This window comes from Acidovorax sp. GW101-3H11 (genome assembly GCF_001633105.1).
Classification (GTDB): Bacteria; Pseudomonadota; Gammaproteobacteria; order Burkholderiales; family Burkholderiaceae_C; genus Acidovorax.
Genome location: NZ_LUKZ01000013.1, coordinates 1 through 55,959, shown reverse-complemented (window position 1 = coordinate 55,959; position 55,959 = coordinate 1). Strand labels below are relative to the sequence as shown.

At 66.6% G+C, this 55,959-nt stretch carries 51 protein-coding genes and 1 riboswitch (1 of these 52 only partly in view); of the genes, 24 read left to right on the top strand and 27 right to left on the bottom strand.

Annotated features, from left to right (window positions below):
* From A1D30_RS14590 to A1D30_RS14575, 4 genes are all read right to left on the bottom strand, one after another.
* Window positions 1-196 carry the beginning of a glycerophosphodiester phosphodiesterase gene (locus A1D30_RS14590; RefSeq protein WP_063461453.1) on the bottom strand. It extends 959 nt beyond the left edge of the window, so the window shows 196 of its 1,155 coding nt (coding positions 1-196); the start codon lies at window positions 194-196; its stop codon lies off the left edge, out of view.
* Between the two features lie 68 nt (window positions 197-264).
* The gene (metW, locus tag A1D30_RS14585) at window positions 265-849 is read right to left on the bottom strand and encodes a methionine biosynthesis protein MetW (RefSeq protein WP_063461452.1); all 585 of its coding nucleotides are present in this window, start codon (window positions 847-849) and stop codon (window positions 265-267) included.
* The gene (locus tag A1D30_RS14580; protein WP_063461451.1) at window positions 846-2,051 is read right to left on the bottom strand and encodes a homoserine O-acetyltransferase; all 1,206 of its coding nucleotides are present in this window, start codon (window positions 2,049-2,051) and stop codon (window positions 846-848) included. The genes metW and A1D30_RS14580 overlap by 4 nt, the downstream gene beginning before the upstream one ends.
* A gap of 150 nt (window positions 2,052-2,201) precedes the next feature.
* Window positions 2,202-2,771: a TMEM165/GDT1 family protein gene (locus tag A1D30_RS14575; protein WP_063461450.1), complete on the bottom strand. Its 570-nt coding sequence runs from the start codon at window positions 2,769-2,771 to the stop codon at window positions 2,202-2,204.
* Between the two features lie 5 nt (window positions 2,772-2,776).
* A riboswitch (yybP-ykoY riboswitch) is annotated at window positions 2,777-2,968 on the bottom strand.
* Between the two features lie 245 nt (window positions 2,969-3,213).
* Here A1D30_RS14575 and A1D30_RS14570 point away from each other — a divergent pair.
* Both A1D30_RS14570 and A1D30_RS14565 read left to right on the top strand, forming a co-directional pair.
* The gene (locus A1D30_RS14570) at window positions 3,214-3,624 is read left to right on the top strand and encodes an RNA-binding protein (protein WP_063461570.1); all 411 of its coding nucleotides are present in this window, start codon (window positions 3,214-3,216) and stop codon (window positions 3,622-3,624) included.
* 352 nt (window positions 3,625-3,976) lie between these two features.
* Window positions 3,977-4,513 carry an RNA-binding protein gene (locus A1D30_RS14565; protein ID WP_063461449.1) on the top strand — a complete coding sequence of 179 codons (537 nt, stop codon included), beginning with the start codon at window positions 3,977-3,979 and terminating at the stop codon, window positions 4,511-4,513.
* A 225-nt stretch (window positions 4,514-4,738) separates the two neighbouring features.
* On the opposite strand, the gene A1D30_RS14560 is transcribed toward A1D30_RS14565, so the two are convergent.
* From A1D30_RS14560 to A1D30_RS14545, 4 genes are all read right to left on the bottom strand, one after another.
* Window positions 4,739-5,515, bottom strand: coding sequence for an SDR family oxidoreductase (locus A1D30_RS14560; protein ID WP_063461448.1), 777 nt, complete (start codon window positions 5,513-5,515; stop codon window positions 4,739-4,741).
* A 147-nt stretch (window positions 5,516-5,662) separates the two neighbouring features.
* Window positions 5,663-6,280: an LPS export ABC transporter periplasmic protein LptC gene (lptC, locus tag A1D30_RS14555; protein ID WP_063461447.1), complete on the bottom strand. Its 618-nt coding sequence runs from the start codon at window positions 6,278-6,280 to the stop codon at window positions 5,663-5,665.
* Window positions 6,277-6,846: an HAD hydrolase family protein gene (locus tag A1D30_RS14550; RefSeq protein WP_063461446.1), complete on the bottom strand. Its 570-nt coding sequence runs from the start codon at window positions 6,844-6,846 to the stop codon at window positions 6,277-6,279. Before A1D30_RS14550 ends, lptC begins: the two co-directional genes overlap by 4 nt.
* 2 nt (window positions 6,847-6,848) lie before the next feature.
* Window positions 6,849-7,850 (bottom strand): KpsF/GutQ family sugar-phosphate isomerase, encoded by a 1,002-nt coding sequence (locus A1D30_RS14545; RefSeq protein WP_063461445.1) that lies wholly within the window; start codon window positions 7,848-7,850, stop codon window positions 6,849-6,851.
* Between the two features lie 124 nt (window positions 7,851-7,974).
* Here A1D30_RS14545 and A1D30_RS14540 point away from each other — a divergent pair, with 124 nt between their 5' ends.
* Window positions 7,975-9,960, top strand: a complete 1,986-nt coding sequence (locus A1D30_RS14540) for a monovalent cation:proton antiporter family protein (RefSeq protein ID WP_063461569.1) — start codon at window positions 7,975-7,977, stop codon at window positions 9,958-9,960.
* A 123-nt stretch (window positions 9,961-10,083) separates the two neighbouring features.
* Here the strand turns inward: A1D30_RS14540 and A1D30_RS14535 are convergent, their stop codons facing one another.
* A complete protein-coding gene (locus A1D30_RS14535) occupies window positions 10,084-13,143 on the bottom strand; it encodes an EAL domain-containing protein (RefSeq protein WP_063461444.1) in 3,060 nt (1,019 codons plus the stop codon).
* Between the two features lie 202 nt (window positions 13,144-13,345).
* On the opposite strand from A1D30_RS14535, the gene A1D30_RS14530 reads away from it, so the two are divergent.
* A complete protein-coding gene (locus A1D30_RS14530) occupies window positions 13,346-13,900 on the top strand; it encodes an adenine phosphoribosyltransferase (RefSeq protein WP_063461443.1) in 555 nt (184 codons plus the stop codon).
* 99 nt (window positions 13,901-13,999) lie between these two features.
* Here A1D30_RS14530 and A1D30_RS14525 read toward each other — a convergent pair whose 3' ends face one another.
* From A1D30_RS14525 to rpmH, 7 genes are all read right to left on the bottom strand, one after another.
* Window positions 14,000-14,950, bottom strand: coding sequence for a hypothetical protein (locus A1D30_RS14525; RefSeq protein ID WP_063461442.1), 951 nt, complete (start codon window positions 14,948-14,950; stop codon window positions 14,000-14,002).
* A gap of 111 nt (window positions 14,951-15,061) precedes the next feature.
* Window positions 15,062-15,553 (bottom strand): cyclic nucleotide-binding domain-containing protein, encoded by a 492-nt coding sequence (locus A1D30_RS14520; protein WP_063461441.1) that lies wholly within the window; start codon window positions 15,551-15,553, stop codon window positions 15,062-15,064.
* A 107-nt stretch (window positions 15,554-15,660) separates the two neighbouring features.
* On the bottom strand, window positions 15,661-17,100 hold the full coding sequence (mnmE, locus tag A1D30_RS14515; RefSeq protein WP_063461440.1) for a tRNA uridine-5-carboxymethylaminomethyl(34) synthesis GTPase MnmE: 1,440 nt from the start codon (window positions 17,098-17,100) through the stop codon (window positions 15,661-15,663).
* Window positions 17,101-17,249: 149 nt separating this feature from the next.
* A complete protein-coding gene (gene yidC, locus A1D30_RS14510) occupies window positions 17,250-18,962 on the bottom strand; it encodes a membrane protein insertase YidC (protein WP_063461439.1) in 1,713 nt (570 codons plus the stop codon).
* Entirely contained in the window at window positions 18,959-19,255 is a 297-nt protein-coding gene (gene yidD, locus A1D30_RS14505) for a membrane protein insertion efficiency factor YidD (protein ID WP_063461568.1), read from the bottom strand. Before yidD ends, yidC begins: the two co-directional genes overlap by 4 nt.
* Complete coding sequence (locus A1D30_RS14500) at window positions 19,255-19,770, bottom strand: ribonuclease P protein component (RefSeq protein WP_063461438.1); 516 nt, start codon at window positions 19,768-19,770, stop codon at window positions 19,255-19,257. Before A1D30_RS14500 ends, yidD begins: the two co-directional genes overlap by 1 nt.
* 73 nt (window positions 19,771-19,843) lie before the next feature.
* Window positions 19,844-19,978, bottom strand: coding sequence for a 50S ribosomal protein L34 (gene rpmH, locus A1D30_RS14495; RefSeq protein ID WP_005798102.1), 135 nt, complete (start codon window positions 19,976-19,978; stop codon window positions 19,844-19,846).
* A 408-nt stretch (window positions 19,979-20,386) separates the two neighbouring features.
* On the opposite strand from rpmH, the gene dnaA reads away from it, so the two are divergent.
* The 10 genes from dnaA (at window position 20,387) to A1D30_RS14445 (ending at window position 35,315) form a co-directional block, all read left to right on the top strand.
* Window positions 20,387-21,811 carry a chromosomal replication initiator protein DnaA gene (dnaA, locus tag A1D30_RS14490; RefSeq protein WP_063461437.1) on the top strand — a complete coding sequence of 475 codons (1,425 nt, stop codon included), beginning with the start codon at window positions 20,387-20,389 and terminating at the stop codon, window positions 21,809-21,811.
* Between the two features lie 130 nt (window positions 21,812-21,941).
* Window positions 21,942-23,060, top strand: coding sequence for a DNA polymerase III subunit beta (gene dnaN / locus A1D30_RS14485; protein ID WP_063461436.1), 1,119 nt, complete (start codon window positions 21,942-21,944; stop codon window positions 23,058-23,060).
* Between the two features lie 182 nt (window positions 23,061-23,242).
* Window positions 23,243-25,849 carry a DNA topoisomerase (ATP-hydrolyzing) subunit B gene (gene gyrB, locus A1D30_RS14480; protein ID WP_063461435.1) on the top strand — a complete coding sequence of 869 codons (2,607 nt, stop codon included), beginning with the start codon at window positions 23,243-23,245 and terminating at the stop codon, window positions 25,847-25,849.
* A gap of 103 nt (window positions 25,850-25,952) precedes the next feature.
* A complete protein-coding gene (locus tag A1D30_RS14475; RefSeq protein WP_242421898.1) occupies window positions 25,953-27,365 on the top strand; it encodes an AAA family ATPase in 1,413 nt (470 codons plus the stop codon).
* A gap of 35 nt (window positions 27,366-27,400) precedes the next feature.
* Window positions 27,401-28,099 carry a retron system putative HNH endonuclease gene (locus A1D30_RS14470; protein ID WP_199865993.1) on the top strand — a complete coding sequence of 233 codons (699 nt, stop codon included), beginning with the start codon at window positions 27,401-27,403 and terminating at the stop codon, window positions 28,097-28,099.
* A gap of 57 nt (window positions 28,100-28,156) precedes the next feature.
* Window positions 28,157-29,653, top strand: a complete 1,497-nt coding sequence (locus tag A1D30_RS14465) for a DUF3375 domain-containing protein (protein ID WP_063461432.1) — start codon at window positions 28,157-28,159, stop codon at window positions 29,651-29,653.
* Between the two features lie 107 nt (window positions 29,654-29,760).
* A complete protein-coding gene (locus A1D30_RS14460) occupies window positions 29,761-30,399 on the top strand; it encodes a DUF4194 domain-containing protein (protein ID WP_063461431.1) in 639 nt (212 codons plus the stop codon).
* A complete protein-coding gene (locus A1D30_RS14455; RefSeq protein ID WP_063461430.1) occupies window positions 30,396-33,707 on the top strand; it encodes an ATP-binding protein in 3,312 nt (1,103 codons plus the stop codon). The genes A1D30_RS14460 and A1D30_RS14455 overlap by 4 nt, the downstream gene beginning before the upstream one ends.
* Complete coding sequence (locus tag A1D30_RS14450; protein WP_063461429.1) at window positions 33,704-34,885, top strand: Wadjet anti-phage system protein JetD domain-containing protein; 1,182 nt, start codon at window positions 33,704-33,706, stop codon at window positions 34,883-34,885. The genes A1D30_RS14455 and A1D30_RS14450 overlap by 4 nt, the downstream gene beginning before the upstream one ends.
* A 16-nt stretch (window positions 34,886-34,901) precedes the next feature.
* Complete coding sequence (locus A1D30_RS14445) at window positions 34,902-35,315, top strand: YkgJ family cysteine cluster protein (RefSeq protein ID WP_063461428.1); 414 nt, start codon at window positions 34,902-34,904, stop codon at window positions 35,313-35,315.
* Between the two features lie 78 nt (window positions 35,316-35,393).
* Here the strand turns inward: A1D30_RS14445 and A1D30_RS14440 are convergent, their stop codons facing one another.
* From A1D30_RS14440 to A1D30_RS14420, 5 genes are all read right to left on the bottom strand, one after another.
* Window positions 35,394-37,034: an AMP-binding protein gene (locus A1D30_RS14440; RefSeq protein ID WP_063461427.1), complete on the bottom strand. Its 1,641-nt coding sequence runs from the start codon at window positions 37,032-37,034 to the stop codon at window positions 35,394-35,396.
* A 94-nt stretch (window positions 37,035-37,128) separates the two neighbouring features.
* Window positions 37,129-38,451, bottom strand: a complete 1,323-nt coding sequence (locus tag A1D30_RS14435) for a serine hydrolase (protein ID WP_063461426.1) — start codon at window positions 38,449-38,451, stop codon at window positions 37,129-37,131.
* A 72-nt stretch (window positions 38,452-38,523) separates the two neighbouring features.
* Window positions 38,524-39,096 carry a thioredoxin family protein gene (locus tag A1D30_RS14430; protein WP_063461425.1) on the bottom strand — a complete coding sequence of 191 codons (573 nt, stop codon included), beginning with the start codon at window positions 39,094-39,096 and terminating at the stop codon, window positions 38,524-38,526.
* Window positions 39,097-39,141: 45 nt separating this feature from the next.
* The gene (locus A1D30_RS14425) at window positions 39,142-39,870 is read right to left on the bottom strand and encodes a cytochrome c biogenesis CcdA family protein (protein WP_082836464.1); all 729 of its coding nucleotides are present in this window, start codon (window positions 39,868-39,870) and stop codon (window positions 39,142-39,144) included.
* On the bottom strand, window positions 39,867-40,397 hold the full coding sequence (locus A1D30_RS14420) for a DUF2147 domain-containing protein (protein WP_063461423.1): 531 nt from the start codon (window positions 40,395-40,397) through the stop codon (window positions 39,867-39,869). The genes A1D30_RS14425 and A1D30_RS14420 overlap by 4 nt, the downstream gene beginning before the upstream one ends.
* Window positions 40,398-40,575: 178 nt before the next feature.
* Between A1D30_RS14420 and A1D30_RS14415 the strand changes: the two genes are divergently transcribed.
* From A1D30_RS14415 to A1D30_RS14405, 3 genes are read left to right on the top strand one after another with little or no spacing between them, the layout of a single operon-like run.
* Window positions 40,576-41,334, top strand: a complete 759-nt coding sequence (locus tag A1D30_RS14415) for a response regulator (protein ID WP_063461567.1) — start codon at window positions 40,576-40,578, stop codon at window positions 41,332-41,334.
* Window positions 41,331-42,653 carry a HAMP domain-containing sensor histidine kinase gene (locus tag A1D30_RS14410; protein ID WP_063461422.1) on the top strand — a complete coding sequence of 441 codons (1,323 nt, stop codon included), beginning with the start codon at window positions 41,331-41,333 and terminating at the stop codon, window positions 42,651-42,653. Before A1D30_RS14415 ends, A1D30_RS14410 begins: the two co-directional genes overlap by 4 nt.
* A 30-nt stretch (window positions 42,654-42,683) precedes the next feature.
* Window positions 42,684-43,478: a DUF72 domain-containing protein gene (locus A1D30_RS14405; protein WP_242421897.1), complete on the top strand. Its 795-nt coding sequence runs from the start codon at window positions 42,684-42,686 to the stop codon at window positions 43,476-43,478.
* 19 nt (window positions 43,479-43,497) lie between these two features.
* Here A1D30_RS14405 and A1D30_RS14400 read toward each other — a convergent pair whose 3' ends face one another.
* Complete coding sequence (locus A1D30_RS14400; protein WP_063461421.1) at window positions 43,498-43,800, bottom strand: acylphosphatase; 303 nt, start codon at window positions 43,798-43,800, stop codon at window positions 43,498-43,500.
* Window positions 43,801-43,869: 69 nt separating this feature from the next.
* Here A1D30_RS14400 and A1D30_RS14395 point away from each other — a divergent pair, with 69 nt between their 5' ends.
* Window positions 43,870-44,142, top strand: a complete 273-nt coding sequence (locus tag A1D30_RS14395) for a 4Fe-4S dicluster domain-containing protein (RefSeq protein WP_063461420.1) — start codon at window positions 43,870-43,872, stop codon at window positions 44,140-44,142.
* Between the two features lie 11 nt (window positions 44,143-44,153).
* On the opposite strand, the gene A1D30_RS25855 is transcribed toward A1D30_RS14395, so the two are convergent.
* A complete protein-coding gene (locus A1D30_RS25855; protein WP_157891334.1) occupies window positions 44,154-44,303 on the bottom strand; it encodes a hypothetical protein in 150 nt (49 codons plus the stop codon).
* Between the two features lie 76 nt (window positions 44,304-44,379).
* Window positions 44,380-45,690: a M48 family metalloprotease gene (locus tag A1D30_RS14390; protein WP_063461419.1), complete on the bottom strand. Its 1,311-nt coding sequence runs from the start codon at window positions 45,688-45,690 to the stop codon at window positions 44,380-44,382.
* A 294-nt stretch (window positions 45,691-45,984) separates the two neighbouring features.
* Here A1D30_RS14390 and A1D30_RS14385 point away from each other — a divergent pair, with 294 nt between their 5' ends.
* Window positions 45,985-46,737 carry a M48 family metallopeptidase gene (locus A1D30_RS14385; RefSeq protein WP_063461418.1) on the top strand — a complete coding sequence of 251 codons (753 nt, stop codon included), beginning with the start codon at window positions 45,985-45,987 and terminating at the stop codon, window positions 46,735-46,737.
* A gap of 280 nt (window positions 46,738-47,017) precedes the next feature.
* The gene (locus A1D30_RS14380; RefSeq protein WP_063461417.1) at window positions 47,018-48,409 is read left to right on the top strand and encodes a homoserine dehydrogenase; all 1,392 of its coding nucleotides are present in this window, start codon (window positions 47,018-47,020) and stop codon (window positions 48,407-48,409) included.
* A 93-nt stretch (window positions 48,410-48,502) separates the two neighbouring features.
* Here A1D30_RS14380 and A1D30_RS14375 read toward each other — a convergent pair whose 3' ends face one another.
* Together A1D30_RS14375 and A1D30_RS14370 are read right to left on the bottom strand one after the other, a co-directional pair.
* A complete protein-coding gene (locus A1D30_RS14375; protein ID WP_063461416.1) occupies window positions 48,503-49,138 on the bottom strand; it encodes an FMN-binding negative transcriptional regulator in 636 nt (211 codons plus the stop codon).
* Between the two features lie 2 nt (window positions 49,139-49,140).
* Entirely contained in the window at window positions 49,141-49,620 is a 480-nt protein-coding gene (locus A1D30_RS14370) for an OsmC family protein (protein ID WP_063461415.1), read from the bottom strand.
* Between the two features lie 67 nt (window positions 49,621-49,687).
* On the opposite strand from A1D30_RS14370, the gene A1D30_RS14365 reads away from it, so the two are divergent.
* On the top strand, window positions 49,688-51,130 hold the full coding sequence (locus A1D30_RS14365; protein ID WP_063461414.1) for a PLP-dependent aminotransferase family protein: 1,443 nt from the start codon (window positions 49,688-49,690) through the stop codon (window positions 51,128-51,130).
* A 32-nt stretch (window positions 51,131-51,162) separates the two neighbouring features.
* Here A1D30_RS14365 and A1D30_RS14360 read toward each other — a convergent pair whose 3' ends face one another.
* Window positions 51,163-52,275 carry an MBL fold metallo-hydrolase gene (locus A1D30_RS14360; RefSeq protein ID WP_063461565.1) on the bottom strand — a complete coding sequence of 371 codons (1,113 nt, stop codon included), beginning with the start codon at window positions 52,273-52,275 and terminating at the stop codon, window positions 51,163-51,165.
* A 120-nt stretch (window positions 52,276-52,395) separates the two neighbouring features.
* Between A1D30_RS14360 and A1D30_RS14355 the strand changes: the two genes are divergently transcribed.
* The 3 genes from A1D30_RS14355 to A1D30_RS14345 all read left to right on the top strand — a co-directional run bounded on the left by A1D30_RS14355 (window position 52,396) and on the right by A1D30_RS14345 (window position 55,733).
* Entirely contained in the window at window positions 52,396-53,094 is a 699-nt protein-coding gene (locus A1D30_RS14355; RefSeq protein WP_063461413.1) for a TetR/AcrR family transcriptional regulator, read from the top strand.
* 49 nt (window positions 53,095-53,143) lie between these two features.
* Window positions 53,144-53,722, top strand: coding sequence for a gamma carbonic anhydrase family protein (locus A1D30_RS14350; RefSeq protein ID WP_063461412.1), 579 nt, complete (start codon window positions 53,144-53,146; stop codon window positions 53,720-53,722).
* A 130-nt stretch (window positions 53,723-53,852) separates the two neighbouring features.
* Window positions 53,853-55,733 carry a B12-binding domain-containing radical SAM protein gene (locus tag A1D30_RS14345; protein WP_063461564.1) on the top strand — a complete coding sequence of 627 codons (1,881 nt, stop codon included), beginning with the start codon at window positions 53,853-53,855 and terminating at the stop codon, window positions 55,731-55,733.
* Window positions 55,734-55,959 lie beyond the last annotated feature (226 nt).

Below are 55,959 nucleotides of genomic sequence, written 5' to 3'. Positions count from 1 at the left end.
GGTCGGGCTCGATGATGTCGGCGCCGTCGTCGATGGCCTTCTGGTACGCGGCCAGCGTGTGCTCGGGCCGCAGGGCAGATGCGCCCCGGTGGGCAATGACGGTGGGGGTGGGCGGCCAGGCCTGGGCCACGGCGCCCAGCGCCCAGGTGGTGAGCAGCGCGGCAGCGGTCACGGCGCGCAGTGCAATGTGTTTCATGCGGGTCTCCTCCAAACAGAGCCCGCACCTTAGCCGATGCGCTTGACAGCGGTGTGTCGCGCGGACGCCTAGGCGTGTTCGAAGTGGAACACCGCCGTGCCCGCACGTGCGTTGGGCAGCCAGCGCACTTCTTCGCCATCCTGCAGCCCGAAGGCGTCGAGGATGCGCAGGTCGTTCTTGGTGGCCAGCACCTCGAAGTCCTTGTAGGTACCCACGCGGATGTTGGGCGTGTCGTACCACTGGTAGGGCAGGCGCCGCGTCACGGGCATGCGCCCGCGCAGGATGGACAGGCGGTTGGGCCAGTGCGCGAAGTTGGGGAAGGCCACCACGCCCGTGCGGCCCACGCGGGCTGTCTCGCGCAGCATGGTTTCGGCATTGCGCAGGTGCTGCAGCGTGTCGATCTGCAGCACCACGTCAAAGCTGTTGTCGTCAAACATCGCCAGCCCTTCGTCGAGGTTGAGCTGGATCACGTCCACCCCGCGCTGCACGCAGGCCAGCACGTTGGCGTCGTCAATCTCCACGCCGTAGCCGCTGCAGCCGCGCTCGCGCTGCAGGTAGTCCAGCATGGCGCCGTTGCCACAGCCCAGGTCGAGGACGCGCGATCCGGGGGGCACCAGGCGCGCCAGGGCTTGCATTGCCGCTTTGTCCGTCATGCTTGCAACTCCTTGGCAATGCTATCGAAGTAAGAGCGCATCACGCCCATGTAGCGAGCGTCATCGAGCAAAAAGGCATCGTGCCCGTGGGGTGCGTCGATCTCGGCGTAGCTCACGCGGCGGCGGTTGTCGAGCAGCGCCTTGACGATCTCGCGGCTGCGCTGGGGCGAGAAGCGCCAGTCGGTGGTGAAGCTCACGAGCAGGAACTTCGCCGTGGCGCGGGCCAGGGCGCGTGTGAGGTTGCCGCCATGCGCGCGGGCGGGGTCAAAGTAGTCGAGCGCGCGGGTGATCAGCAGGTAGGTGTTGGCGTCGAAATAGTCGCTGAACTTGTCGCCCTGGTAGCGCAGGTAGCTTTCGATCTGGAACTCGATGTCTTGCGTGCTGTACAGGTAATCGCGGAGGTCCGGCGCTGGGCCGCCCCGAGCCGGACCAGCCCCCTCGGGGGGCAGCGAACCACGCGCAGCGGGGAGCGTGGGGGCACGCAGACTGCGGCCGAACTTCTCGTTCATCACGTCGTCGCTGAGGTACGTGATGTGGCCGATCATGCGGGCGATGCGCAGGCCGCGCTTGGGGATCACACCATGGCGGTAGAAGTGCCCGCCGTGAAAGTCCGGGTCGGTCACGATGGCGCGGCGGGCCACTTCGTTGAAGGCGATGTTCTCGGCAGTGAGGTTGGGTGCGCTGGCCACCACCACGGCGTGGCGCATGCGCTCGGGGTACTGCAGTGTCCAGCTCAATGCCTGCATGCCGCCCAGGCTTCCGCCCAGCACGGCGGCCAGTTGCGTGATGCCGAGGCGGTCGAGCAGGCGGGCCTGGGCGTTGACCCAGTCTTCCACGGTGACCACGGGGAAGTCCGCGCCATAGACCTCGCCCGTGTCCGGGTGGTTGTGCATGGGGCCGGTGGAGCCGAAGCAGGAGCCCAGGTTGTTCACACCGATGACGAAGAAGCGGTCGGTGTCCACCGGTTTGCCGGGGCCGATCATGTTGTCCCACCAGCCCTCGCTCTTGTCCTGCCCCGCATAAACACCTGCTACGTGGTGCGAGGCATTGAGGGCGTGGCACACGAGCACCGCGTTGGAGCGGTCGGCATTGAGCGTGCCGTAGGTCTCGTAGGCCAGGTGGTAGTCGCGGAGGGACGCGCCGCTTTGCAGCGGGAGCACCTCCGGGAAATGCAGGGACTGGGGTGTGGCAAAAAACGACATAAAAAAACCCGGCGTCGCTAAAAACGAGGCCGGGCACGGATGTCGGACGGGTCTTTAGCAGGATTTATAAAGCGCCCGCAAGCTGTGGCAAATCGGCGCGTTCGGCAAATATACCAAAAGCGCCTACCACTGTGTCCATGTCCGTGTCCGTCAGTTGCCCGTGGGCGCGAAGATCGCCAACAGCCCCAGCACCAGGAAGATCACGGCCGACACCACATGCACCGCACGGATCGGCACGCGGCGCGTGATGCGTTCGCCCAGCCAGACCACGGGCGCGTTGGCGATCATCATCCCGAGCGTGGTGCCCGCCACCACCCACAGGTAGGCGTTGTACTGCGCGGCCAGCATGACGGTGGCGATCTGCGTCTTGTCGCCCATCTCGGCCAGGAAGAATGCGACCACGGTGGTGCCAAACACACCCCAGCGCGGCGAACCATCGGCCTCGCCTTCGTCCAGTTTGTCGGGGATCAGCATCCACACGGCCATCGCAATGAACGACGCGCCCAAAATCCAGCGCAGCACCTGCGGCACCACGAAGGTGGTCACCCAGGCGCCCACGGCACCGGCCAGGCCGTGGTTGACCAGGGTGGCGACCAGGATGCCCAGCACGATGGGCCAGGGTTTGCGAAAGCGGGCGGCGAGCACCAGCGCCAGAAGCTGCGTCTTGTCGCCCATTTCGGCGAGCGCGACGATGGCGGTGGAGATGAAAAACGGTTCCATGTGGGGGTCCTATCCGGCCGGATGGGTGGAAAACGCATTGACTGCACCCCGACTCCGGCCATGTGGATCGGTTTGCAGTCAATGGTCTCGCCCAGCTAAAAAACCGCATACGCCATAGGCCCACCGGGCCCAAGTTTGTTGACGCATGCCCCCGGTGCGTTGCACAGCCGGGCGGGCTACTCCCCAAAGACCCGACGATTTTACCCTATGGTTTGTCCGGAGATTGGCCACAAAACCACGCCGTTCGCCTGTTTTGGGGCGTCTGGCCCAGAAATAATCCCCCACACCGCCCATAAAGTGATTGATAATGGGTTCGCTTCTCTGCTTGCAGAGGGGCAGCTAACTTAGCGGTGATTGGTCAGTTTCGCGTCTTTGAAGTCGTCACAGGTTTGTTGATTGCGTCGGGCTCCATCGCGTTTTCATGTTTTTTCAGGAGTCCTTCATGGGCAACAAACTCTACGTGGGCAACCTGCCCTATTCCTTCCGCGACCAAGATCTGGAACAAACCTTCAGCCAGTTCGGCTCCGTGGGCAGCGCCAAGGTCATGATGGAGCGCGACACCGGCCGTTCCAAGGGTTTCGGCTTTGTCGAAATGGGCAGCGATGCCGAAGCACAAGCTGCCATCCAAGGCGTGCATGGCCAAAACTTTGGCGGCCGTGACCTCGTGGTCAACGAAGCCCGTCCCATGGAGCCCCGCGCTCCCCGTAGCGGTGGCTTCGGTGGCGGCAATGGCGGCGGCGGCGGTTACGGCGGTGGCCGTAGCGGCGGTGGTGGTGGCTACGGCGGCGGCGGTTACGGCGGTGGCCGTGAAGGCGGCGGTGGCGGCTACGGCGGTGGCCGCGGCGGTTACTAAAAAGACCATTTCTGCAGGCGTTCGCGTCTGCAGATGGCAAAAAAGAAGGAGCCTTTGGGCTCCTTTTTTTATTGCCAGGCCGTCCTGCACAACAGGTGCCGCCCCTGAGCCGATGGCCTGCGCGGCGGTGGAGCCCGGGGCCATTTCTGGTGCCCGCGCAGCATGGGCGCCACAACGGACATTGCCGCTTGCTTTTTCCGCAAAAGTGTGGCGCATAATGGGTTGGCGGGGTTCTCCCGCTTTCCAAGTTTGCGGGGATCCGTCAGTTTCGCGCTGAGAGCGTCATTGAGATTAGCTGGCTGCGTTTTCGGGACTCCATCGCTTTATCCATGTGTTTTTGAGGAGTCCCTCGATGGGCAACAAACTGTACGTCGGCAACCTGCCTTATTCCGTGCGCGACAGCGATCTGGAGCAGGCTTTTGGCCAATTCGGCGCGGTCACCAGTGCCAAGGTGATGATGGAGCGTGACACGGGCCGTTCCAAGGGCTTTGGCTTTGTGGAAATGGGCAGCGACGCAGAAGCCCAGGCGGCCATCCATGGCATGAACGGCCAGCCCCTGGGCGGCCGCAGCATCGTGGTCAATGAAGCCCGTCCCATGGAGCCCCGCCCGCCCCGCAGTGGCGGTTTTGGCGGCGGCGGTGGTGGCGGCTACGGCGGCGGTGGCCGCAGTGGTGGTGGCGGTGGTTACGGCGGCGGCCGTGAAGGCGGCGGTGGTGGCTATGGTGGCGGTGGCCGCGATGGCGGCGGCGGTTACGGTGGTGGTGGTGGTGGCGGCCGTGGCGAAGGCGGCTTCCGCAGCCCCTACGGCTCCGGTTCGCGCAACGGCGGTGGCGGCGGTCGCAATGGTGGTGGCGGCGGCTACGGCGGTGGCGGCAACGGCGGCTACTGAGCCCTCCGTCCGGTTTTCTCGCAAGAAGCCCCTTCGGGGGCTTTTTTCATGCCCCGACATCCAGGGCGTGGCGTCCTGCCAAACCTTGGCGACGCTGAAACAGCCCACCGATTTCAAAACTGGCACTGCACCGGCCAGCGCTCCCGCGCAAGGGCCGCCAAGCCGCGCATACGGCGCTTCGCTGGCGGGCGCCGGGAACGTCCCAGCGCGCAACGCCCCAGGGGGCTACTCGTCGATTCGGCGTTTGCGCGGGCGTCCCGCCAGCACCTTGTCGAACACGGCATTGGGCAGCAGGCGCAGCAGTTTGGCCACCACGCCCATCTGCCAGGGGATGACCCGGTAGCTCACGCCCGCAGCAATCGCCCGGTAGGCGCGGTCGGCAAAATCCCCGGGCTGCATCAGGAACGGCATGCCGTAGCGGTTTTTCTGGGTGAGTGGTGTGTCGATGTAGCCGGGCGAGATGGTGACCACCCGCACGCCGTGCGGGCGCATTTCGCCACGCAGGCTTTCGCAGTAGCTGATGACGGCGGCCTTGCTGGCGCAGTAGGCGCCGTGCCCCGGCAGGCCCCGGATGCCCGCCACGCTGCCAATGCCCACCAGTGTGCCGCTGCCGCGCTGCACCATGCCATCCACAAAGGGCTGGAAGGTGGCGGCCATGCCGATGTTGTTGGTGGCAAAGGTGCGCGCCATCACCTCGATGTCGCTGCGCACGGCGGTGTCCATGCCCACGCTGATGCCAGCGTTGGCGATGACCACGTCGGGCACCCCCTGGCGCGCCAGGCAGGACTGGCCTGCGGCCACGATGCTGTCGGCCACGGCCACATCAGCACTATAAATTTCATAGCAATCAGAGCTTATCCCTTGCGCGGTAGCCCATGTTTTGACCTCTTCTGTGCGGCGCGCAGCCAGGGCCAGCCGGTAGCCCGCCTGGTGAAAACGCAGAGCCAGTGCCTGGCCAATGCCGCTGGACGCGCCGGTGATGAAAACGAGGGGGGTGGTCATCTCAGTTATCCGTTGTGCTGTGAATCACCCGCAGCGCGTGAAACTGGCGCGCAAGGGCCGCCCCGCCACGCTGGCTGCGTCCCCCGTCCCCTGGCGCGAAGCGCGCAGAGAGAAGGGGGAAGGCGCGAAGCGACTCAGGGGGTTGTCTCATTTCTTGCCCGGCAGGATCATGCCGCGCACGCGCCCGCGCAATTGCAGCACCTGGTCAAGGTTGTCGTAGTCCATGCCATCGGCCGTGAAGCGGTCGTTGCCCCGCGTGAGCGTCACGGGCTGGTCCGACCGCACGCGCTCGGTGTTGGTGAAGGCGTGCAGGAACTCGCCCCGGAACTCCATGCGCGGCTGCGCCAGCGCCCCGGGTTTGGCGGGCAGGGGCTCGCGGGTGACGATGGCGTTGCCAAACAGCTGCACCTCCGAGCCATCGGCATTGCTCAACGCACGGTTGGCGGTCGCCACGGTGAGCCGACCGTCAAGGCCGATCGAGCGCATGCGGACCTTGTCGATCTCCAGCGTGTCCGTGTCGGGGTAGTGCCGGGCTTCCGTGCCCTGCACCTCGCTCTGCAGGCGTCCCGTGGCGTCAAAACTCTTCACCGAAAAATTCTTCATGAAGTAGTCGGGCTGGTGTTTGACGGGGCGGTCGATGGCGGGCAATTGCGGCATGGGCGCATTGCGCACCAGCCACCAGGTGCCCAGGGCCAGCAGGCCCATCAGCAGCACGGGCAGGTAGATCGAGAGCTGGTCCCAGCCCTGGCGGATCACACGGATCATGCGGTGTAGTCCGCCAGCAGCGCGGCATAGCGGCCCGTGGCCACGAGCAGCAGGTCGCACAGCTCGCGCGCCGCCCCGTCGCCGCCGCGCGCCTGGGTGACGAAATGCGCCGCGTGGCGCACCTCGGTCTGGGCGTTGGCAGGCGCGCAGGCAAACGCGCTGCGGCGCATGACGGGCAGGTCGGGCCAGTCGTCGCCCATGGCCGCCGCCTGCGCCCAGGTCAGGCCCAGGGTGGCCAAAATCTGCTCGGCGGCGGGGCGTTTGTCTTCGGTGCCGAACACCGCGTGCTCGACGCCCAAAGCTTTCAGGCGCACCCGCAGCGGCGCAGAGTCCCGCCCCGTGATCACAGCAGGCGTGATGCCCGCCTTTTGCAGCAGCTTGAGGCCATGCCCGTCCAGCGTGTTGAAGCGCTTGATGGTTTCGCCCGTTTCGCTGAAGTACAGGCCGCCGTCGGTGAGCACGCCGTCCACATCAAAAAAGGCCACGCGCACGCCCTGGGCGCGCAGCAGCAGCTCGGGGTCGATCTGCAGGGCAGGGGAAGAGGAGGTCTGCGAAGACTGCGCCATCGTCAGATCACCTTCGCCCGCATGAGGTCGCCAATGTGCACCACGCCCACCAGCACACCCGCTGCATCCAGCACCAGCACACTGGTGATGGCATGCGCCTCCATCATTTCGGCGGCGTCCACAGCCAAGGCATCAGGAGCAATCCGGCGCGGGTGGGGGTGCATGACCTGGGCGGCCGTGGCCGTGCGCAGGTCCGCCCCGGCCTCGATTCGGCGGCGCAGGTCGCCGTCGGTGAAGATGCCCAGCACCTGCCCGGCGGCATCGACGATGGCCGAGGCGCCCAGGCCCTTGGCGCTCATCTCGCGCATGAGGTCGCTGAACGAGGCCTCGGGCGCCACGCGCGGCACCTCGGTGCCCGAGCGCATCACGTCGCTCACGTGGGTGAGCAGCTTGCGGCCCAGCGCACCGCCGGGGTGCGAGCGGGCAAAGTCTTCGGGGCGGAAGCCCCGGGCGTCCAGCAGGGCCACGGCCAGCGCATCGCCCATGGCCAGCTGGGCCGTGGTGCTGGCGGTGGGGGCCAGGTTCAGGGGGCAGGCTTCGCGCTCCACGCTGCAGTCCAGCACCAGGTCCGCATAGCGGGCCAACGTGGACTGCAGGCCGCCGGTCATGGCGATCAGCGGGGCGCCCAGGCGCCGCAGCACGGGCAGGATGGCCGTGAGTTCGCCGCTTTCGCCGCTGTTGGAGATGGCCAGCACCAGGTCGTCGCCCGTGACCATGCCCAGGTCGCCATGGCTGGCCTCGGCGGGGTGCACAAAAAAGGCGGGGGTGCCGGTGGATGCGAGCGTGGCAGCAATCTTGCGGCCCACATGGCCACTTTTGCCCATGCCCATCACCACCACACGGCCCCGGGCCTGCAGCACCATCTGTACGGCCTGGGCAAACACGCCATCGACGCGGGCCGCCAGTCCGGTCAGGGCCGCAGCCTCGATATCAAAGGTTTCGCGGGCCAGGCGCAGGGCCTGGTCGGCATCAAAAGGGGGCAGCGCGGCGGGGGCGGGAGTCATCCGGGGATTCTATCGACCGGGCATGCCCGGCGGGCCCTGCCAACGGATGCCCTCTGGCACGGACCGTGCATCGCCTGCAGAAAACATCCTTGCTGGCGCACAAGCCTCGGATAGCATCGAACCCATGTCTTCTCTCGCCCTCACACTGCTTTACCTGCTGGCCGCGGTGCTGGGCGTGGTGACTTGCCGCAGCCTCAAGCTGCCGCCCATGCTGGGCTACCTGGCGGCCGGGGTGCTGATTGGCCCGCACGCGCTGGCGCTGGCCCAAAACTCCGAGGGTGTGCGCCACCTGGGCGAGTTCGGCGTGGTGTTCCTGATGTTCGCCATCGGGCTTGAGTTCAGCCTGCCCAAGCTGCGCGCCATGCGCAAACAGGTGTTTGGCCTGGGGCTGATGCAGGTGGTGCTGACCATGGTGGTGCTGACGGTGCTGGCCCTGGTGCTGTCGCGCTGGGCAGGCGGGGTGTGGGACATGGGCTGGCAGACGGCGCTGGCGCTGTCGGGCGTGATGGCCATGAGCAGCACGGCGATTGTGGTCAAGCTCATGGCCGAACGGGCCGAGCTGGAGAGCGAACACGGCCGCCGCGTGATGGGCATCCTGCTGTTCCAGGACCTGGCCGTGGTGCCGCTCTTGGTGCTGATTCCGGCGCTGGGGTCGTCGCCCGACCAGTTGCTCACCTCACTGGGCTGGGCGCTGATCAAGGCCACGGTGCTGGTGGGCCTGCTGCTCACCGGCGGGCAGCGCCTGATGCGCTGGTGGCTCACGCTGGTGGCGCGGCGCAAGAGCGACGAGCTGTTCATGCTCAACCTGCTGCTGATCACGCTGGGCCTGGCCTGGCTGACCGAGGTGGCGGGCCTGAGCCTGGCGCTGGGCGCCTTCATCGCCGGGGTGCTGGTGTCCGAGACGGAGTACAAGCACCAGGTGGGCACGGACATCCGGCCCTTCCACGACGTGCTGCTGGGCCTGTTCTTCATCACCATCGGCATGATGCTGGACTGGCACATCCTGGTGGACCGCTGGGCGCTGGTGCTGGCGCTGCTGGTGGTGCCGCTGCTGCTCAAGCTCGTGATCATCCTGGTGCTGGCGCGCGGCATGGGCGCCACCACGGGCGTGGCGCTGCGTACGGGGCTGTACCTGGCGCAGGCGGGCGAGTTCGGGTTTGTGCTGCTGTCGCTCACGCAGGGCAACGGGCTGGTGCAACCGGCGCTGATGAACCCCATCCTTGCGGCCATGGTGCTGTCGATGTTGGCCACGCCCTTCCTCATCATGTACAGCAACCGCATCGTGATGAAGCTGGTGGCCAGCGACTGGCTGCAGCAGTCGCTGCAGATGACGAGCATCGCGCGCAAGTCCATCAACACCAGCAAACACGTGATCATCTGCGGCTACGGCCGCTGCGGCCAGAACCTGGCGCGCATGCTGGAGCACGAGGGCATCCCCTACATGGCGCTGGACCTGGACCCGGACCGCGTGCGCCAGGCGGCGGCGGCGGGCGACTCGGTGGTGTACGGCGACGCCACCCGCCTGCAGGCCCTGATGGCCGCCGGCCTGGTGCGCGCGAGCGCCGTCGCCGTGACCTACATCGACGTGCCCGCCGCGCTGAAGGTGCTGGCCAATGCGCGCTCGCACGCGCCGCAGGTGCCGGTGGTGGTGCGCACACAGGACGATGCCCACCTCGACAAACTGCAGGAAGCCGGTGCGACCGAGGTGGTGCCCGAGGCGATTGAAGGCTCGCTGATGCTGGCCAGCCACGCGCTGGCCCTGGTGGGCGTGCCCATGCGCCGCGTGCTGCGGCTGGTGCAGGACCAGCGCGATGCGCGCTACAACCTGCTGCGCGGCTACTTCCACGGCGCGGACGATGACACGGTGAACGAGCGCGACCAGGAGCGCCTGTCCACCCTGAACCTGCCACCCGGCGCCACCGCCCTGGGCCACAGCCTGGGCCAGCTGGCCCTGCCCGCGATGGGTGTGCGCGTGGTGAACCTGCGGCGCGGCAACGGCCACCTGAGCGCGGCCGTGGACGAAGCCCTGCTGGCCGAAGGCGACACGCTGGTTCTGTCAGGCCACCCGGCGGCGCTGGCGCTGGCAGAGGACAAGCTGCTCCGAGGGTGACCGCCCTGGGCGGCTGCGCAGCAGCAAGGACTGCGCCAGCGGCAGAGAGGGCGCCGAATTCTGATTAAAAATCGGCCTTACCGCGCTCCCACCATGCCTTTGTAGCTATATATTTAATAGCGTTCAGAGCTGCGCAGCAGGCCCGGGCCGCCCGAACAGGTAGCCCTGGAAGCGCTGGCAGCCGTTGCGCAGCAAGAACGCGCGCTGGCCTTCGGTTTCCACGCCCTCGGCCACCACGTCCAGGGCCAGGCTGTGGGCCAGGGTGATGATGGTGCAGGCGATGGCGGCGTCGTTGGGGTCGGTGAGCACGTCGCGCACAAAGCTCTGGTCGATCTTGAGCTGGTCCAGCGGCAGGCGCTTGAGGTAGCTCAGCGACGAGTAGCCCGTGCCAAAGTCATCCAGCGCAAACCCCACGCCCAGCGTGCGCAGGGCCTGCATCTTGAGGATGCTGTCCTCCACGTCGTGCAGCAGCAGGCTTTCGGTGAGCTCCAGCTTGAGCCGCCGCGCATCCGCGCCCGAGTCGCGCAGCACGGCCAGCACGTCTTGCACAAACTCGCTCTGGCGGAACTCCTGCGCGCTCACGTTCACGGACAGGGTCCAGCCGGCCCTGGCGGGGTCGGCCGCCCACAGTGCGAGCTGGTGGCAGGCCATGGCCAGCACCTGCCGGCCCAGGGGCAGGATGAGGCCGGTCTGCTCGGCCAGCGGGATGAAGTCGGCGGGTGGCACCATGCCGCGCTGGGGGTGGTTCCAGCGCACCAGGGCCTCGGCGCCCAGCAGCTGGCCGGTGGCGTCCACCACCGGCTGGTAGTGCAGCAGGAACTCGGCGCGCGCAAGCCCCAGGCGGATGTCGCCCTCCAGCGCCGAGCGCGCGGACGCGGCGGCCTGCATGGCGGGGTCGAAGAAACACAGCATGTTGCGCCCCTGGGCCTTGGCCTGGTACATGGCCAGGTCAGCGCGCTTGAGCAGCTCCTGCACCGGCTGCTGCGCGTCCCGGAACAGCGCGATGCCGATGCTGGGCGTGCTGTGCATCTCGCAGCCCTCGATCTGGTAGGGCTGGTTGAGCGCGGCCAGCACCTTCTGCGCCACCGCTTCGGCCTCGGCGGCGGCCTCGGCCTCTTCGGCGTGCAGGCCTTCGATCACCACCACAAACTCGTCGCCCCCCAGGCGTGCCACGGTGTCGGTGGCGCGCACACAGGCGCTCACGCGGGCGCCCACCTGCACCAGCAGCCGGTCGCCCCATTCGTGGCCCAGGGTGTCGTTGATGCCCTTGAAGTTGTCCAAGTCGAGGAACAGCAGGGCGCCGTGGCAACCCTCGCGGGTGCTGGAGGCCACAGCGCGCTCCAGCCGGTCCATCAGCAGGCGCCGGTTGGGCAGGCCGGTGAGTTCGTCATAAAACGCCAGGCGCTGGATCTGGGCCTCGGCCAGCTTGCGCTCGGTGATGTCGCGCGCCACGCCCCGGTAGCCGGTGAAGCGGCCTTCGGCATCGAAGATGGGCTCGCCGCTGATCGACACCCAGATGGGCTGGCCGTCGTGGGTCCGGCGCTGCATCTCGAAGTCGTGGAACACCTGGTGCGCCTCCAGCAGCGCGCGGTGGTCGCGCCACTGGCCTTCGTCCACAAAGGTCTCGGGCAGCTCCCAGCGCGTGAGGCCGTAGTGCACCTCGTCGGGCACGCCGGTTTTCTGCTGGGCATTGCCGTCCAGCCGCACAAAGCGGAACTGCGCGTCCTGCTCCCAGTACCAGTCCGACGAGAGCTGCGTGAGGCTGCGCCAGCGCGCCTCGCTCAGGCGCAGGGCCTCCAGGGTGCTGAGGTAGTCGGTGACATCGGTGAAGGTACGCACCCGCCCGCCGGGCTCCAGCGCGCGGGTGCGCACCTCGATGTAGCGGCCATTGTGCGTGCGCCGCACGTACGAGTCAGGCATGGTGAGCTGCCCGCCGTGCGCCGCGTATTCCGAGGCCACGTAGTTGCGCGCCATGGGCTCGATGAGCTGGAACTGCGGACCGAAGTCGCCCCGCTCGGTCTGGAAGCGCACCACGTCCTCCACCTTGGGCTGGCTGGCCAGCAGGTCCTCGGGCAGGTCGAGCAGCTCCAGGTAGCGCCGGTTGTAGACCCGGATGCGCCCTTCGGCGTCCACGCTGGTGATGCCCTGGGAGATGTTGGCCAGCGTGGCCTCCAGCGCCCGGGTTTTTTCGCCCAGCAGGGCGCCGGTGCGCAGCAGTTCGGCATCAATCGCGCTGCGGGCCAGCTCGGCGCGGCGCGCGGTCTCCAGCTGGCCCACGGTATTGAGCAGGGGCTGCAGGAACGACACATCCGCCTGCGAATAACCCTCGGCGCGGTTGGCCAGGCCCACCATGGCCACCAGCTCGCCCGCCGCGTGGATGGGCAGGCCCAGGTAGGTGTGCAGCGTGGGGTGGCCCGGCGGGGTGCCTGCGGCGCGCGGGTCGTGGCAGGCGTCGTTGCTGATCACGGGCTCGCCAGAGACCAGGGCCGCGCCCACCAGCGAGTGCAGGCTGTCGAACACCATGCCCTCCTCGGCGTGCTGCGCATACAGCGCGCGGGAGGCCGCGTCCCAGCTGATGTCGGTCATGGCGTGCACCCGCAAGAAGGGGTGGCCGTCGGCCGCGCGCTGCACCTGGCCCACCAGGCCGAAGGCGCTCTGGCTGAGCGACATCAGTTCTTCGAGCAAGGCCTCGAACGCCGCCCGGGGCCCGGAGCTGGCGATGAACATGGCCTGGGCGCGCGAGATGGCCTGCAGCAGCCGGTGCTGGCGCGCCAGCATGGCCTCGGCCGCCAGGCGGGCGCGGGCGCTAGAGCTGCGCTCAAGCACTGCGTCGATCTGCGCGGGCAGTGTGAGCAGGTAGTCCAGGGCCGGGTCCTGCACGGCAAAGTCGTCAAAGCCATGCCGCATGGCCTGCGCCGCATGGGTTTCGGCCCCCATGCGCACGATGATGATGGCGGGCACACCGGCCAGCAGCTGCAGCAAATCAAAGGCCGTGCCCCCCAGGGTGCTCTGGGCGGCCAGCACGATGTCGGGCCGCCGCTGCTGGTGCTGCAGGTGTTCACGCGCCTGCGCCAGCGACGCACAGACTTCCACCTGCCAGCCCGACCAGGGGTCTGCCAATGCGCCCGCCACCGCCTGGGCATGGGCGTGGTCGCCTTCGATCAGCAGGATGGAGATGGGCATGGGCCAATCTTCTGTGGAAGGGCTTGGCCTGCAAGGCAGCCGCGCCGGGGGTGTAACAGCAATGAAACATTATGGGGGCTGGGGGTGGCCCCGGGAGCGCAGAACAGCGCACGCAGGCGGCTGATTACACTTCAGCCCTTCGCGCGGGAAAGCCGTTGCCCGGCCCCCACACCCGTGCCCCTTGATCCCCTTCTCTTTTCCCATGCAGCCACTCAGCGTCAACGACTACCTCCGCCAGCACATCCGCACCGTGCCCGACTGGCCCGCAGCGGGCGTGCAGTTCCGCGACATCACGCCGCTGCTGCAGGACCCCAAGGTGTTCCGCGTGCTCATCGACGCCTTTGTGCACCGCTACATGGACAAGGCCCTGCGCCCCGATGTGGTGGCCGGGCTGGATGCGCGCGGCTTCATCCTGGGTGCGGTGGTGGCCTATGAACTCAACGTGGGCTTCGTGCCCATCCGCAAGAAGGGCAAGCTGCCCTTCACCACGGTCGAGGAGACCTACGAGCTGGAGTACGGCAGCGCCACCGTGGAGCTGCACACCGACGCCGTGAAGGCGGGCGACCGCGTGCTGCTGATCGACGACCTCATTGCCACCGGCGGCACCATGATGGCCGGTCGGCGTCTGCTGGAGAAGCTGGGCGCCACGGTGACCGAAGGCGCGGCCATCGTGGACCTGCCCGAACTGGGTGGCTCGGACCGCCTGCGCGCATCGGGCCTGCCGCTGTACACGCTGGTGGATTTTGCGGGGCACTGAATCAGGGCCTGATGGACGCGCCTAGCGGCGCAACGCCCGCCACAAGCAAAGAAGCCCTCCGCATGGAGGGCTTCTTTTTTGGGAGACCGCGCCCGGCGCTCAGCGCAGCTCGCCGTACTGGGTGCTGCTGAGGTCGGGCGAGGGGCTGTCTGCCCCGGGCATTTCGGTGTCTTCAAACCCGGTGGGCTGCGCCGGGGGGAGCAGCGGGCCGGAGCGCACGGGCACGCCCGGCTTGGCCGCCGCTGCCGGGGCCGCCGTGGCGCCTGCCGCGTTGGCCAGGGCGCGCTTGAAGGCGGCCACTTCGTCGGCCTCGATGGGTTCGAACCGGGGGGCAGGGCGCTGCTCGCCCACCGGCGCCGCCACAGGGGGCCGGGCGGGTGCCGCAGTAGCCGGGGGTGCGGCCGGGCGCTGGGGTGCTGCGCCGACGGGTGCAGCTGTGGGTGCAGGCGCTGGAGCCGGAGCTGACGCTATGGGGAAGATGGGGTTGGCAGGTGCCACCACCGGGGCGGGTGCCGCCACGGGCGGCTTGCGCACCGGGGCCGCAGCCACAGGCGCCGCTGGCACAGGCAGCGCCGCCCCCTGGGGCGCCACGCCTTTTTGGGGAATGCCCACGGCCACATGGTCATTGATGCGCCAGTACACGGCCGTCACCAGGATGTCGTAGCGGGTCTTGGCGGTCTGGGCGATCAGCGCCTCGATTTCGGACAGGCGCACCGTCTCGCCGCCATATTCGCGCGCCAGGTCCATCATCACCAGGAACTGGCGGCCGCGCTGGTCCAGCGACAGCACCTTGAACTTGTAGCTGGCCGACAGCACCCCGGCGCGCACCATGGCATCACGCACCACGGTGTAGAGCAGCTCGCGGCGCTCCATGCGCTCGTTCTTGCGGTTGGCCGCGTGTTCGGGGGGTGGGGGCTCGACCAGGGGTTTGCCCATGCGGCCGGGGTGCAGCGGCACGGTGGCGTCGGCATTCAACAGACCCGACGGTTCTGCGGCTGGCCGGGGCTTGGGGGGGGCGGGTTTGCGGCTGAACCAGCTGAACAGGGACATGGCTTGCTTTCTTCGGATGGTGCCTGGACAAAATCCAAATCGAGTGTAACTTGCTGTACCCCTCGCACAGCCCCGAACAAGCCCGCAAATCCCGCGTCTGCGGGGCGCCTGTCAGGTCGCCGCAACGCGGCGGCGGCGGTTGCCCAGGCGCTTGGCCAGCACCGCCCCGGCAGCCATCGCCAAACCCAGGGCAATGGCGGGCTGGCGGTTGGTGAGTTCGGTGAAGCGGATGGCCGTGAGGCTCCAGAGCTTGCAGGGCGCACTGGCCTGCACAGTGGCGCTGCGCGCGCGGTGCGAGAAAAACGCGCCTTCGCCCACCACCGAGCCCGCGCCCACGATGGCCAGGCGCAGGCGCTCTTTTTCGTCCTGGTAGTGCACGCTCAGGCTGCCGCTTTCCACCAGGTACAGGGTGCGGTCGGTGGCCCCCTGGCTGAAAAGCACCTGCCCGGCGGGCAGCACCACGGGCAGCAGGTAGGACGAGAGCACCTCCCACTGCGCGGGGGAGAGGGGGTTGGTCATGCTGTCGTCAGCGGTGGTTTGCGCAATGGCGTCCAGCAAACCTTTGAGGTCAACCTTGATGGCAGCGGGGGTGGGGGCATTCATGATGCGTCGAAAGTACCGTTGTTACAGATCGGACACAAGCGCTGTTTACGTCCGTTTACAACATAAGCGACAGGCGGCGGCGCGGGCGCCCTGGCCGGGCGCCCCGCCTACTTGCCGATGCAGAAGCTGGAGAAGATCACGCCCAGCAGGTCGTCGGAGCTGAACTCGCCGGTGATGGCGCTCAGGGCGTTCTGGGCCAGGCGCAGTTCCTCGGCCAGCAGATCGAGGGCCGGGCCCTGGGCCTGCAGCTGGTCGGCGGCCTCCTGCAGGTGGGCCGACACGGCGCGCAGCGCCTCGATGTGGCGGGCGCGCGCGATGTAGAGGCCTTCAGGCGCCGACTGCCAGCCCGCCACCTCCAGCAGGATGCGCCGCAGCCGGTCCAGCCCCTCGCCCGTGCGTGCAGACAGCCACACGCCCGGCCGGGTTTCGGCGTGCCCGGCCCCTTCTGCGGCGGTGGCGGCCCCCCCCGGGGCGCGGTCCAGCTTGTTCCAGACATCGATCACCGGGATGGTTGGAGGTAGTTTTTGGGCCAGTGCGCGCGCTATGTCTGCCTCAGAAGCTATGTATTCCATAGCATCCTGGCGCGACAGGTCGTGCAGGAACAACACCGCGTCGGCCCCCGCAATCTCGTCCCAGGCGCGGGCGATGCCAATGCGCTCCACCTCGTCGTCGCTGTCGCGCAGGCCCGCAGTGTCGATGATGTGCAGGGGAACCCCCTCGATCTGGATGGTCTGCTGCACCTTGTCGCGGGTGGTGCCTGCGATGGGGGTGACGATGGCCAGTTCGGCCCCGGCCAGCGCGTTGAGCAGCGAGCTTTTGCCCGCATTGGGCTGCCCGGCAATCACCACCTTGATGCCCTCGCGCAGCAAGGCGCCCTGGCGCGCCCGCTGCATCACCGAGGCCAGGGTCTGCTGCAGATTCGATAGCTGCCCGTGCGCATCGGCCTTGCGCAGGAAGTCGATTTCTTCTTCAGGAAAGTCGAGCGTGGCCTCGACCAGCATGCGCAGATGGATGAGCGCATCGCGCAGGCCATGGATCTCGGCCGAGAACGCGCCGGTGAGCGAGCGGCTGGCGCTGCGCGCGGCGGCCTCGGTGCTGGCGTCGATCAGGTCCGCAATCGCCTCGGCCTGTGCCAGGTCGATCTTGTCGTTCAGGAAAGCCCGTTCGGTGAATTCGCCCGGCTGGGCCACGCGCAGGCCCGGCAGGCAGGGCTGGCCCGTGGCCGGGTCGGTGGCGGCGCCCGCCTCCAGGCAGCGCGCCAGCAGCAGCTGCAGCACCACGGGCCCGCCGTGGGCCTGCAGCTCCAGCACGTCCTCGCCGGTGTAGCTGTGCGGGCCGGGGAAGTACAGCGCCAACCCCTGGTCGATGGCCTGGCCCTGCGCATCCCTAAACGGCAGGTAGGTGGCCTCGCGGGGCTTGAGTGCCCGGCCGCACAGGGCCTGCACCAGCGCGCCGATGGCCCGGCCCGACACCCGCACGATGCCGACGGCACCCCGGCCCGGAGCGGTAGCGATGGCGACGATGGGGTCCTGGTGGCGGGGGAGCATGGGCGGCAATCTATGGAAAAGGAGCGCCGAAACTGGCGCGGCCCAGGCGCGAGACACCGCGCAAGGGCCGCCCCGCCGCGCTGGTGTCGTCCCCCTTCCCGCGCGAAGCGCGAGAGAAGGGGGAAGCGGCGCAGCCGCTCAGGGGGATGTCACTTAAAACTGGGCAGATTGAACTGCGGTGGCACCCCCATGCGGGTGTTGATGATCCACTGCTGTGCAATCGACAGGATGTTGTTCGTCAGCCAGTACAGCACCAGACCGGCCGGGAAGAAGAAGAACATCACACTGAAGATCAGCGGCATGAACCACATCATCTTGGCCTGCATCGGGTCTGGCGGTGCTGGGTTCAGGGCCGTCTGCAGCAACGAGGACAGCGTCATCAGCAGGGGCAGAATGAAGAACGGGTCGGGCGTGGACAGGTCGTGGATCCAGCCGATCCAGGGCGCGTTGCGCATCTCGACGCTGGACAGCAGCACCCAGTACAGCGCGATGAACACGGGGATCTGGATCATGATGGGGAAGCAGCCACCCATGGGGTTGACCTTTTCCTCGCGGTAGATGCGCATCATCTCCTGCTGCATCTGCTGCGGCTTGTCCTTCAGGCGCTCGCGCATCTCCATGATCTTGGGGTTGATGGCCTTCATCTTGGCCATGCTGGCGTAGGCCTTGGCGTTGAGCCAGTAGAACGCGATCTTGAGCAGCAGCACCAGGCCCACAATCGCCCAGCCCCAGTTGCCCAGAATCTTGTGCAGCTGGTCCAGCAGCCAGTACAGCGGCTTGGACAGGATGGTGAGCCAGCCGTAGTCCTTGACCAGTTCCAGGCCGGGGTACAGCTTTTCCATCATCGTCTCGACCTGCGGGCCCGCAAACAGGCGCGCGTCCACGGTCTTGCTCGTGCCGGGCTCGATGGCGCCCAGCGAAGTCAGCATGCCCACAGAGTACAGGTTGGTGTCCACCTTGCGGGTGAACAGCTCGCGCTGGGTGCCGTCGGCCAACAGCCAGGCGGTAGCGAAGTAATGCTGCACCATGGCCACGTAGCCATTGGGCGAATCGCGGGGGATATCAACCTTGCCGTTTTCGATGTCCTTGAACTCGATCTTCTGGTACTTCTTGGCGTCGGTGTACACGGCCGGGCCGGTGAAGGTGGAATAGAACGACGACTCGCCCGGTGGCTTGTTGCCGTCACGCACCAGCTGCAGGTACAGCTGGGGCGACACGGCAGCGGCGCCGGTGTTGACGACTTCGTGCTTGACGGCGATGTCATAGGCGCCGCGCTTGATGGTCCAGGTCTTGGCCAGCTTCACGCCACCCTGGCTGGGCGACTCGAAGCGGATGCTCAGCTCGTCCTGACCGTCCTTGAGTTCACGCGGGCCGGGCACGGCCGCCATCACGGTCTTGTGCGTGGGGAAGCCACCACCGATCAGCCCCGTCTGCGCCACGTAGACGCGCTGGGCGCTCTCGTCCAGCAGCAGGAAGTTGCGGTTCTTCTCGGTCATGTCGGCGTGCTGCAGCAGCTCGGCATGGGTGAGCGTGCCACCTTCGCTGTCGAAGGTGAGGCGGTACAGGTCGGTCTTGACCTCGATGCGCTCCCGCGCGGCTGCGGGTGCAGCGGCCGGGGCGGGCTGGCCCGGAACGGCCGCAGCGCCCTGGGCAGCAGCCGCCGCCACAGGCGCCGTGGACGCAGGCACACTGGCCGCGCCCGTGGCACCGGACGCTGCGCTTGCAGCGGCAGACGCGGTCACGGCCGGGGTGGTGGGGAAAAACGTGGCCTTGTTGCCGTTGTGCAGTTGCCACTTGTCCCACAGCAGAACCATGGAAAAGCCAAAAATCACCCACAGGATGGTGCGGCGAATGTCGTTCATGAAGACTTCTTTGGTGAGGGTGGTTGGGTGGTGGAGGATTGTTGCAGCCGCGAAAAAAGCCTCATGCCGCGCGGCAGTTCTCGGGGGACCGGATCGTGGCCCCCATCACACCAGGGGTGGCAGCGTACCAGCCTGCGCACCGTGAGATAGCTGCCCGCCGCCGCGCCATGCCATTCCAGCGCCTGCAGCGAATAGGCCGAGCAGGTGGGCTCGAACCGGCAGGCCGACCCCAGCCAGGGGCTGAGGAAAAACCGGTAGCCCTTGACCACGCCCATCAGCAGGCGCTGCATGATCATGGCGCCACCTCGTGGGCAGGCAGCACCTGCGAAGCAGGCGCCGGAGCGGGCACTGCGGCCCCGCCACCCGCACGCCGGGCGGCATGGCCAAACAGCTGCAGCAGCTCTGCACGCACGGCCTGCTTGAGCTGGTCGGACGTGGCGCTCACAAACTGCTTGCGGTCAAACGCCGTGCGCAGGCGCACCACATGGGCGGCCTGGGGCAGGCGCGCTTCAAACGTGGCGCCCACGGTGTAGATCTGCCGCTTGATGGTGTTGCGTGTCACGGCCCGGCGCGCCCAGCGCTTGGGCACCATCGCGCCCAGCCAGACATCCGGCACGGCAAACAGGGCCTGCGGCCCTTGCGTTGACGGCAAGGAGCCGGGCCCTGTGGGTGCAGCACTGGCGAGATTGGCAGCAGCGCTGCCAGCAACATCCAGCACCAGACGGTGCAGCGCAAAATGCGCTGTGCGGGAGACGGTGCCCCCAGCCATGGCGGCCTGGAACTGCGGACGGGTTTTTAGCCGTTGCATGCAGGCACCCCGTTTGGAACCTGACGGTGCAAACCGGGGGCAGGCGGGGAGCAGACCGTAGACCGGGACGGCCTTAGACGGCCAGGCGCTTGCGGCCCTTGGCGCGGCGTGCGTTGATAACGGCACGGCCGCCGCGGGTCTTCATGCGGACGAGGAAACCGTGGGTGCGCGCGCGGCGCGTCTTGGAGGGCTGGTAAGTACGTTTCATGGTGCTATTCCTTGAGGTTCAGTTCCGGACTGCTGCTCTTGAACCCCTGCCTTGCTCGGCTGAAAACCAGCCAGACAGAAGCAGAAATAACGGCGCGCCGGGTCAAATCACCCTGAACACATTCAGGGAAACCCAAAATTATCGCAGGCTTGTGACCCTCTGGCAATGCCTTTCGGCGGGCAGGCCTATCCGCAAGCCACCCGGCGGGGCCGCCACAGCCCCGTTTGCCCCACCCCAAGCGGGCCTTTGGCGATCACCATGCGCCCGTTTTGAGACCCCGGGGATGCCAGCCCATCAACCCCGGAATCCCCCGATGACAGCCGCCGCGAAAATGTGGATAACTCCTTGACAAGCTACAATCCGCCGCCCAGCACCGTTCCTCCTATCCACAACAAGAATCCCCGATAAATGACCGAGGAACCCACCCGCAGCGCCCAGCCATCTCCCGGAGCCGATGCCGGACAAGGCCTGTGGCAAGCCTGCGTAGAACAACTGGCGCAAGACCTGCCGGAACAACAATTCAACACCTGGATCAAGCCCCTGGTCGCCCAGGTGGCCGAGGACTTCTCCAAGGTCACCCTGCTGGTGGCCAACCGCTTCAAGCTGGACTGGATCCGCGCCCAGTACGCAGGCCGCATCGCCTCCCTGCTGGAAGGCCTGTACGGCCAGCCGGTTTCGCTGGAGTTAGCGCTCGCTCAGCGGGAATCCGTTACCCGTACTTATGTACGCCCCGCATCTCCCGAACCCTCCAGCGCCCCGGCACCGGCAGAATCCCCGGCCGCCAGCATCGACGAGGCCCCTGCCGGTGCCTTCCGCAACCGGCTGAACGCCGCGCTCACGTTCGAGACCCTGGTGGAGGGCACCGCCAACCGCATGGCGCGCTCGGCCGCCATGCACGTGGCGGGCATGCCCGGCCACCTGTACAACCCGTTGTTCATCTATGGTGGCGTGGGCCTGGGCAAGACCCACCTGATGCACGCTGTGGGTAACCGCCTACTGCAGGACAAACCCGACGCCAAAGTTCTCTACATCCATGCGGAGCAGTTCGTGTCGGATGTGGTTAAGGCGTACCAGCGCCGCACCTTCGACGAGTTCAAGGAACGCTACCACTCGCTCGATCTGCTGCTGATCGACGATGTGCAGTTCTTTGCCAACAAGGACCGCACGCAGGAAGAATTCTTCAATGCGTTCGAGGCCTTGCTGACCAAGAAGAGCCACATCGTGATGACGTCGGACACCTACCCCAAGGGCCTGACCAACATCCACGACCGCCTGGTGTCGCGCTTCGATTCGGGCCTGACGGTGGCGCTGGAACCGCCCGAGCTGGAAATGCGCGTGGCGATTCTGATCAACAAGGCGCGCGTGGAAGGCACCGAGATGCCCGAAGAAGTCGCCTTCTTCGTCGCCAAGAACGTGCGCTCCAACGTGCGCGAGTTGGAGGGCGCACTGCGCAAGATCCTCGCGTACTCGCGCTTCAACCAGAAAGAGATTTCGATCCAGCTCGCCCGCGAGGCGCTGCGTGATCTGCTGTCCATCCAGAACCGGCAGATTTCTGTGGAAAACATCCAGAAGACGGTGGCCGACTATTACAAGATCAAGGTCGCCGACATGTACAGCAAGAAGCGCCCGGCCAGCATTGCCCGCCCGCGCCAGATTGCGATGTACCTGGCCAAGGAGCTGACGCAAAAGAGCCTTCCGGAGATCGGAGAATTGTTCGGCGGGCGCGACCACACCACGGTTTTGCACGCGGTGCGCAAGATTTCGGGCGAGCGCCAGCAGCTGACCGAGTTGAACCAGCAGTTGCATGTGCTGGAGCAAACGCTCAAGGGCTGAACCGGCGTGATCGAGGCGCCCCAGAGAAAAGGCCCCTTTAAGGGGCAAAATGATGGGTTGTGCAGCAGGGGGAGGCACAACCCGTGCCGCTGTCCAAGCTCCGTTCCAAAAACCACAAGAGGTTGAAGACATGATCGTCCTGAAGGCAACACAAGACAAGGTTCTCGCGGTACTGCAGTCCGTGGCTGGCATCGTCGAGCGCCGCCACACGCTGCCCATCCTGGCCAATGTGCTGATCCGCAAGACGGGCAATGCCCTGCAGCTGACGACCAGCGACCTCGAAATCCAGATCCGCACCACCGCCGAGCTGGGTGGCGACACCGGCGACTTCACCACCACCGTGGGTGCGCGCAAGCTCATCGACATCCTGCGCACCATGCCCGGCGACCAGACCGTGAGCCTGGAGTCGCAGCAGTCCAAGCTGGTGCTCAAGGGTGGCAAGAGCCGCTTCACGCTGCAAAGCCTGCCCGCCGAAGACTTCCCGCTGGTGCAGGAATCCGCCGCGTTCGGCCCCGTGTTTGCCGTGCCGCAAAAGACGCTGAAGGACCTGCTGGGCCAGGTGTCGTTTGCGATGGCAGTGCAGGACATCCGCTATTACTTGAACGGCATCCTGTTTGTGGCTGAAGGCAAGCAGCTCAGCCTGGTCGCCACCGACGGCCACCGCCTGGCGTTTGCCAGCGCCACGCTGGATGTGGAAGTGCCCAAGCAGGAAGTCATCCTGCCGCGCAAGACCGTGATCGAGCTGCAGCGCCTGCTGAGTGACGCGGGCGGCGAGAACCAGCCGCACATCGAGATGCAGTTCGCCAACAACCAGGCGAAGTTCACCTTTGGCGGCATGGAGTTCGTCACAAAATTAGTCGAGGGCAAGTTCCCCGACTACAACCGCGTGATCCCCAAGAACCACAAGAACAGCATCACCCTGGGCCGCGCGCCGCTGCTGGCCAGCCTGCAGCGCACCGCCATCATGACCAGCGACAAGTTCAAGGGCGTGCGCCTGAACCTGGAGCCTGGCACCCTGCGCGTGGCGTCCAACAACGCCGAGCAGGAAGAGGCCGTGGACGAGCTCGACATCGACTACGGTGGCGACACCATCGAGATCGGCTTCAACGTGACCTACCTCATCGACGCCCTGGCCAACATGGGCCAGGACATGGTGAAGGTGGAGCTGTCGGACGGCAACAGCTCTGCGCTGATGACCATCCCCGACAACGACAGCTTCAAATATGTGGTGATGCCGATGCGCATTTGAATCTGAGCGAGTGGGTGAGTGCGGCGGCCCCTCTCACCGGCCGCCCCCTGCACCATCGCACGGCTGCACCCATTTACTATCGTATTGATAGCTACTAGCGCTTACTGGATAGGCGGTAGAGCCCAATTTGACCATTGAACTTATTGGAAACCATCCGGTTTCCACGGACCCCAAGGCCCACCATGACCGCTGACAACAACCTGCCCGAGCAAGAACCTACCGGCACGGGTGAGCCTGTTCCGCACAAGATCGACACCAACCAGGCTGGCGCCAGCGAAAGCTACGGCGAAGGCTCCATCACCATCCTCGAAGGCCTGGAGGCCGTGCGCAAGCGCCCCGGCATGTACATCGGCGACACGAGCGACGGCACCGGCCTGCACCACCTGGTGTTCGAGGTGGTGGACAACTCCATCGACGAGGCCCTGGCCGGGCACTGCGACGACATCGTCGTCACCATCCACACCGACAACTCCATCAGCGTCACCGACAACGGCCGTGGCATCCCCACCGGCGTGAAGATGGACGACAAGCACGAGCCCAAGCGCAGTGCCGCAGAAATCGCCCTGACCGAGCTGCACGCAGGCGGCAAGTTCAACCAGAACAGCTACAAGGTCTCCGGCGGCCTGCACGGCGTGGGCGTGAGCTGCGTGAACGCGCTCTCCAAATGGCTGCGCCTGACCGTGCGCCGCGAAGGCAAGGTGCACCAGATCGAATTTGCACGTGGCTTCGTACAAGACCGCCTGCTGGACAAGGTAGACGGCTTTGAAGTGAGCCCCATGAAGGTGACCGGCGAGACCGAAAAGCGCGGCACCGAAGTGCACTTTTTGCCCGACACCGAGATCTTCAAAGAGAACTACGACTTCCACTACGAGATCCTGGCCAAGCGCCTGCGCGAACTCTCGTTCCTGAACAACGGCGTGCGCATTCGTTTGAAGGACGAGCGCAGCGGCAAGGAAGACGACTTCTCGGGCGCGGGCGGCGTGCGCGGCTTTGTCGAGTTCATTAACAAGGGCAAGACCGTTCTGCACCCCACCTCGTTCTACGCCGCAGGCGAGCGCCCGGCAGAAACGTATGGCGGCATCCCCGGCACGCACATCGGCGTGGAAGTGTCCATGCAGTGGAACAGCGCCTACACCGAGCAGGTGCTGTGCTTCACCAACAACATCCCCCAGCGTGACGGCGGCACCCACCTGACCGGCCTGCGCGCCGCGATGACCCGCGTCATCAACAAGTACATCGAAGAAAACGAGCTGGCCAAAAAGGCCAAGGTCGAAGTCACCGGCGACGACATGCGCGAAGGCCTGTGCTGCGTGCTGAGCGTGAAGGTGCCCGAGCCCAAGTTCAGCAGCCAGACCAAGGACAAGCTGGTCTCGAGCGAAGTGCGCGCGCCCGTGGAAGACATCGTGGGCAAGCTGCTCACCGACTACCTGCAAGAGCGCCCCGCCGACGCCAAGATCATCTGCGGCAAGATCGTGGAAGCCGCCCGCGCCCGCGAAGCCGCCCGCAAGGCCCGCGAAATGACCCGCCGCAAGGGCGTGCTCGACGGCATGGGCCTGCCCGGCAAACTGGCCGACTGCCAGGAAAAAGACCCCGCCATGTGCGAGATCTACATCGTCGAGGGTGACTCCGCCGGCGGCTCTGCCAAACAAGGCCGCGACCGCAAATTCCAGGCCATCCTGCCCCTGCGCGGCAAGATCCTGAACGTGGAAAAAGCCCGCTACGAAAAGCTGCTGACCAGCAACGAAATCCTCACGCTGATCACGGCTCTCGGCACAGGCATCGGCAAGGCGGGTGGCACCACCGGCGGCGACGACTTCGACGTCGCCAAGCTGCGCTACCACCGCATCATCATCATGACCGACGCCGACGTGGACGGCGCCCACATCCGCACCCTGCTGCTGACCTTCTTCTACCGCCAGATGCCCGAGCTGGTCGAACGCGGCCACATCTACATCGCCCAGCCACCGCTGTACAAGGTCAAGGCGGGCAAGGAAGAGCTGTACCTGAAGGACGGCCCCGCGCTTGACGGCTTCTTGCTGCGCATTGCGCTGAACCACGCGAGCGTAAGCACCGGCGGCGCCAACCCGCAGGTGCTGGCGGGCGACACCCTGGCCGAACTGGCGCGCAAGCACCAGGTGGCCGAGAGCGTCATCCACCGCCTGTCCAACTTCATGGACCAGGAGGCCCTGCGCGCCGTGGCCGACGGCGTGAGCCTGAAGCTCGACACCGTGGCCGAGGCCGAAGCCAGCGCCGTGGCCCTGCAGATCAAGCTGCGCGAGCTGAACACCACCGGCACCCCCGCCGAAGTGGCGGGCGAGTTCGACGCCCGCACCGACAAACCCATTCTGCGCATCAGCCGCCGCCACCACGGCAACGTCAAGAGCAGCGTCATCACGCAGGACTTCGTGCACGGCGCCGACTACGCCGCCCTGGCCGAAGCCGCCGACACCTTCCGTGGCCTGCTGGGCGAGGGCGCCAAGGCCCTGCGCGGCGAAGGCGACAAGCAGAAGGAAGAAAAGGTCGGCGACTTCCGCCAGGCCATGAAGTGGCTCATCAGCGAAGCCGAACGCACCACCAGCCGCCAGCGCTACAAGGGCCTGGGCGAAATGAACCCCGAGCAGCTGTGGGAAACGACGATGGACCCCAATGTGCGCCGCCTGCTGCGCGTGCAGATCGACGACGCGATCGAGGCGGACCGCGTGTTCACGATGCTCATGGGGGATGAGGTGGAGCCACGCCGGGATTTCATTGAAACCAACGCTTTGCGGGCGGGGAATATTGACGTTTGAAGGATATGACTTCAACAGCACTGTTTCCAAAACTGTAATTTGGATCTGAATTAGCTATTGCAGCGACTGGAGGGAGGCCGTGCCATCCTTGGACATTCGGTCTTTGAAGCTCCTGAACTACAGGTGCTTTGAGGCGCTAGAGATCACTTTCCATCCAAAGCTGACTGTGTTGGTGGCCTCCAATGGAGCAGGCAAAACCTCCGTGCTGGATGCCATTTCAGTGGCTTTCGGCACCTATCTCGGTGCCTTTGATGAGGCGAAAGGCACCGCGCTAGTGGGTAGTGACATCCGCATGGCGCGCGTGCGGGAAACCTCCAGCAACGAAATGGAGTACGCGCCTCGCGGTGCAGAGATTGAGGCTTGCGGTTTTGTCCCTCTTGGCCTCATCGACACACTCGCAGATGGGAATCCTCCAACCACCTGGAAGCGAGCACTTTCCAGCCCGACCAAAGCCAAGACTTCTGTGAAGGACGCCCGAGAGCTTACTGACTATGGCAAACGGATGCAGGAGGCTGTCCGGACGCCCGGCACAGAGGTTGTGCTGCCACTTCTGGCCTACTACGGGACAGGGCGCTTATGGCAGCAAAAAAAACAGACAGAAGGTAAAAAGCCTGAAAGCGAAAAGATCTCCCGCACCTCGCGGACAGTCGGATATACCGACTGCTTGGACCCAGCCTCCAAATACAAGTCATTTTTCGCATGGTTTAGATACTGGAACTTGAACGCCAAGGTGAGTCAGGTCAAGTCCCTTGAGTCCGGCAAACCTATTGAAGCCACGGAGTTTGATCACTACATCCAATCTGTTTCCTCCGCAGTGAATGCCTGTCTGAAGCCGTCAGGGTGGGGCGGTATCAGCTACTCGTTCTCTCTCGAGGAACTTGTAGCGCAGCATCCGGAGCATGGGGAACTGCCAGTCGAATGGCTCAGCGATGGCATTCGCAACATGATCGGGATGGTGGCGGATATTGCCTATCGGGCTACCAAGCTGAATCCCCAACTGGGTGCCAACGCCTCCAGCCAGACGCCAGGCATCGTGTTGATCGATGAGGTTGACATGCACCTGCACCCGGAATGGCAACAGGTAGTGCTGCAAGGGCTCGCGGAAGCTTTTCCCAGCGTGCAGTTCATCGTTACGACCCACAGTCCCCAAGTGCTGAGCACGGTACAACGAGAGTGCATTCGCATCTTGGGTCGTGATACGGATGGCCGAACGGTGGCCACCGTGCCTTTGGCACACACCTACGGGCAGTCAAGCCAACTAGTGATGCAACGTGTGATGCAGGTGGATCCGCTTCCTCCGATCCACGAAAAAGATGAGTTACGGGAACTCACCCGGCTGGTGGATCAAGGTGACTACACAACCTCACGTGCTGTGGAGTTGATGAAGCGCTTGGGCGAAAAGCTAGGAGACACCCATGAGCAGATTCTTCGCATCCGCCGCAGTATTTCCCGCCAAGTAGGGTTGACAGAGTTGGCAGCTCGAATCCGTAACTCCAACGGAGACAAGGCGGAATGAGGCATGTGAAGAAGGTAGGGCTCGGAACAAACGCCTTGGCCGCACAGCATGTCAACCCACCATCAACACCAACGACCGCCACCTCCCGCTGGGCTGGTTTCAATGGGAAGCCTGTTCTTTTAAACCACCATCTATTGGATGAACAGTACCACCTCTGTTGTTACAGCGAGGTTCGCGCTGACGAGTTGGGTATCGGCTATCACATTGAACATGTAGAGAACAAGTCTCAGATCCCTGCCAGAACGTTCGACTATCTGAACTTGGCTGCCAGTGCTTTTGACAGCGATACGGGACTCCAACAGGCATCTCGGCAAGGCTGGGAAGTGTTTGGCGGCCATGCGCCTGGTAAACGCGGTGTCGGTGGCCCCATTGATATGAGCCTGTTTGTCTCGCCCCACGAACCTGATTGCGCGAAGTACTTCACTTACACATCCGACGGTGAAGTCAGTCCTGGCCCGAACTTGACGGCTGAAGAGTTTGACCGAGCCGAATACACGATCAAGGTTTTGAATCTCAGAAGCCAGCTCCTCGTCAGTCTCAGAAGAAGTTGGTGGGATGAACTGGATCAGTGCTGGCTTGACCACACGCAGCGCCAGTGGGATCTGGAGCGCTTGATGTCCGTTGACCTTTTGCCATCCAACGGAAAACTCCGCCCATTCTTCAGTGTCACCATGCACTTTTACAAGGATGCTGCGCTTGCGTTGCTTCAGCAGCACGCTCCAGAGCTTTTATAGTCTTGCCAAATTGATGCCATCAGCGGTACTCATCAAAAGCGCATGTAGTTAAGCACCATGCCCACCCTCAACCAGCAGCGCACCCAAAAATACATCGCAGCCCGCCAGCAGCACCCGGCGTGGCTGTTGCTGGCCTCGCGGCGTGCACCGTTGGTGCTCAGTTGCCTGGATGCACTGTTCGAGCACCAGCGCGATGGAGTCCCGTTCGACGCCGCCGTGCAGGCGCTGGCGGACATGCTGGCGATGCATGCCAACGAGGTGGACTTTGAAATCGACAGCGACGACACCCTGAGCCAGGCCCGGCGCGAGGTGCGCGAGTGGATACGGCGCGGGCTGGTGGTGGAGCGCGAGGGGCGGGTGTTCGAGACTGATGCGCTCAAGACCGCATTGCGATTCATCGCGCAACTGGACGGGCGGATGATGACATCCACCGCGTCGCGTCTGGCCGTGGTGCAGCGCGAAATCGACAACCTGGCCGCCGCGCTCAACCCCGACCCGCAAAGCCGCACCGAACATCTGCAGCGCCGCATGGCCGATTTGCAGCAGCAGCTCGACGACGTGCAGGCGGGGCGCATCGCAGAGCTGACACCCGAGCAAGCGGTGGAAGGCATTCGCGAGGTGTATGCGCTCTCGGTCAGCCTGCGGGCGGACTTTCGGCGGGTGGAGGATTCGTGGCGCGAGGCCGACCGTGCGCTGCGCGAGGCCATCATCAGCGCCCGCCACCACCGGGGTGCGGTGATGGACCAGTTACTCGATGGCCATGCCAACTTGCTCAACACGCAAGAGGGCCGTGTGTTCGACAGCTTTCACCAGCAGCTCTCGCACCAAACCGAGCTCACGGAAATGCGCCAGCGCATCCGTCAGATCCTGGAGCATCCGGCAGCGGACAAGGCGCTCGATGGCCTGCAGCACAGCACGCTGCGTCTGCTGGTGCAGCAGCTGATCAAAGAAGCCAAGGTGGTGCAGGCCGTGCGCGCGCGCAGCGAGCGCGAGGTCAGCCAGTTCATGAAAACCGGCCAGGTGGCCGAGAACCAGCGCGTGGGCCAGCTGCTCAACGACGTGCTGGAGCAGGCCCTGCGCATCGACTGGCAACGCCAGGCTGTGCGCCGCCAAAGCACACCGCTGCCGCCGCTGGGCGTGGCCCTGGGCAGCGTGCCGCTGGTAGAGCGCCTGCGCGCCAAGTCGCTGGACGGCGGCGATCAGGCCGCGCTGCTGCTCACCACCCAATACACCGACCTGGGCGAGATGGACGGTGAGTTCTGGCAGGCGTTTGAAGGGCTGGACCGCGACGCGCTGGTGCAGCGCACCTTGCAAACCTTGGCCGAGCGGGGCCAGCCTATGACCCTGGCGGAACTGGCTGCCGCGCTGCCCCCGGGCGAGCACGACCTGGAGACCTTTGCGCTGTGGCTGGCCATGGCGCGCGAGGCGGGTGTGCAGCTGCAGCCGGGCGAGGAGTACATCGACACACAAGACGACATCCAGCACTGGCGCTTTACCGTGCCGCGCGTGGCGCTGGATGGCGCGCAGCTGGCGCAAAGAGAGTGGGAGCTGTGATGCAGCAGGAGCCGGATATTTTTGACCGCATGGCCGCGCTGGGTGCAAGTGCGCAAGCAGAGCAACTACTATCGAAAGAAGAGCTACCTGCGCTTGTTGAAAGCGGCATGGCGGCACCTAATGCCTCAAGAACGCCGCCCAACGTGCGCCAGGCGCTACAGTTTTTGCTAGCGCACGGCTGGCTCGAATCTGCGACCAAGCCGAAGCTGTTCAACCTGATTGCGGCGCAAACCACACTGCTCGATGCGCTGCTGGAGCCGCTGGACCTGCGCGTGGTGGTGGACGACGTGCGCGGGCTGGCCTTTTTGGCCGTGGTGCCCGACTACGCGGGCGACGACACCGACGAGAGCGAGCAGGATGACTGGACACATCCCCTGATGAAGCGCCAGCGGCTGACGTTGGAGCAATCGCTGCTGCTGGCCCTTTTGCGGCGCGAGTTCTTGCAGCGCGAGCAGGAAAGCGGCACCGGCACGGCGGTGCGCGTTACCGTAGACAGCCTGCTGCCGCAGCTCGAAACCTACCTTGGGGCCACCGGCAGCGACATGCAAGAGCGCAAGCGCCTGGGCCAGCTGCTGGAGAACCTGCGCACGCACGGCATGGTGACCGAGGTGGATGCGCAAGACTGCATCACCATCCGCCCGATGATCGTGCACCTGCTCAACCCCGAGAACCTGCAAACGCTGCTGCTGCGCCTGCGTGCGGTGGCGGAACCAGGCGGCGCAGGCCACGGGGAGGGCGCGCCATGAGCGCCGACGCCTCCTTCATCCTGCAAGAGCTGCACCTGTACAACTGGGGTGCGTTCGCAGGCCGCCACCAGGTGGGCATCGACCCCGGCAACAGCGCCATCATCGGCCCCACGGGCAGCGGCAAGACCACGCTGGTGGATGCGCTGATGACACTGCTGTGCGCCAGCCCGCGCTACAACCTGGCCTCCACCGGTGGGCACGAAAGCGACCGCGACCTGGTGAGCTATGTGCGCGGCGCCAGCGGCCAGGGCAACGACAGCGGCGACCACATTGCGCGCGCCGGGCGCTGCGCCACGGGCATCGCCGCACGGCTGGTGCGCGGGGCTGAATCGGTCTGGCTCGGCGCGCTGCTGTGGTTTGACGGCAGCAGCCAATCTGCCGCCGACATGCAAAAGCGCTGGTTCTTTGCGCAGGGCACAGGCCACAGCCTGGACCTGTGGCTGGAAGAACAACACAGCGGCGGCGCGCGGGCACTGACTCGGCTGGCCAAGGACAGCGACGGCCTGCAGATGTTCAGCAGCAAGGCGCCGTACCTGGCCAAGCTGCACAGCTTCTTCGAAGTGGGGCCAAATGCCTTCACGCTGCTCAACCGCGCGGCGGGGCTCAAGCAGCTCAACAGCATTGACGAGATTTTTCGCGAGCTGGTGCTGGACGATCACTCGGCCTTTGAAGACGCACAAAAGGTGGTGGATGTGTTTGCCGAATTGGCTTCCATCCACGCCGACCTGGAGCTGGCCAACGCGCAGTATGTGTCGCTGCTGCCGCTGCGCGACCTGGCTGCGCGCGAGCTGCAGCAGGCCCAGCACCTGGCGCACTTGCAGGCGCTGCAGCAACAGCTGCCGCAATGGTTTGCGGCGCAGGGCGTGCAATGGTGGGGCGAGCGCATCACGCAACTGCAGGCACAGATTGCGGCGCGGGGTGAAGAACTGCATGCCGCGCAAGAGCGTGTCAACACCACGCGAAAGGTCGAACAGGACTTGCACGGCCTTTACCTGCAAGCCGGTGGCGCCAACATCGACGTGCTGCGCGAGAACATTGACCACGCACGCAAGGAGCTGGCGCGCGTCCAGAGCAACCTGGCGCAATACCAGGCACTGGCGCGCAACCTGGGGCTGGGGGCCCACGCAGGGGCTGACCACCTGGCCAGCCACCAGGCCCAAGCCCAGGCGGCGATGGCGCAGATTGACGCCCAAGACGCCGGGCTGCAGGCCGACGCCGAACGCGCCATCGCCCAGGCCCACAACGCCCACACCCGCCTGAACGAGATCCAGGCCGAATACGACGCCGTGCGCCAGCGCCCCGGCTCCAACCTGCCGATGGAGCACCAGCGCTTTCGTGCCGAGCTGGCCGACCACCTGGACTTGCCGGAAAGCGATCTGCCCTTCACCGCCGAACTGGTGGAGGTGCGCAAGGCCGAACAGGCGTGGCGCGGCGCCATCGAGCGCGCACTGGGCAGCCACCGGCTGCGCATTTTGGTGCCCCACGCAGCGATGCACGCCGCCCTGCAGTGGGTGAACCAGCGGCACAACAGGCTGCATGTGCGCCTGCTGGAAGTGCGTGATGCCACGCCTGCGGCCTTCCTGGCCGACGGCTTTGCACGCAAGCTCAACCTCAAGCCCGCAGCGCCCACGGCCCACCTGAACACGCTGCGCCAGTTGCTGTCCAACGTGGACCGCCACTGCGTGCCCGACGTGCAAACCCTGGAGCGCACGCCCCACGCCATGACGGCGCAGGGGCTGATGTCCAGCCAATCCGGCCACTTCGACAAACAAGACCAGAAGCGGCTGGACCAGGACTGGATGACGGGGTTTGACAACCGTGACCGGCTGGTGCAATTGCTACAACAAAAGGAGCTGCTAGCGCTTGACCATCAAGCGCTGGAGGCCCAAAAGACCCAAACTTTGCACGCCCAGCGCCGCGCGGAAGAGCAGCGCCAGCTGTGGGCCGCGCTCCAGGCACTGCGGTACGAAAACCTGGACGCCACCGCCGCCCAAACGCAGTTGCAGCACAAAGAGCAGCAGTTGCAGGCGCTGCTCCACCCCGACTCCGACACCGCACAGGCCCAGCAGCGCTGGGAGGCCGCGCAAACCCACACCCGCGCTGCGGAGGGCCAACTGCGCGATCTGCAAGCGGCACAGACGCAAGACGAGACCTTGCGGGCGGCGGCGCAGAAGCAGCACGGCGCGTACCAAGCGCGCAGCACCGACACATTCGCCATCGACGCCGACTTTGCCGCGCAACTGGCCAGCAACGGGCACCGCCTGCCCCCGCTCGATGGCGACAACCTCGCAGCCCAGGAGCGCGACGCAGGCACTGCGGTACAAGCCAAAACCTCCGACGCCAGCAAAAAGCTCAGCACCCTGCACACCGACATCGTGCGCCAGATGGGCAAGGCCAAAGGCGAAGACCGCGGCGCGCTGGCCGACCACGCGCAAGAGGTAGACGCGCTGCCCCACTACCTGCAGCGCCTGCAGGTGCTGGAGGAAGAAGCCCTGCCGCACAAACGCCAGCGGTTTCAGGAATACCTCAACAACACTTCGCAGCAGGGTGTGGACACGCTGCTCAATGGCATCGCCGCGCAGGTGGCGGACATTGAAGAGCGCATTGCCCAGCTCAACCACACGCTGCAACGCGTGGACTTTCAGCCCGGCCGCTATCTGCAGCTGGAGCCCCGCGCCGTCGCCCACCAAAGCCTGCAAGAGCTGAACCGTGCCCAGGGCCAGTTGCGCACCGAAAGCCTGCGCGACGATGGCGGCCAGAGCCACTACCGCGCGCTGCGCGCCATCGTGGAGATCCTGCAAACCCACGCCAGCAACCGCCGCAGCAAAGCCGCGCAAGCGCTGCTGGACGCCCGCTACCGCCTGCAGTTCGCGGTATTGGTGCTGGACCGGGCCAGCGGCCAGATGCTGGAGCGGCGCACCGGATCGCAAGGCGGCAGCGGGGGCGAGAAGGAGATCATCGCCAGCTACGTGCTCACCGCCTCGCTGAGCTACGCGCTGTGCCCCGATGGCGCCAGCCGCCCGGTGTTCGGCACCATCGTTCTGGACGAGGCGTTTTCCAAAAGCTCGCAAGCCGTGGCCGCGCGCATCATCCAGGCGCTGCGCGAGTTTGGCCTGCACGCGCTGTTCGTCACGCCCAACAAGGAAGTGCGCCTGCTGCGCAACCACACGCGCAGCGCCGTCGTGGTGCACCGACGCGGCGCGCAGGCCACGCTGGCGTCGCTGCGGTGGGAGGAGATTGATGCATTTCGCCGCAGCGCGCCAAGCACCCCCGGCACACTCAGCGCCTCTACCGGCATCGAGGCATGAAGTCACCCCAGGAACTGACCGCACGGCTGGCCCAGCAATGGAACAGCGCCGATTGGCGTGAGCGCCAGCTTCTTGGCACCGCCACAGCGTGGCCGCTGACCCTGCCCATCGGCCAGCCTGACACTGCCGTGTTTCTGAACGACGCCGCCACGCTGCGCAGCCATTTGCAGCAATGGCGCGCCGTGGAGCAGCACGGCCTGGGCAATGTGCAGTGGCAGGAGCGGCGCTACCGGGGCAGCAGCGACGCCGTCGCCGTGCCCACCCACTGGCAACTGGCCAAACCCTCGCAGTGCGTGGCGGCCATCGTTCACTTCAAGGTGCCGGGGCATGCGCAGGTCAAAAGCGACTACACCCGGCTCGGTGCCCTCATCGCGGCGGTGGAGCGTCCCGGCTTTCAGCGCCTGCTGGTGCGCCGCCTGGTGCAGTGGCGCGACACGCCCACGGACGCTGTCATCGCCGCCGCACGCATGGCGTTGCAATTGGAGCCTGACTGCGCCCAAAGCAAACCGCTGCGCGCGCTGGCCGTGCAAGGCAACGACAGCAAATTCTTCGAGCGCCACGCCAGCCTGCTCACCGCCTTGCTGGACGAGCGCTTTGACGGCGAAGCCAGCCGCCAGGGGCTGGTGGGCTTTTTGGGCGCGCTGCCGGAGGACGACCACTGGCTGCTCATCGCCCCGCTGTACCCCGGCCTGCTGCCTTTCGCACGCCTGCGCGTCCGCGCCAGCGAGCTGCTGACCGCACCACTGCCCGCCCGCCGCATCCTGCTGGTGGAAAACGAGCGGTGCCTGCACCAGTTACCGCAGCCCGTGGCGGACACCGTCGCCGTGCTGGGCGCGGGCCTCAACCTGGGCTGGCTGGCCGCGCCCTGGCTGCAGGCGTGCAGCGTGGGCTACTGGGGCGACCTGGACACCTGGGGCTTGCACATGCTGGCCACGGCACGCAACCATTTGCCGCACTTGCAGGCACTGCTGATGGACCGCGCCACCTTCACGGTCCATCAGAGCTTGGCCGTGGCCGAACCGGTGCATGCTCTCAATACCGCTACAGGCACGTGGACGCCCGAGGAGAGAGCGTTGGACGCGCACCTGCGCGCACAGGACAAGGGCCGGCTGGAGCAGGAGTTTGTGCCCACAGACGCTGTGCACCGCGCCGTGTGCGCCTGGGCAGATCGAGTTTAGGCACAATCCCACCCCCATGCGCTCCTCCATTGCCATCGTTGACGTAGACCGCCTGGACACCTGGTCCCGCTACCGCGCGGGCCTGTGCGACACCTGCGCGGCCAACTGCTGCACGATGCCGCTGGAGGTGCAGCTGTCCGACCTGGTGCGGCTGGAACTGGTGGACCCGTTCGAGGCCGAGCATGAAGAGATTCGCCACATTGCCAAGCGGCTGCAGAAGGCGCGGTTGATTGACCACTTCAACCACAAGAACGCGATCTTCACGATGGCACGGCGGGCGAGTGGGGACTGCAACTTTCTGGACCCCAAGACGCGGCGGTGCACGGTGTATGACAAGCGGCCCGAGACCTGCCGCCTGCACCCACAAAAGAAGAGCCCCAAGCCGGGGTACTGCGCTTACGGGGCGCGGGATCTGCAGCGGCGGGGCTGACTACCGACAAGTGCTGAGGTGTCTCGCACCTCTGATCTGCACAAGCCCGCCACCGTCTGAAACCGCCGCTCCCCGCGCTCACGCCATGTCGCGCAGTTCTCGGCGCAGGATCTTGCCGACGCTGGACTTGGGCAGGGCCTCCAAAAACACGATCTGCCGGGGCACCTTGTAGGCGGTGAGTGCGGCGCGGCAGTGGGCGGCGATCTGGTCTGCATCCACCGGTGGCGCAGTGCCCGCCGCGCGCACCACGTACAGCCTCAGCGCCTCGCCCGTTTTATCGTCTGACACACCGATGCAGGCGCATTCCAGCACGCCGGGGCAGGCGGTGGCCACGGCTTCGATTTCGTTGGGAAAGACGTTGAAGCCCGAGACGATGACCATGTCCTTCTTGCGGTCCACGATCTTGAGGAAGCCGCGCTCGTCCAGCTGGCCGATGTCGCCGGTGCGGAAGTAGCCGTCGGGGGTAAAGGCGACTGCGTTGGCCTCGGGCTGCTGCCAGTAGCCGCCCATGACCTGGGGGCCTTTCACACAGACCTCGCCGGGCTGGCCCAGGGGCACGGGGTGGCCCTGGTCGTCCAGCAGCAGCACGTCGGTGGAAGGCAGGGGCAGACCGGTGCTGCCGCTGAAAGCAGTGACCGATGCGGGGTTGAAGGCCACCACGGGGCTGGTCTCGCTCAGGCCGTAGCCTTCGCGGATGAACTGGCCGGTGATGGCCTGCCAGCGGGCAGATACTGAGGACAGGATGGCTGCGCCTCCACCACCCGCCAGCCGCAGGTTGGAGAAGTCCACGCCCTGCGTGCCGGGGTGCGCCGCCAGCCCGGCGTACAGCGTGTTAACCCCCATGAACACGCTGGGGCGCGCGGCGTTCAGCACGTGGATCAGCGCGTCCAGGTCGCGCGGGTTGGGCACCAGCCAGTTGCGTGCACCCACCGCAAAGTAGCTGATCAGGTTCACCATGAGCGCGAAGATGTGATAAAGCGGAATGGCGGTGACGATGACCTCTTGCGCGGGGCGCAGGGCATCGGGCACGAAGGCCTTGAACTGCTCCACGTTGGCCACCAGGTTGCGGTGCGTGAGCATGGCCCCTTTGGACAGGCCCGTGGTGCCCCCGGTGTACTGCAGGAACAGCAGGTCGCCCCCCTCCAGCACGGGCGGCGCAAAGGGCAGGGTGGCGCCTTCGGCCAGGGCGCGCGCAAACGAGGTGGTGGTGTGCAGGTGGGCATCCACCGGCGGCCCGGGCAGGTCGGCTGCAGTGCCGTCGCCGGGCGCCACGGTGATGATGCTGTGCAGTTCCACCCGGTCCTGGATGGCGGCCAGAGTGGCGGTGGACCCGGCATAGACCACCATCACCCGGACCCCTGCGTCCAGGAGCTGGTGCTCCAGCTCGCGCGGGGTGTAGAGCGGATTCACGTTGACCTGCACACAGCCCGCGCGCGCAATGCCCAGCATGGCGATGGGAAACGCCACCAGGTTGGGGCACATCACGGCGATGCGGTCGCCCTTGCGCACGCGCAGCACGTTCTGCAGGTAGGCCGCAAACGCGCGGGATTGCTGGTCTACATGCGCATAGGTCAGCGTCTGCCCCAGGCAGGTGAATGCGGGCCGATGTGCGTAGCGCTGCATGGCTGCGCATAGCAGGTGCACGACGCTGGGATGGCTGTCGGGGTCGATGTGGGCGGGGATGGCGCCGTAGCTGGCCAGCCAGGGTTGGGGGGACATGGTGCAAAGATCCTCGGGGGATGAAGAAGGGGCTGGGCATTGGGCTGGCCACCAGGGCCACAATGGCCCAGCCCCGGGGGATGGCGTGCAAGGCTCAGCGCACAGCCTTGGCCAGTGCGGCAAAGGCCTGCCGATCCAGCGCGTGAGTGAAGGCGGTGTTGGGCACGGGATGGGTGGAGAGTTTCACCACCACCAGCTCGGCCGCCGGGTTGATGTGGATGTGCTGGCCCATCAGGCCCTTGGCTTCGAAGCTGCCATCGGCATCGTGGGGCAGCCACCATTGGTTGTGGTACGAGTAGCCCGCGCGCATGGCAGTGCCGGGGGCCTTGCTGAACTTGGCAGGGTCGGCGCCCTTGCGCAGCTCGGCAATGGTGGCGGGCGAGACGATCTGCTGCCCGTTGAAGCGGCCGTTGGAGCGCAGCATTTCGCCCAGGCGGCCCAGGTCACGCAAGGTGGCATTCACGCCCACACTGGTGGCCTGGCCGCCGTTCGCGTCGGCAAACACATAGGCGTCCTCCTGCGTGCCCAGCTTGGACCAGATGCGTTCGGACAACAGCGTGGCGTAGCTCTTGCCGGTCACGCGCTGCAGCAGCCAGCCCAGCACTTCCGTGTCCACCGATTTGTAGGCAAACGCAGTGCCGTGCTCGCCTTCCTTCTGCACGGTGGGCAGGTGCTCGGCCATGCTTTTGGCCACGTTGCTTCCGGGGGGCGCGGGCTGCAGGCCTGCGGCGGCCAGGTACTGGAACACGCCCGAAGTGGGATCGGCAAAGTTCTCGGCGTATTTCACGCCGGTGGTCATGTCCAGCGCCTGCTGCACGGTGGCGTCGGCCCAGGCGCTGGTGGCCAACTCGGGCAGGTAGCGCGGGATGAGCGCGTTGGCATCAATCGCGCCTTCCTGGATGAGTTCGGTCACCAGCAGGCCCACCAGCGACTTGCTCATGGACCACAGCACATGCGGCTGCTGGGGCTGCATGCCGATGTGGTAGCGCTCGTACACCACACGGCCCCGGTGCAGCACCAGCAGGGCGTCGGTGTAGGTGGATTTCTGCCAGTCGGCCAGCGTGGTGGGCGCACCCTTGTCGTCGGCAAACGCCAGGGTGTCGGGCAAGGCACGCGGCGCTGCGGGCAGCGCGCTGGGCGCTGCAGCACCGCGCCAGATGGTGGCCGTGGGCCCCAGTTCGCGCAGGTGCTGCGCGGCCCAGCGCACGTTCGGGTACTTGAGGATGTTGGCCAGCCGCACGATCTTGTCGGGCGCCGGGGGGAAGCCCTGCATCAGCTGCAGGGTCATGGGGTGGGTGGCGTCCGGCGGCGGCAGCTGCGGTGCCTGGGCCTGGCTGGCCGGGGCCACACCCAGCAGGGTGCAGGCCAGGGCGACGGCAGAAAACGAGCGGGTCAGGTGGCGAGGAAAGGGGCGCATGGTGAAAAGACCTCTGTCAAAAAGTTGTGGGAAACGGAAGAACAAACAAGGAGGCGGAAGCCATCGGGCGGCTCAGCCCCTGGCCGCCAGCAGCGTGCGGATCACGCTCTCGGTGCGCTCGTATTCGCCTTCGCCAAAGTGCTTGTAGCGAATGCGGCCCTGCGCATCGATGAGGTAGGTGGCGGGCCAGTACTGGTTGCTGTAGGCCTTCCAGGTGCCGTAGCGGTTGTCCTGCGCCACGGGGTGCTTCACGCCGTAGCGGCGCATGGCCGCTTCAACATTGCTGGCCGAGCGCTCGAACGGAAACTCGGGCGTGTGCACGCCCACCACCGTGAGGCCCTGGGGCGTGTACCGCTCGGCCCAGCGGTTCACATGGGGCAGGGTGCGGATGCAGTTGATGCAGGCGTACGTCCAGAAGTCCACCAGCACCACGCGGCCGCGCAGCTGGGCCAGGCTCAGCGGTTCGGAGTTGAACCAGCGCTCGATGCCGGTGAACTCGGGCGCGGCGCCAAAGTCGGGCAATGCAGCGGCGGGGCTGGTGGGGCCCGTGGCGCTGGCCAGGCCAGGCGCCGCCAATACAGCGGCCAGCGACGCCAGAAACGCGCGGCGCTCCGCAAAGAGGGATGAAGAGGGATGCGATGCCATGGTGAAACTCCTTGCAATCGAAGACGGGGCGATGGGGGTGATCGGCTACAGGCCGCCCCAGCCCGAGGGATAGAACTGCGTGAGCCAGGCGGTGATCTGCCCGTCCACCTCCCACAACATGGCCAGCGCGATGGCAATGACCACCACGCCAAACACCTGCTGCACGCGGTGCGCGTGGCGCGCAATGCGGCGCACATGGGTGGCGGCGGCCTGGCCGCCGTAGGCAATGGCCAGCATGGGCAGCGCCGCGCCGGTGGAATACGCGAGCAGCAGCACGGCGGTGCCCAGGCCCGCAGGCTCGGTGGCAATGAGGGTGAGGATGGAGGCGAGCACGGGCCCGGCGCAGGGTGTCCAGACGGCGCCCAGGCTCAGGCCCAGCAGCAGGCCGCCCCAGTTGCCGCCCCCGCTGCCCATGCCCAGGCTGGCCAGGCGGCTGAGCACGCCGCCCGCATATTGGCTGAGCCACTGGAACGGCCGGGGCCACACCGTGAGCACGCCAAACACCAGCAGCATCACGGCGGCAAAGCGGCGCAGGCCTTCTTGCGACACACCGAGCACCTGCGTGAAGCTGCTGAACAGCAGTGCCACGGCCGCGAACGACAGTGCAAAACCCAGCGCAATGAACAGCGGCCGCGTGCGCTGCGCAGAACCGCTGCCGCCCACCGAGGCCCCCAGCACCACCGGCAGCATGGGCAGCACGCAGGGCGCACCCACGGTGAGCATGCCGGCGGCCACGGCCAGCCAGGGCGAGGTGGTGGTGATGGCCATCGTCATTGCGCGCCCCCGTGCTCGGCGGCCGGGCGGCGCCACACCTGTGTCTTGCCAAACAGCGGGATGCCCACGTAGGCGCGCACCAGCAGCTGGTCGGGCTCGGCCGGGGTGAGGTGGGCGCGGTAGGTCTTAGCGTTTTCGCGGTTGTAGATCTCGCCCTGGTACTCGCTGTTGCCACCTTCGGCCGCGCGCAGGCCCGACAGCAGAATCATGCCCAGCGCGGGCCGCGCATCGGCCGCCGCCATGTCGGTGCCCGGCCCGCTCATGGAGCGGTTGGCCAGCACGCGCACCACCTTGCCGCACAGGGTGTTGCCCCCGCCCGGGTTGCAGGGGGCAATGTTCACCTCCAGGTTGCCGCTTTCGGTGATCCAGCGGCCCAGCGGGGCCTTGGGCTGGGATGAACGCTCAGAGGTGGGTTGGGATGTGGGCTGCGCGGCAGCGGCGGGCTGCAGCTTGGTGGCCTCTTGCGCGCTGGCGGCGTGCGCCAGGCCCAGGGCCAGCAAGGCAGCCACGGCGATGGATGGTTTCATGGCAAGGTCCTCGTGAAGTTCAGGAAGACGCCATTGAAGCCAGCGCAGGTATCGGTGGTTTGTCTGGCCAGGGGCTTTTGGTATGCACGCTTGTCGGGACACCGGGCAGACAAGTTCAGATACATACGGGCCTGCGTTGCCCCAACACAGCGCCGCCAAAGCCCGGACAATGGCCGCCATGACGACGCCCCCGCCCGACCACATCCTGATCGTCGATGACGACGCCGGCATCCGCGAGCTGGCCGCCGAGTACCTGCAGCGCCAGGGCCTGCAGGTGAGCGTGGCGGCCGACGGGCGGCAAATGCGCGAGGTGCTGGCCACGCAGCGCATCGACCTGCTGGTGCTGGACCTGATGCTGCCCGGCACCGACGGCATCACCCTGTGCCGCGAGCTGCGCAGCCCCGGTGCGCCGCCGCTGCCCATCATCATGCTCACCGCGCGCAGCGACGAGGCGGACCGCATCCTGGGCCTGGAGCTGGGCGCCGACGACTACCTGACCAAACCCTTCGCCGCGCGCGAGCTGCTGGCGCGCCTCCACGCCGTGCTGCGGCGCACGCGCATGCTGCCGCCCAACCTGGCCGTGGGCGAGCCCGCGCGCCACCTCGCGTTTGGCGACTGGCGGCTGGACACCACGGCGCGCCACCTGCTCGATGCCACCGGCGCGGTGGTGGCGCTGTCGGGCGCCGAATACCGGCTGCTGCGTGTGCTGCTGGACCACCCGCAGCGCATCCTCACACGCGACCAGCTACTACAGCTCACGCAGGGGCGCGACGCCGATGTCTTTGACCGCTCCATCGACCTCCTGGTCAGCCGCGTGCGCCAGCGGCTGGGGGATGGCGCACGCGGCTCGCGCTACATCAAGACGGTGCGCAACGAGGGCTATGTGTTCTGCGCCGACGTGCACGCCGCGTCAGCCTCCCAGGAGGCTGCGCCATGACGCTGCGCGGGTGGCCGCGCTCGCTGTTCGGGCGCATCCTGCTGGTGCTGGCGCTGGGCCTGGCGCTGGCGCATGCGCTGACCTTTGTGCTCGCGTTCACCGAACGCAGCATGACCATGCGGCGGGCCATGGTGTCGTACTTCGCGAGCGACGTGGCCAGCTCGGTCGCCATGCTGGAACGCCTGCCTGCCACCGAGCGCGCACAGTGGGTGGACCGGCTGGCGCGCCGCAACTACCGCTTTGCACTGGCCGAACCGCTGGACGCCCCCGAAGACCCCTCGCAACTTGCGCGCCTTGTTGCCAACGCCGTGGCGGCCACCTTACCTGCCGACCGCCCGGTGCAGGTGATCGACCCCCATGTACCCGGCACCGAGCTGCGGCTGCAGCTGCGCCTGGCCGACGGCACACCCCTGGCCGTGGACATGGACGAGCCCCGGCTGCAGATATCGCCCTGGGTGCTGGGCGCGCTGGCGCTGCAGCTGGCGCTGCTGGTGGGCCTGTGTGCCTGGGCCGTGCGTGCGGCCACGCGACCCCTGAACACGCTGGCCGACGCGGCCGATGCGCTGGGCGCCGACCGCCCCACCGTGCCCCTGGCCGAAAACGGCCCGCGCGAAGTGGTGCGCGCCGCCGCCGCGTTCAACCGCATGCAGCAGCGCATCCAGGCGCACATGCAGGAGCGCATGCAGATCCTGGCCGCCGTCTCGCACGACCTGCAAACACCCATCACCCGCCTGCGCCTGCGCGCCGACCTGCTGGACGACCCCGTGCTGCAGGGCAAGCTGCATGCCGACCTGGCCGAGATGCAGTCGCTGGTGGAGGAGGGCATTGCCTATGCGCGCTCATCGCAGGCCGTGCGCGAGCCACCGCAGCGCGTGGACCTGCGCGCGCTGGTGGAGAGCATTGCGCGCGACTACGCCGATGCCGGCCTGCCGGTACACCTGCTGCAGGCAGTGGATGTGACCTGCGACACCCGCCCGCAGGCCCTGCGCCGCCTGGTGTGCAACCTGGTGGACAACGCGCTCAAGTTCGCGGGCGCCGCCGAGCTGACGCTGGAGGCGGGCGCGCCGGGCCAGTGGCTGGTGCGTGTGCTGGACCATGGCCCGGGCATCCCGCCCGCAGCGCTGTCGGCCGTGCTGCAGCCCTATGTGCGGCTGGAGGATTCGCGCAACCGGGGCACGGGCGGCACGGGCCTGGGCCTGGCCATTGCCAACGAGCTGGCCCAGGCCCTGGGCGGGCGCCTGGTGCTGGGGCCGCGCGCGGACGGCGCGCAGGGGCTGGAGGCGCGGGTGGAGCTGCCGGGCACGCCGCTGCTACAGTGACCGCTCCGTGGACTCCTGAAGGACAACGCTGTGGACATCTCTGCCGGCAACCGCGAGACCAGCGACAGCCACCCACGCATCTGCGTCGGCATTGGCGGCTGGACCTTCGAGCCCTGGCGCGGCAACTTCTACCCCGCAGGGCTGGCGCACAGCAAGGAGCTGCAATACGCCAGCCGACAGCTCACGGCGATCGAGGTCAACGGCACCTACTACAGCACCTTTAAACCACCCACCTTTGCCAAGTGGCATGACGAAACGCCCGAAGGCTTCATGTTCTCGCTCAAGGCCAATCGCTTTGCGACGCACCGGCGCGTGCTGGCGGATGCGGGCGATTCGATCACGCGGTTTGTGGAGAGCGGCATCTCGGAACTGAAAGACAAGCTCGGTCCCATCGTGTGGCAGTTCATGCCGACCAAGGTGTTTGAACCGGGCGACTTCGAGGCCTTTCTGGCCCTGCTGCCGCAGCAGGTGGATGGCCTGCTGCTGCGCCACGCGCTGGATGTGCGCCACCCCAGTTTTGCGGCGCCAGAGTTTGTGGCACTCGCGCGCCGCTATGGCTGCGTGCCTGTGTACACCGACTCCGACCAATTTCCGGCCATCGCGGATGCAGGGGCCGACTTTGCCTACCTGCGGCTGATGCGCAGCCAGGCCGATGTGCCCACGGGCTACACCGTCGATGCGATTGCGCAGTGGGCGCAGGGCGTGCGCACCTGGACCAGCGGCGAGCGGCCGCGCGATGTGTTTGTGTACTTCATCAACGGCGCCAAGGAGCGGGCGCCTGCGGGGGCGATGGAGTTGCTCAGGCAACTGGGCCTGCGCGCGTAGCAGTGGGGCAGCGGCGCAGCTACACCGTCTCGCGCTGCACAAAGCCCTGCGGGGCCTCGCCACCATCGGGCACATTGCCCACCACCACGCGGTCCACCCGCGCATGTTCCGGCCCCTGGTGCGCCCAGTCGATGAGGGCCCGCACGGCGGGCTCCGGGCCCCAGGCGCAGGCTTCCACGCGGCCATCCTGGCGGTTGCGCACCCAGCCCGTCACGCCCAGGCGCTGGGCGGCCTGCACCAGGGACCAGCGGTAGCCCACGCCCTGCACATGGCCGGTGATCAACAGATGGCGGGTGACGGTGGAATGGAGTTCTGCGTTCATGGCGGCACTGTAGCGCTTGCCTTGTGCAGTGCACGCGCCAGCGGCACACTGCCCACAACACGACGCGCCATGACCACCACAACCCCCAAGGCCCTGCCCACCATCGACCCGCAGCGCTGCACCGGCTGCGGCTGGTGCGTGGCGGTGTGCCCACCCCATGTGCTGTCGCTGCAGGTGCCGGGCCCGGAGCCCTGGGGCCCCAAGTGCTCCACCCTGCACGATGCGCTGGGCTGCACCGGGTGCGCGCTGTGTGCGGTGCGCTGCCCGTTCGATGCGATCCGCATGGTGCGTGTGGAGGCGGCTGGTAAAGCCAGGCACGACGGCCCGACTGAGGCGAGCTGACGGACACGGGCTCAAATCCAAGGCAATCCCTTTTTCAGGTCGTACAGCTGCAGCGCCTCATTCACACTCGCCGCCGCCTTCCAGGGCATGGGCATGATGCGGTACGCACTCACGCGGGCAGAGGATGAAAAGTGGGCAATGGGTGGGTGAATGATGGCCACGCCCCGATCCATCCAAGGAAGGCATGGTGCGCACAGAGGCGAGCGCGGCGCGCGCCAGCCAAGCACCAAGCCCTTCTTACTTCACAGCATGCGATGCCAGCCGCTCGTCGATGGTGACGGGCGCTGCAGCACCTGCCGCAGGATGGATCGGTTGCGCCATGGCGCGCTCCAGATGGTCCAGCCGCAGGCGACTTTGGGGATGCGCGTCCGCAAACTGCAGATCGCTGTCACCCAATGCGTTCAGCTGCACCAGCGCAGACACCAGGCCGAACGAGTCCAGCCCGGCACGCGCAGCCAGCACCACGGCCTCGCGGTCGGCAGCGTGCTCGGCCTCAGCGCCCAGACCCAGCGTGTGGGTATGGCGGGCCAGTGCCGTGAGGCTGGGAGACACCTTGCCGCTGCGTGCCGCGCTGTGCATGGCGCGCAGGTGGTGCCTGGATGTAACGTGGGCAATCTCATGCGCCAGGACGCCGGCCAACTCAGCCTCGTCTGCGCAACGGTCCACCAGGCCACGGGTCAGGAACACGTAGCCTCCAGGGGTGCTGTAGGCGTTGAAGTCCGATTCATCCACCACCACGAAGGTCCATGGAAGTTGAGGGCGGCTCGACTGCAGACTGACCCAGCGGCCCAGAAGATTGACGTAACGCTGCATCTCCGGCGCCGGGTCCAGCGGCTTGCCTTGCAGCAACAGCACAGCCATCTGGCGGCCCAGTTCGATCTCTTGCGCCTCGGTCACGCTGTCCGCAGCCTGCAGCAGGGCATTCATCGCGCTGTGGGCGTCTGATGCGGCTGGGGCGGCTGCCGAGGCCACGCTGGAGGCTTCTGCTGCTGCGGCGGCGGCGAAATGCGTCACAGGCAGCGCATCTACCCGGCGTGGCTGCAATGCCGCCGCAGCAGCAAAGGCGCGCGCCTCATTGGCCGTCACGCGCAGGCGGTCCGCCTGGCCCATGCCCTGACTTTGCGTCACACCACGTCCGCTTGCACCCACAGACTGCGACACATTGCCTTCGCCCAGACCGCGGATCCCCACGGTGGACGTGGACACTGCGGTAGAGCCAACCCCACCCAACGGGTTGCCCACAGCGCGCAACGCGCTGGCTGCGGCGTTGTCACGCGCTGGCGTGCCGATGTCGAACATGTGGATCCAGCCCGTGGCTCCGGACTCGGCACGGACCTGTACCCATGCCCCCTGGCGCTGTGCGGTGCGCGTGACCTTGGCGCTTGCGGCCAGGTCTGCCAACGCGCTACTGGTGTCCCCCGGTGCGGCGCGTAGCTGCGTTGCACGCTTGATCATTGCCTCTTCTTGAGCCTGGGCCATGCCCAAAAACCCCAGAAGCACCAGGCTGCCCGTGAATGCACGGCTGCTGCTGCTGCGTAAGCCCACCATTTTTTCTCCCTCTCTTGGATGCTTCACACGGATGCGATGTCCGCGCACAACTTTCTGCGGCGCGCATTGTTATGGATTTCTGCAGGCCGGGCAAACCACGGACGCCGAAGGACGTGACTATTCACTGAGGCACGAAGCGGCCACAAGAAAAACAGCAGCCGGGCATGACAAAGTTCACACATGGTTACTTTGGTTGCATTCGAGGTGTCAACGCCAGCACTGGCTTTATGTACATTTCGCTCGCCTGCTGTAAGGGACAGCTTGTACGACCCACTTCAAAAAAGACTTTTACCCATGAATCGCCGCGACCTGATCACTCTTGCAACACTCGCCTCCGGCATCAGTGCCGTTTCTCCCGTGTGGGCCCAGTTCAACTTTGGCAAGGCACTGGAGGCCGGGCAGGACCTGGTGAAAGCCGAGTCCATCACCGACGAAGAACTCAACAAGTACTTTGACCAGGTAACCGTGCAGATGGACAGCCAAAGCTCCGTGGCCCCCGGCAGCAACGCCTATGCCAAGCGCCTGACCAAGATGGTGACGGGTCTGCAAACTTACGATGGAATGCGGTTGAACTTCAAGGTCTATGTCACACCGCAGATCAATGCGTTTGCCATGGCCAACGGCACCATCCGTGTGTATTCGGGACTGATGGACGCATTCACCGACGACGAAGTCCGCTATGTCATCGGTCACGAAATCGGTCACGTCAAAAGCGGTCACTCCAAATCGCGCATGCAGGCGGCACTGCGCACCAGCGCACTGCGCAAAGGCGTGGAATCGAGCAACACGCGCGCAGGCGCGCTGGCCAGCACCGAGCTGGGCAATCTGTTCGAAAAAGTGGTCAACGCGCAGCACTCCCAATCCAACGAGCGCGAGGCAGATGACTATGCGCTGAAGTTCATGAAGGCAAAAAAATACAACCCGCAGGCCTGCGTGACTGCACTGGAAAAGCTGGCCTCTTTGTCCGGCGATAGCTCCAGCAGCTTCCTGTCCACCCACCCGGCACCGAAGGACCGCGCCAGCCGCTTGCGGGAACAATTGGCCTGACAAACCGCCTGGGTTACACTGCGCCCTTCATGCCGTACACCTCCATCCCCTCCACCGCACACGCCGCTGCCTTCCAAGGCATGGGCATGATGCAGTGCGCGTTCACGCGGGCGATGGGTGCACGAATGATTACCACCATTACCGCCGCGGCCACCTGAGCACGCGCAGGTGGCCGTTTCGGCAGCCACCTGGTGATCGCTCTCTTCTCCCCCAAGACGAATGCACGAAACCCAGCTCTGGCAGCTGGGTTTTTTTGTTTGTTCGTTAGCCGGAGAAGTCCATGTACCGCGATCCTGTCCAGTCCCTCGAAGCCCCATCGTTGCCGTCGTCCGCCACGGCCATGCGCCCCCTGCGCGTGGGCATGATTGGCATTGGCACCGTGGGCGCGGGCACCTTTCGCGTGCTGGCACGCAACCAGGCGCTGATTGCCGGCCGCGCAGGGCGGGGCATCAAGCTGGTGGTGGTCTGCGCCCGCAGCCTGGCCCGCGCGATGAGCGTGGTGGGCAAGGACGTGGCCTTGACCAATGACCCCATGCAGGTCGCCACACACCCCGACGTGGATGTGCTGGTGGAGGCCGCTGGCGGCACCGGCCCCGCGCGCGACTGGGTGCTGGCCGCCATCCGCGCGGGCAAACATGTGGTCACCGCCAACAAGGCGCTGCTGGCCGAGCATGGCAACGAGATCTTTGCGGCCGCGCGCCAGCACGGCGTGGCCGTGGCCTATGAAGGCGCGGTGGCCGTCAGCATCCCCATCGTGAAGGCGCTGCGCGAGGGCCTCACCGCCAACCGCATCGAGTGGGTGGCGGGCATCATCAACGGCACCACCAATTTCATCCTGAGCAAGATGCGCGATGAGGGCGTGGGCTTTGCCGAGGCGCTGACCCAGGCCCAGGCGCTGGGCTATGCCGAGGCGGACCCGACGTTCGACATCGAGGGCATCGACGCAGCGCACAAGATCTCGCTGCTGGCGGCCAATGCGTTTGGCATGCCGGTGCGGTTTGCCGATGCGCAGGTGGAGGGCATCACCGCGCTGCAAGGCCTGGACGTGGCCTGTGCCGAGCAGCTGGGCTATCGCATCAAGCTCTTGGGCGTGGCCAAGCGGCGCAAGGACGGCGATGCGGAAGGCGTCGAGCTGCGCGTGCAGCCCGCGCTGGTGCCCGCCACGCATTTGCTGGCCCACGTGAACGGGTCCATGAACGCCGTGATGGTGAAGGGCGATGCCTCGGGCGTGACGATGTACTACGGCGCGGGTGCGGGGTCGGAGCCAACAGCGTCGGCCGTGATTGCCGACCTGGTGGATGTCGCGCGGCTGCAGGGCACCCACGCCGCGCAGCGGGTGCCGCACCTGGGGTTCCACGCCGACGCGGTCAACAACAACCTGGCCGTGCTGCCGCGCGCCGCCGTGCACACGCGCCACTACCTGCGTGTGCCCGTGCACCAGGCCCAGCAGATTGAGGCCGTGGGCGCCTGGCTGGCGGCGCAGCAGGTGCCGGTGGCGCGTGTGGAGCTGGCCTGCGAAAAAGCCGCTCCCGCTGGCGCAGGGCCGCAGGTGCTGGTGCTGACAGACGCGGTGGCGCAAAGCACCGTGGACCTGGCCGTGCACGCGCTGGCCGCACACCCCGCCGTGGCCGGGCCCGTGGCGGCGCTGCGGGTGGAGATGCTGGAAGGATGAGTGGTTGTGGCGGGGAAAATATGAACAAAAATGGCCGTTTGCGCGCGTCCATCATGCGCAAATAGCTATTAATTCAATAGCAACCCCTGCCCGCTACGCCATCAGCCGCCCGAGCACCAGCGCCGCCATGTCCTCCGCCGCAGGCGTGCCTTCGGCCATCAGGCCCTGCACCACGCCCGCGCGGTCAGCTTCCGTGCGGTTCTGGCTCACCTTCCAGACGCCCTCCCAGCGCTCCACCGCCAGCTCGATGCCCACGATGGCGCGCAGCAGCTTGTCGATGTAGTCGGGCGGCGCATCGTCAATGCGCCAGGGGTCGGGGCGGTGGGCTTCGTGCCGCTCGCTCAGGGTGTGCAGGATGGCGCGCAAGCGCACCGGGTCGTCCACCGCGCTCAAGGTGCCATGCGCGTGCACGGCGGCGTAGTTCCAGGTGGGCACCTGCTTGCCGTCGAGCGCCTTGGACGGATACCAGCTGGGCGACACATAGGCCTGCGGCCCGTGGAACACCGCCACCGCCGTTTGCGGCAGCAGCGGCCACACACCGTTGGCACGGGCCACGTGGCCGACCAGCGTGCCGTGCGGGCCGCGTTCAGGGTCCAGGTACAGCGGGATGTGGTTGACATGTTGCGCACCTGCTTGCGCGATCACCAGCGTGGCCAGGGGCTGCGCGTGCACCAGCGCGTGCAGGGTGGCCGGTTCGGTGACTTGAAATAGCCGGTTGGGGTAGGCCATGGTCAGGCGCCTTCCACTTCGAGCACGGGCGCGCAGTCGATCTGCGTCTTGACCGAGTTGGCCAGAAAACACGACGCATGGGCGCGGTGGTGCAGCTCGTCCAGCTGCGCAGCGCTGGGCGCGTGGGCCGCATCAAAGCATGCGACGGGGCGCAACTGCACGTGGGTGACGACCAGCTGGCCCTCTGCGTTCTTGGCCAGGGTGCCCACGGCCGCGTCGGTGTAGCGGTTGAGCCGATAGCCCGCGCGGCTGGCGAAGTCCATGAACCACAGCATGTGGCAGCTCGACAGCGCGGCGACATAGGCTTCCTCCGGGTCCACCGCCGCCGCATCGGAATACGGCAGCGGCACCACATGGGGCGACGACGACGCGGCCACGGTGGCGCCGCCATCGAACTGCCAGCGGTGGGCGCGGTGGTAGCGCTTGTCCAGAAAATCGTCGGTGCCACGGGTCCAGGTGATGGTGGCGAGGTGCTCGGCCATGGTGGGAGGTCTTTCTACAATGGTTCTTCAGTTTATGACTGCACTGCGCCATCGAAGGAACCAATTCATGCCCGTTGCCAGAGCCAATGCCCCCGGCGGCCACCCCGGCCTGCTGCGCCAGCAGGTGTACGAGCAGCTGCGCGGCGCCATCGAGCAGGGCCGCCTGCCGGCGGGCACGCGCCTGCCACCCTCGCGCGAGCAGGCCGCCAGCCTGGGCGTGTCGCGCAACACGGTGCTGTGGGCCGTGCAGCGCCTGCAGGCCGAAGGCTATGTGGAGGCGCGTGTGGGCGACGGCACCTATGTCTCGCAGGCCGCTGGGGCACCGCCTCCGCAGGGGCTGGTGGCACCGCCGCGCGGGCTGTCGCGGCGCGGGCAGCTGATTGCCGAGACGGCCGCGCGCTGGCGGCCGCCGCATGTGGCGGCGCGCGCGTTTCGCATCGGCGCGCCCGAGGTGGACAGCTTTCCGTTTGCGCTGTGGGACCGCCTCGCGCGCCAGGCCAGCCCCGCCCAGCGCAGCGCCCGCGCGCAGTACCTCGACCCTGCGGGCGACCCCGACCTGCGCCAGGCGATTGCGCTGTGGCTGTGGGCCTCGCGTGGCATCCGCTGCGATGCGGCGCAGGTGGTGGTGTGCGCGGGCTCGCAGCAGGGCATCGACCTGATCGCGCGGCTGCTGCTGGACGCGGGCGACGAGGTGCTGGTGGAAGACCCCGGCTACCCCGGCATCCGCGCCAGCCTGCTGGCCCATGGCGCCCAGGCACGGCCCGTGGCGCTGGATGCGCAGGGCCTGTGCATCGCCGAAGGCGCCGCGTTGTGGCCTGGCGCGCGCATGGCCGTGGTCACGCCCACGCACCAGTTCCCCACGGGCGTTGGCATGGGCCTCGCGCGGCGGCAGGCGCTGCTGCAGTGGGCGCGCACGCACGACGCCTGGGTGGTGGAGGACGACTACGACGGCGAATTCCAGTACGGCAGCGCGGCGCAACGCGTGCCCGCGCTGTGCAGCCTGCCGGGGTCGGAGCGCGTGCTGTATGTGGGCACCTTCAGCAAGACCTTGCACCCCGGCCTGCGCCTGGGTTTTGTGGTGGTGCCGCCCGCGCTGGTCGAGGCCTTTGCCATGGCCCGCGCCATCACCGACCGGCATGCGCCCGGCGATGCGCAGGCCGTGCTGGCGCGCTTCATTGCCGAAGGCCATCTGCTGCGCCACCTGCGGCAGATGCGCGAGCTGTACCAGGCGCGCCAGCAGGTGCTGATCGATGCCCTGGCCAGCGCGAGCGATGGTGCCCTGCGGCTCATCCCCAGCGACCGGGGCATGCACCTGCTGCTGGAAAGTGCGCCGGGCAGCGACGACGAGACCCTGAGCCGCAAGGCCCTCACGGCCGGGGTGATGCTGGCGCCGCTGTCGCGCTACGCCATGCAATCGCAGCGGCGGGGGTGGCTGTTTGGCTACGCGGGCTACAGCGAGGCCGAGATCGTCGGCGCAGCCCGCGTGGTGGCGCGGCTGGCGCAACTTTGAAACCAAGCCTTTGAAGCAAAGGCCCTGGTGCCTCAGGACTGCGCAGGCACGCGGGCGGCCACGCCTTGGCCCTCGGTCATCACCGCCGGGCGCGCCTGCGGCTGGGGGCCCTTCCACCACTGCTTTGAAAGTGCAGGCTGGCGGATGTCCAGCCGCTCGCCCATCACCGGTGCGACCAGCGGCACATGGGCTTTTTCGGCCAGGGCGGTGATGCGGTCGAACGGGTCCGTCCAGGCGTGCAGCGCCAGGTCGAAGGTGCCGTTGTGGATGGGCATGAGGTGGCGGCCCTTCACGTCCAGGTGCGCCTGCAGGCTTTCCTCGGGCTGCATGTGCACGTCGGGCCACTGGGCGTCGTAGGCGCCGGTTTCAATCAGGGTCAGGTCGAACGGGCCGAAGCGCTCGCCGATGGCCTTGAAGCCGTCGAAATAGCCGGTGTCGCCGCTGAAGAAGATGCGCGTTGCATCGGCACCTTGGCCCGCCTCGATCACCCACGAGGCCCACAGCGTGCGGTTGCCGTCCGACAGGCTGCGGCCCGAGAAATGTTGCGCGGGTGTTGCCACCAGCTTCACCCCGGCGATGGTGGTGCCCTGCCACCAGTCGAACTGCTGCACCTTGGCGGCAGGCACGCCCCAGCCCATCAGGCGGTCGCCCACGCCCAGCGGCGTCACAAAGTGCGCCACCTTGGGGGCGAGCTTCTGGATCGCGTCGTAGTCCAGGTGGTCGTAGTGGTCGTGCGACAGCACCACGCCGGTGATGGGCGGCAGCTCGTCGATGCTGAGCGGCGGCGCATGGAAACGCTTGGGGCCCATGAAGGTGAACGGCGAGGCGCGCTCGGAGAACACCGGGTCGGTCAGCCAGAACTGGCCTTGCAGCTTGAGCAGCATGGTCGAGTGGCCCAGGCGCCACAGGCTCAGGTCGGGGGCCTTGAGCAAGTCCGCCTGCGTGAGCGGCAGCACCTGGGGCGGCTGTGCAGGCACGGCGTCGGCGGGCTTCTCGGTCATGAAGCGCCACATGATGGCCATGGTCTTGGCAAAACCCGGCGCCTGGCGCGGCGCGGCGTTGCGGAACTTGCCTTCGGTGTACTGGGGCGACTGCTCGTAGGAGCTTGCCGGCAGGCTGGTGCAGGAAAGAATACTGTAGGCCATGGCGATCAGGACGGTGAGGAGGACGAAGGTTCGGAGCATGGGATTGCCCTTCGGAAAATTACACTGCACAGTGTAGTTCACTTTTTCAAAAAGTAAACTGCCCGGTGTAAAATTTTGCCTATGACCGAGGCCCCCACCGTTCTCCCCACCCGCCTGACCGACCGCAAGCGCGAAGCCATCGTGTTGGCCGCCATTGCCGAGTTCCGCGAACATGGCTTCAGCGGCACCAGCATGGACCGCGTGGCCGCTGCGGCAGATGTGTCCAAGCGCACGGTGTACAACCACTTCCCCAGCAAGGACGAGCTGTTCGAGGCCATCCTGGGCCACCTGTGGGACCGCAGCCATTCGCTGGCCGACGTGGCCTACGACGCCGCCCGCCCGCTGCGCACGCAGCTGCTGGCGGTGCTGGAGCAGAAGATGGAACTGCTGAACGACGCGAGCTTCATCGACCTCTCGCGCGTGGCCATCGCCGAGATGATGCACACGCCCGAACGCGCCCAGGCCATGGTGGCGCGCCTGTCCGAAAAGGAAGAGGGCCTGCCGCGCTGGGTCCGCGCCGCCCAGCAAGACGGCGCCCTGCGCGCGGGTGTGGACCCGCAGTACGCCGCACACCAGCTGCACGGCATGGTCAAGTCGTTCGCCTTCTGGCCCCAGCTGGCGATGGGGCAAGCGCCCCTCACCGCCGCCGAGCAGCAACAGGTGCTGGGTGATGCGGTGGACATGTTTCTGGCGTTCTACGCCGTGCGGCCCGCCATGGAGTCCACCCGCACCGCAGCGGCCCCTGCCAAGCGCGCGGCCCGCACAACCAGGCCGCGCTGACCACAGCACTACGCTCGCCACCACCCTTCGTTTCTTCTTCCCAAGCCCCATGCCCCTCGCTCCCTACCTCGACACCCGCCCCACGCTCGACACCGGCGTTTTCATCCACGACTCTGCCCAGATCATCGGCGACGTCACCCTGGGTCGCGACAGCTCGGTCTGGTGCAACGCCGTGCTGCGCGGCGACGTGAACCGCATCACCGTGGGTGTCTGTAGCAACGTGCAGGACCTGACCATGGGCCATGTGTCGCACCGCAACGCCAGCAAGCCCGAAGGCTCGCCGCTGGTCATCGGCGACTACGTCACGGTGGGCCACTCGGTGATCCTGCACGGCTGCCGCATCGGCAACGAATGCCTCATCGGCATGGGCTCCATCGTCATGGACGACGCGGTGATCGAAGACCGCGTGATGCTGGGCGCAGGCAGCCTGGTGTCGCCCGGCAAGGTGCTGGAGAGTGGCTACCTCTACATCGGCCGTCCGGCGATGCGCCAGCGTGCACTGACCGAGGCGGAGATCGCCTACCTGAAGTATTCGGCCGAGCACTATGTGCGGGTGAAGAACAACTACCTGGCAGGCACACCCCATGCGGCTGCGGTGCCCCCTGCGCCCCCCGCCCACCAGGGATAAAGCGGGGCCGGGATAATCGGGGCTTCCACGACCCCTGCGGCGGCACCGCATCGCCCCATTGCCCGTTTTCACCATGTCTGCCGTCGCCCCTGCCTCACCCGCCCAGCGCGTGCTCTCCGTCATCCCCCCGATGACGCAGCTGAACACGCCTTACCCCTCCACCGCCTACCTCACCGGCTTTCTGCGTTCGCGGGGAGTGACGGCGTTCCAGGAAGACCTGGCGCTGGCGCTGGTGCTGCGCCTGCTGTCGCCCGATGGGCTCAAGGACGTGGCGGCCCAAGTGGATACGCTGCCCGCCAAAAAGCAGAGTCCCGCCGTGCAAAGTTTTGCGGCGCAAAAGGACCGCTACCTCGCCACCATCGGCCCCGCCATTGCCTTCCTGCAAGGCCGCGACAGCACGCTGGCCCACCGCATCGTGGGCCGCAACTACCTGCCCGAAGGGCCGCGTTTTGCCACGCTGGATGTGTATGTGGACGACGAGGGTGGCGACCCGCTGGGCTGGGCCTTTGGCGCTTTAGGCCTGACCGACAAGGCAAAGCACCTGGCCACGCTGTATCTGAACGACCTGGCCGATGTGCTGCGCGACGCGGTGGACGAGCGCTTTGAGTTTGTGCGCTATGCCGAATCGCTGGCAGGCAGCCAGCCCACGTTCGACCCGCTGGCCACCGCATTGGCCGCGCCACCCACGCTGGTGGACGAGCTGCTGGAGCAGCTCACGCACGAGGCCGTCGCGCGCCACCAGCCCACGGTGGTGCTGCTGTCGGTGCCGTTCCCGGGGTCAGTGTACGCAGCCTTCCGCATCGCGCAGGCCATCAAGGCGCGGCACCCACACATCGCCACCGTGCTGGGCGGCGGTTTTGTGAACACCGAGCTGCGCGAGCTGGCCGACCCGCGTGTGTTCGACTTCTTTGATTACGTGACCCTGGACGCGGGCGAGCGCCCGCTGCTGGCGCTGCTGGAGCATCTGCAGGGCCAGCGCGGCCGCCAGCGGCTGGTGCGTACCTTTGTGCGCGATGACGGAGAAGGTGGCGACGGCGCGGTGCAGTACATCAACATGATGGAAGCCGACATCGCCTTTGCCGAGGTGGGCACCCCCACCTGGGACGGCCTGCCGCTGGACCGCTACCTGTCGCTGCTCGACATGCTCAACCCCATGCACCGGCTGTGGAGCGACGGGCGCTGGAACAAGCTGACCGTGGCGCATGGCTGCTACTGGAAGAAGTGCAGCTTTTGCGATGTGAGCCTGGACTACATCAGCCGCTACGAAGGCGCGAGTGCCGCTGTGCTGGCCGACCGCATCGAACAAATCGTGCGCGAGACGGGGCAGACCGGCTTTCACTTCGTCGATGAAGCGGCGCCGCCCAAGGCCCTCAAGGCCCTGTCCACCGAGCTGATTGCGCGCAACGCAGGCATCAGCTGGTGGGGCAATGTGCGGTTTGAAAAGACCTTCACCCCCGAGCTGGCCGAGCTGATGGCCGACAGCGGTTGTATCGCGATCTCCGGCGGGCTCGAAGTCGCATCCGACCGGCTGCTGCAGCTCATGAAAAAAGGCGTGTCGGTGGACCAGGTGGCGCGCGTGACGCGGGCATTCACCGACGCGGGCATCCTGGTGCATGCCTATCTGATGTACGGCTTTCCCACGCAGACGGTGCAGGACACGGTGGACGCGCTCGAATACGTGCGCCAGCTGTTTGCCAACGGCTGCATCCAGAGCGGCTTCTTCCACCGCTTTGCCTGCACCGTGCATTCACCCGTGGGCAAGAACCCCGAGGAATACGGCGTGACCCTGGCGCCGCTGCCGCCCGGCGACTTTGCCAAGAACGACGTGGCCTTCATCGACCCCACGGGCGTGGACCACGACGCACTGGGCGGCGCGCTCAAGAAGGCCATCTACAACTACATGCACGGCATCGGGCTCGAAGAAGACGTGCGCAGCTGGTTCCCGTTCAAGGTACCCAAGACGACGGTACGGCGCGACCGGATTGAGCGGGCGCTGCGGGAGCGGGGATAAGCACGGGCTCGCATCCCGCTGGCGTTTGTGTCGGAAAAATTCAAGCAAAAAGTGCCATCACCGCCTGATGGATAAGCGCAGGGCAATCGCATCTAAACCCCTCCTCAAATCAGAGCGAAACTGTGGCGTTCGATCACCCGATTCACGTCCCATGACCCTGCTGCAGCACCTGCAACTCATCCCCGACCCACGCCTTGCGCGCACGCGCCGCCATGAACTCCAATCC

Excerpts from the sequence above, each read along its gene's own strand:
- A1D30_RS14455 (WP_063461430.1), top strand. The coding sequence starts at position 30,396 with ATGAGCGCCGACGCCTCCTTCATCCTGCAAGAGCTGCACCTGTACAAC.
- A1D30_RS14385 (WP_063461418.1), top strand. The coding sequence starts at position 45,985 with ATGAATCGCCGCGACCTGATCACTCTTGCAACACTCGCCTCCGGCATC.
- A1D30_RS14430 (WP_063461425.1), bottom strand. The coding sequence starts at position 39,096 with ATGGCATCGCATCCCTCTTCATCCCTCTTTGCGGAGCGCCGCGCGTTT.
- A1D30_RS14535 (WP_063461444.1), bottom strand. The coding sequence starts at position 13,143 with ATGCCCATCTCCATCCTGCTGATCGAAGGCGACCACGCCCATGCCCAG.
- lptC (WP_063461447.1), bottom strand. The coding sequence starts at position 6,280 with ATGATCCGTGTGATCCGCCAGGGCTGGGACCAGCTCTCGATCTACCTG.
- A1D30_RS14400 (WP_063461421.1), bottom strand. The coding sequence starts at position 43,800 with ATGAACGCAGAACTCCATTCCACCGTCACCCGCCATCTGTTGATCACC.
- A1D30_RS14540 (WP_063461569.1), top strand. The coding sequence starts at position 7,975 with ATGTCTTCTCTCGCCCTCACACTGCTTTACCTGCTGGCCGCGGTGCTG.
- A1D30_RS14545 (WP_063461445.1), bottom strand. The coding sequence starts at position 7,850 with ATGACTCCCGCCCCCGCCGCGCTGCCCCCTTTTGATGCCGACCAGGCC.
- A1D30_RS14580 (WP_063461451.1), bottom strand. The coding sequence starts at position 2,051 with ATGTCGTTTTTTGCCACACCCCAGTCCCTGCATTTCCCGGAGGTGCTC.
- metW (WP_063461452.1), bottom strand. The coding sequence starts at position 849 with ATGACGGACAAAGCGGCAATGCAAGCCCTGGCGCGCCTGGTGCCCCCC.
- A1D30_RS14395 (WP_063461420.1), top strand. The coding sequence starts at position 43,870 with ATGACCACCACAACCCCCAAGGCCCTGCCCACCATCGACCCGCAGCGC.
- A1D30_RS14525 (WP_063461442.1), bottom strand. The coding sequence starts at position 14,950 with ATGTCCCTGTTCAGCTGGTTCAGCCGCAAACCCGCCCCCCCCAAGCCC.
- A1D30_RS14465 (WP_063461432.1), top strand. The coding sequence starts at position 28,157 with ATGCCCACCCTCAACCAGCAGCGCACCCAAAAATACATCGCAGCCCGC.
- A1D30_RS14575 (WP_063461450.1), bottom strand. The coding sequence starts at position 2,771 with ATGGAACCGTTTTTCATCTCCACCGCCATCGTCGCGCTCGCCGAAATG.
- A1D30_RS14380 (WP_063461417.1), top strand. The coding sequence starts at position 47,018 with ATGTACCGCGATCCTGTCCAGTCCCTCGAAGCCCCATCGTTGCCGTCG.
- A1D30_RS14565 (WP_063461449.1), top strand. The coding sequence starts at position 3,977 with ATGGGCAACAAACTGTACGTCGGCAACCTGCCTTATTCCGTGCGCGAC.
- A1D30_RS14460 (WP_063461431.1), top strand. The coding sequence starts at position 29,761 with ATGGCGGCACCTAATGCCTCAAGAACGCCGCCCAACGTGCGCCAGGCG.
- A1D30_RS14435 (WP_063461426.1), bottom strand. The coding sequence starts at position 38,451 with ATGCGCCCCTTTCCTCGCCACCTGACCCGCTCGTTTTCTGCCGTCGCC.
- A1D30_RS14360 (WP_063461565.1), bottom strand. The coding sequence starts at position 52,275 with ATGGCCTACAGTATTCTTTCCTGCACCAGCCTGCCGGCAAGCTCCTAC.
- A1D30_RS14410 (WP_063461422.1), top strand. The coding sequence starts at position 41,331 with ATGACGCTGCGCGGGTGGCCGCGCTCGCTGTTCGGGCGCATCCTGCTG.
- gyrB (WP_063461435.1), top strand. The coding sequence starts at position 23,243 with ATGACCGCTGACAACAACCTGCCCGAGCAAGAACCTACCGGCACGGGT.
- A1D30_RS14560 (WP_063461448.1), bottom strand. The coding sequence starts at position 5,515 with ATGACCACCCCCCTCGTTTTCATCACCGGCGCGTCCAGCGGCATTGGC.
- A1D30_RS14390 (WP_063461419.1), bottom strand. The coding sequence starts at position 45,690 with ATGGTGGGCTTACGCAGCAGCAGCAGCCGTGCATTCACGGGCAGCCTG.
- A1D30_RS14440 (WP_063461427.1), bottom strand. The coding sequence starts at position 37,034 with ATGTCCCCCCAACCCTGGCTGGCCAGCTACGGCGCCATCCCCGCCCAC.
- rpmH (WP_005798102.1), bottom strand. The coding sequence starts at position 19,978 with ATGAAACGTACTTACCAGCCCTCCAAGACGCGCCGCGCGCGCACCCAC.
- A1D30_RS14550 (WP_063461446.1), bottom strand. The coding sequence starts at position 6,846 with ATGGCGCAGTCTTCGCAGACCTCCTCTTCCCCTGCCCTGCAGATCGAC.
- A1D30_RS14355 (WP_063461413.1), top strand. The coding sequence starts at position 52,396 with ATGACCGAGGCCCCCACCGTTCTCCCCACCCGCCTGACCGACCGCAAG.
- A1D30_RS14425 (WP_082836464.1), bottom strand. The coding sequence starts at position 39,870 with ATGACGATGGCCATCACCACCACCTCGCCCTGGCTGGCCGTGGCCGCC.
- A1D30_RS14420 (WP_063461423.1), bottom strand. The coding sequence starts at position 40,397 with ATGAAACCATCCATCGCCGTGGCTGCCTTGCTGGCCCTGGGCCTGGCG.
- A1D30_RS14350 (WP_063461412.1), top strand. The coding sequence starts at position 53,144 with ATGCCCCTCGCTCCCTACCTCGACACCCGCCCCACGCTCGACACCGGC.
- A1D30_RS14520 (WP_063461441.1), bottom strand. The coding sequence starts at position 15,553 with ATGAATGCCCCCACCCCCGCTGCCATCAAGGTTGACCTCAAAGGTTTG.
- A1D30_RS14375 (WP_063461416.1), bottom strand. The coding sequence starts at position 49,138 with ATGGCCTACCCCAACCGGCTATTTCAAGTCACCGAACCGGCCACCCTG.
- A1D30_RS14345 (WP_063461564.1), top strand. The coding sequence starts at position 53,853 with ATGACGCAGCTGAACACGCCTTACCCCTCCACCGCCTACCTCACCGGC.
- yidC (WP_063461439.1), bottom strand. The coding sequence starts at position 18,962 with ATGAACGACATTCGCCGCACCATCCTGTGGGTGATTTTTGGCTTTTCC.
- A1D30_RS14530 (WP_063461443.1), top strand. The coding sequence starts at position 13,346 with ATGCAGCCACTCAGCGTCAACGACTACCTCCGCCAGCACATCCGCACC.
- A1D30_RS14370 (WP_063461415.1), bottom strand. The coding sequence starts at position 49,620 with ATGGCCGAGCACCTCGCCACCATCACCTGGACCCGTGGCACCGACGAT.
- A1D30_RS14365 (WP_063461414.1), top strand. The coding sequence starts at position 49,688 with ATGCCCGTTGCCAGAGCCAATGCCCCCGGCGGCCACCCCGGCCTGCTG.
- mnmE (WP_063461440.1), bottom strand. The coding sequence starts at position 17,100 with ATGCTCCCCCGCCACCAGGACCCCATCGTCGCCATCGCTACCGCTCCG.
- A1D30_RS14500 (WP_063461438.1), bottom strand. The coding sequence starts at position 19,770 with ATGCAACGGCTAAAAACCCGTCCGCAGTTCCAGGCCGCCATGGCTGGG.
- dnaN (WP_063461436.1), top strand. The coding sequence starts at position 21,942 with ATGATCGTCCTGAAGGCAACACAAGACAAGGTTCTCGCGGTACTGCAG.
- A1D30_RS14570 (WP_063461570.1), top strand. The coding sequence starts at position 3,214 with ATGGGCAACAAACTCTACGTGGGCAACCTGCCCTATTCCTTCCGCGAC.
- A1D30_RS14445 (WP_063461428.1), top strand. The coding sequence starts at position 34,902 with ATGCGCTCCTCCATTGCCATCGTTGACGTAGACCGCCTGGACACCTGG.
- A1D30_RS14450 (WP_063461429.1), top strand. The coding sequence starts at position 33,704 with ATGAAGTCACCCCAGGAACTGACCGCACGGCTGGCCCAGCAATGGAAC.
- A1D30_RS14415 (WP_063461567.1), top strand. The coding sequence starts at position 40,576 with ATGACGACGCCCCCGCCCGACCACATCCTGATCGTCGATGACGACGCC.
- dnaA (WP_063461437.1), top strand. The coding sequence starts at position 20,387 with ATGACCGAGGAACCCACCCGCAGCGCCCAGCCATCTCCCGGAGCCGAT.